This is a genomic window from Microbulbifer okhotskensis (assembly GCF_023895975.1).
GTDB lineage: Bacteria > Pseudomonadota > Gammaproteobacteria > Pseudomonadales > Cellvibrionaceae > Microbulbifer > Microbulbifer okhotskensis.
Map to the genome: position 1 here is coordinate 1 of NZ_JALBWM010000021.1, position 53,940 is coordinate 53,940.

Below are 53,940 nucleotides of genomic sequence, written 5' to 3' on the forward strand. Positions count from 1 at the left end.
AGCAGTACAGTGACTATGGGGCTATAGCTGTATGAAACTGTCCGAAGTGTTGATAGGGGTATAGAACACTTTTAATATGATCGTGAACTCAGTGTACCCGGAGCTAGAGCCTTTACAAACACTAAAAAAACGTCTTTACACACGTAACGTGGCTTCACGTATTAGCACAGATATCAGCCAGGTAGACGTTTCTGAAACGAAAATTCTAAATCTTTACAGGATTAAATCTAGTATCAGAAAATATGCCTGGACCGATGATCTCAAACAAGAACTTATCAATCATAGTAACAACCCGATGGAGTTGAGTAATGAATCTTGGTATTTCAGACCGTGTTGCCGTTGTCACTGGTGCAAGCTCGGGTATTGGTTATGCAATTGCGGAAGAGTTCCTTGCAAATGGCGCAAAGGTTGTTCTCGTTGCACGGCGAAAAGATCGCTTGCAGACAGCAGAGAACACGTTTCATAAGAATTTTAAATCCGGTATTATTTCAATCGCAGTAGATGTAACTGAGCCTGATTCTGTTCAGCGTATCCTTGATAAAACCCTCGATACCTTCGGGCCGCCAGAGATTCTCGTCAATAATGCCGGACGTGCCCAAGCAGGTGGCCTGTTGTCCTCGACGGAAGAAGACTGGGAGCAGATGACCGCAGTAAAGCTTACCTCCATGCGACGCATGTGCAAAGCTACTATTCCCTATATGCAGGAAAAGGGCTGGGGGAGGATTGTCAATATGTCATCAATTGGCGGTACCTATCCTAACCCCAAGTTATTTATTTCTCATGTCCTAAGTGCAGCTATCAATAATCTATCGAAGGCCCTGGCACTGGAAGTTGCTGCGGACAATATTCTGGTCAATACGATTGGTGTTGGAGCTGTAAAAACTGAGAATTGGAAAAATAATATGATCCCCTTTATCCGCAAGACCACACCAGAATTTGCAGGAATTTCGGATGAAGAACTCCTTGCTCGAGTATCAGCAAAGTGTACACCGGTAAAACACCCTGGCGCACCGGAAGATATCGCCTCTCTCACAGCTTACCTTTGCTCAGCACGCAACAACTTTGTGACCGGAGATACCATTAATGCATCCGGCGGGGCTGACCGTTTTATGTAGGCTTGTGAAGCTCCGCTAAACTTGATCAAATAGCTGATCATTTAACTGGCCAGTCAGCGGCACAGTTATGCTTTAAGATCACTGCGAAACCACGAATTCAAGGCACTAAATGGTCTACTTTATTAATCAATTTAGCTAGGGAACTTCCTTGATATTGGCAGAGGGAAGCGCGGCAGTCGAACGCTTCAAGTTGGGGAATTAGTCCTACTAAAATCCAATTAGAAATAACAGTTTGCCTCATAATTTCAATAGGAATTTAAACCATCCAAATCGACTCAGATACCTTATCCTGCAAGACCGAAACATGCTTGAAAACTTGATTGATTTCAGTAGCAATTATCAACGTCGATTTGATTGTTATTCTATAATTTGAAATCCGCGGAGGCCGGGGTAATCCCAGCATAAGTCCCTTTTGAAATTTATAGGAATACGATAAAGCGAGATTATCACCAACAAGTTACTCTATATTGAAGTAGAAATTCCGCCCTATCTAAACCGATGTTAAATCTGAATTTTTACAGCACCTCCCTCACAGGGAAATATAATATTCTGATTATATTTACTATCGAACTAGCTGTAGATTTCGACACACTTGTAACAGTAACACTACATACGAAACAGATACTTGATGGTGGTATAGGCTATATCTGGCTCAACTGTTGACCGGCAAGCTAAAAAGTACTAATTCAGACCACACTTAGCGTTTCCGTATCTTCTTGATAGATGGATTTAAAAACGGAATCACGTCTTTGATACGTTCTAATTTTGATATAATTAGATGTATAAGTTGTATTTCCAAGTGGCCTCTAAACTTTTAGGGAGAAACGGGATGCCAGCAATTAACCCTATTCCAGATGCGATGAGCGTAGTACTTATTCAATTTTCACCGAGTGCCGCATCTGATGCCAAAGGCGTCAAGAAAAACATTAAGAGGATTGGAGCGTATATTGATCGTGCGTGTTTATGTTTTCCTGGCGTGGACCTGATTATTTTCCCTGAATACAGCACCTACGGTTTCGGCTTCCACCCTTACGCCGCACATTTAAAATTAGCTTCGACAATACCAGGCCCTGAAACTGAAGCTTTCGGAAAAATTGCTAAGGAATATGGCGTTTGGTTGTGTGTATCCGTTGTTGAACGTGCGCCTGAACCGAATATGAAACCATATAATGCTATGGTGCTGATCAATAATGATGGCAAAGTCGCTCTATCCTATCGGAAAATGATCCCGTGGTGTCCCATGGAACCATGGAGTCCCGGACCCGACATGTCGGTTTGCAACGGACCGAAAGGATCGAAACTGGCTATTGCGATTTGCTCAGATCTTGATTATCCAGAGGTGGCGCGCGAAGCCGCCTGGAAGGGCGCAAATGTTATCCTTAGGCCCGCCAAATACATGTATCCCTGGGATCATATTTGGGGCATCACAAATCAGGTGCGTGCCTATGAAAACCAAGCCTATGTGGTAGCCGTCAATCACACAGGCGAGGATAGCTCCTACGCCTATTTTGGCCGATCTATGGCCTGCGATTTTGACGGAAATATCATATGTTCACTCGATGGCAACGAAGGCATGACAAAGGTGGACCTTTATCCGCAATTGGCCGATGCGGCACGTGATAGGCGACTATCAAACAACTATCTTTACCAGCTCAAGCACCGCGGGTATACCGGACTTCCTCCAAGGGGAGCAACCCATAATCCCTTCACCATTTATAGTGACTGGGACAACATTCCGAAACGCTGGAACCGAGACCCCAGTGAAGAGGCTGAGAAGATCTCCAATAGAGGGCGGAAGATTCTGGCAAAAGCAGCAGAAAAGAGAAAAATTGAACCGCCGGAATCCTCAGAAGAGTGATTACCCTATCTTCACCTCTTTTTCTGCGTGCAAGAAGTCCTCCCCAGAGAAACAATTGCGTTTCACGAAGGAGGCCGATGTAATGGTAGCTTTCTTCCTCCATACAATACGCAAACGATTAACCCAGCGAACAAACAGCTCCTTAAACTGCATCTTTAATGGAGCAGCATCTCAAATAGAAAGTCACGCAGTGCAGTATTATTTGCCCGCCGGATCAATACATAGGTCCGAGAAACAGCTTTTATTTACTTAAAAACCTATCGCTATAAAAAACAATTCCCCAAAGACCAAAACATCAATTATTTAAGTTTTTGATTGCACACAAATTACATGTTTGAAAATCGCAAGTATGAAAAGGACTCACGACCGACAGCCCTTTTTACTTTCCCGAATTAGAACTGCACAACCAAATCCAACTCAAATTTATTTACATCCACATCCGTATTCCAGATTGTTGCATAGATGTCACTCCCAAAACTGGAATGTTTAAAAACATTATCTAAAACTGTACTATAAGATGCTTCCACCGCTACATTACGATTGAAAAAGTGAGAAAAAATAAATTTATAATCGCTATTCTCATCATACTCGACACCAAGAGAGGTATTCTGAGTAAAGTAGTAATCTGCATCTAGCTTCCAGTAATTTGCATCCAGTTGCGAGTAATCATTCCAGCTATCATTATAGTAATAGCTAAAGCCAGCGGCTATATACTGACTTTCTCCAACCTTTGAGAAATATTTAGATGAAAATATCTGCCAATTAAATCGCTCATCGGTATAAAAATCAAAACCAATATAACTAGTATCATTCAGCTGATAGTTATATCTTGCTTCAGCATATACATCACCTTCGGTAACATTAAGCTCCAAAAGAAAATCAGGTGTAAATAGATACCCCAAGGATACAGAGTTGAAGCCCCCCCCCACAACTTGGTTAAATTAGCACCAAATTTAAACCCACTTTCAGTGAAGTATTCACCAGCAATAGCGTAATCATCATTGTCTCCACCCCCAATGTTTCGATGATAGTATGCCGCTGACAAGTTACTAGACTTATTTATACCCTTCGAGGTCCAAGAGACTCCTTACCAGAAAAGTAATAGCTTGTTTCAATCGAAAAATCATCGCCACTATCTGTATCAAAGTCCAAATTTGAATAACCGGCCGTGGTAATTGATTTGTACTCCTCAGCAACTGTAGTAGCCGTAAGTAACACTAGGGAAAGGGCCACAAAATAGATTTTCATCTTAAAATCCTCCATAAAGAACGGTTCCATGTTAGGGACTTGGATATGACTCCTACAGCGGGTGAAATGAGATACTCGATAGTGCCAGTGGCCGATGGATAATAGCAGAAACTAAAATAGTCCTACCGATTAGAAGAGGCCCAGTAACAGACGCGGCAAGTATTGAGCCATGGTTAATACTTCACCGGCTGAAGCATTGAAGGGATTCAATTACTGACGATTATTGGAGGAAACGGCGCCAAAAATCAAAGTCAGATTACTCTCTTGCAGAGCCGGCAATCGATTATTGGAGGTAGATTCCAGCAAGGCTGATACGGTAAAACGACATGGTATAGTTTGAATCGACCGGAGGGCCACATGCAGATTTTTTTAGGTAAAAGGGAATAAAGCTGGGGAAGGCGGATGCCTAAATATAACCTCTGACCGACTGTCTCGAGCTAAATCCTAGCAATTAAATTCACACCAAGACCGAGTTCAGAACCCTGATGTGAATCAATTAACACCTCAGCAAGGCACCAAAGCCTTAGCCACCCGCGAGTTAGTTTCCCGCCGCAGCTGTTCAGAAATAAAGTTCCCGGCCTCAGCGAGCAACTGTAAATCCACGCCGGTTTCAATACCCAGGCCATTGAGCATATAGAGCACATCCTCACTGGCAACATTGCCGGAGGCGCCGCGAGCATAGGGGCAGCCGCCCAGGCCGGCTACGGCGGAGTCCACTACGGCAACGCCCATTTGCAGGGCAGCGTAGATATTAGCCAACGCCTGACCGTAGGTATCGTGGAAGTGCACCGCGAGTTTTTCCACCGGTACACGGGCCATCACCTGTTCCAGCATACGCTTGGCGGCTTCCGGGGTGCCGACACCGATGGTGTCACCGAGAGAAATCTCGTAGCAGCCCATTTCCAACAGGGCGGCACTGACCTCGGCCACCTTGGCCGGGTCAATATCGCCTTCATAGGGGCAGCCCAGTACGCAGGAGACATAACCGCGCACGGGGATAGCGTCCTGTTTGGCTTTTTCCACCAGCGGGCGGAAGCGCTCCAGACTTTCGGCGATACTGCAATTGATATTTTTCTGGGTAAAGGCTTCCGAAGCTGCACCGAATACGGCGACCTCGTCGGCCTTGGCCTCCAGTGCGCGCTCATAGCCTTTTAAGTTGGGCGTCAGGGCGCTGTAGATTACACCGTCCTTGCGCTGGATACCCGCCAGCACTTCTTCACTCGCAGCCATCTGCGGGACCCACTTGGGGCTGACAAAACTGCCGGCTTCAATAACCGACAAACCGCTGGCACTGAGCTTATCCACCAAGGCGATACGGGTTTCCACCGAGATGGGTTGCTCTTCATTTTGCAGACCATCACGCGGACCCACTTCTACCATTTTGACTTGCTTGGGTAGTTTCATTATTGCGCCTCCGCGGCAAAATCCACCAGCAGGCTGCCGCCGTCCACCAGCTCACCTTCGGCACAGAAAAACTGATGTACCGTGCCGGCGCCAGGCGCGCGCAGGGTGTGCTCCATTTTCATCGCTTCCATTACCAGTAGCGGCTGGTCTTTTTCCACAGTAGAGCCTGGCTCTACCAGCAGGGAAATAATGGTGCCGTTCATGGGGGCATCGAGTCCGTGGGCCTGGTCGTTACTCTCTCCGATATCCGGCGGCAACAGCTTGAATTCCACCTGGGTGCCTTCGATAAACACCACACCGCCATCGCGGGTATCTACGGCGGAGAAATTAACACGGCGACCATCCACTAGGGCGATATCGCAACCCGGCAGCAGACGAACCTCGCCACTGTTTTTTTCCTCGGACAAGGCATCGCAGGTCCAGTGCAAGCTATCGCCTTCGGCGACAAAGCGGATTTGCGCATGATGGCCACGGTAATCCACAGTCTGGGTACGGCTGCCGGCCAGAGCATTGCGCCAATTGTTACCACTGTGCCAGGGGGAGAAGGGGTCCCGCTGTGGGGCGCTGACGCACAGATTGCGAACTTCACATTGATGCAGGTATGCAGCAATGGCTGCGCACTTCAGCGGAGTCAGTGCCTGTTCCTGGTGCAGCACTTGCGCTTCGTAGTCTTCGATAAAGTGGGTGGATACACGACCACACACGAATGCCTCGTGATTAATCACCCGGCGCAAGAACTCAATATTGTGACGCACGCCGGCGATCTGATAATCGCGCAGGGCGCGGTCTAGTTTGGCCAGGGCCTCTTTACGCGTGCGACCATGGCAGATCAACTTGGCGATCATTGGGTCGTAGTGCACGCTGATTTCATCGCCGGCCTGCACGCCGGTATCGACCCGTACGCCCTCACCTTCCGCCGGGGGCTGGTGGCGTAGCAACACACCGGTAGATGGCAGGAAGTCGTTGTCCGGATCTTCGGCATAGATACGCACTTCCATGGCGTGGCCGTTGATCTGCAGATCATCCTGGCCCAGCGGCAAAGGCTCGCCTGCGGCTACCGCCAGCTGCCAGGCCACCAAATCCTGGTCGGTGATCATTTCCGTCACCGGGTGCTCCACCTGCAGGCGGGTATTCATTTCCATAAAGTAGAAGGCACCGCTGGCATCCAGCAGGAATTCCACCGTGCCGGCTCCCACGTAACCGATCGCGTGGGCAGCTCGCAGCGCTGCATCCCCCATACGCGCACGCAGCTCCGCAGTCATACCCGGCGCCGGGGCCTCTTCCACTACTTTCTGGTGACGGCGTTGCACCGAGCAATCCCGCTCAAACAGATAAATACCATTGCCCTGCTGATCACAGAACACCTGGATCTCCACATGACGCGGGCTCACCACATAGCGTTCCAGCAACATAATGTCATCGTTAAAGGCGTTCATGGCCTCGCGCTTGGCAGCGGCCAGTGCTTCGTGGAATTCAGAGACACTGTCGACACGGCGCATACCCTTGCCGCCACCACCGGCGGCGGCTTTTAGCAGTACCGGGTAACCAATACGGTTGGCATGCCCCTCGAGAAGATCTTCATTCTGGTTGGTGCCGTGATAACCGGGTACCAGAGGTACACTGGCCTCTTCCATAATGCGCTTGGCGGCGGACTTTGAACCCATAGCCTCAATCGCACCGGTGGGCGGGCCGACAAAAATAATACCGGCATTGTCGCAGGCGCGGCAGAATTCGGCATTTTCCGACAGGAAACCGTAGCCGGGGTGGATAGCATCCGCCCCGGTCTGCTTCGCGGCATCCAGCACTTTGGTGGCATCCAGGTAAGATTCCCTGGCCGGGGCCGCCCCCAAATGTACCGATTCATCCGCCATCTGCACGTGTAGCGCGTCCGCATCAGCATCGGAATACACGGCAACGGTGGCCACCCCCAGTCGGCGAGCGGTCTTGATAATGCGGCAGGCAATTTCGCCGCGATTGGCTATTAACAGTTTGCGAATCATAAAGAACCCGAAATTTATCCGTCGCTACCATTCATCCACTTGGGCGCGCGTTTTTCTAAAAACGCGGCCAATCCTTCCTGTCCTTCCGGCGATACCCGCACGGCGGCGATCAACGCACTGGTCTGCCCTTGCAGTTCGTCGTTAACCACGCGATTGGACATAGACATAGCCAATTGCTTGGCCATGGCAACCGCCCGAGGACCATTGTCCGCGATGGCGGCCACCAGTTTCTGCACGTGCAGATCCAAATCGCCCTCGGCGCAAACTTCAGATACCAGACCAATTTCCGCTGCCCGCTCGGCGGAAAAACGCTCCGCAGTGACAAAATAGCGACGTGCATGGCGGGTACCGATGGCATTGATCACATAGGGGCTGATGGTGGCGGGCAACAGGCCGATTTTGACTTCGGACAAGCAAAAGCTGGCGCGTTCAGTGGCCACGGCCATATCGCAGCAGCTCACCAAGCCCACGGCGCCACCAAAAGCCGCACCCTGCACCCGCGCTATTGTGGGCGTAGGGAAAGTGTCGAGCTTATACAGCATGGCGGCGAGTGCAGCAGAATCGCGGCGATTTTCCTCTTCGGAATAAATCGCCATGCGCTTCATCCAATTGAGGTCAGCGCCGGCGGAAAAACTCTTGCCGTTGGAAGCCAGTACCAAGACTCGCACTGCAGGGTTTTGCGCCAGGTTTTCGAAAGTGGTTGCCAGAAGGTGAATCAGTTCATCGTCAAAAGCGTTGTGAATTTCCGGGCGGTTCAGGGTGACCGTCGCCACACCCTCGCTATCCACTTCGCACAGCAATTTATCGCTCATTGTCATTTCTCGAATGGGGCCTCTTTATATGCGGCGTGGGGATAAATCACCGGCGCCGCAATACTGCGATTTGTTACATGCGGAACACGCCGAACTGGGTCTCTTGCGGCGCCTTGTGGCTGGCAGCCGCCAGGCACAAGGCGAGCACGCGGCGGGTATCTGCCGGATCGATGACACCGTCATCCCACAGGCGCGCGGAGGCGTAATAGGGGTGCCCCTGATGTTCGTAATTATCCACAATCGGCCGCTTAAACTGGCGCTCTTCCTCTTCGCTCCAGGTTTCGCCGCGCGCTGCCATCTGGTCACGCTTTACCTGGGCCAGTACGCCGGCGGCCTGTTCGCCACCCATGACCGAGATACGCGCGTTGGGCCACATAAACAGGAAGTTGGGATCGTAGGCGCGGCCACACATACCGTAGTTACCGGCACCAAAAGAGCCGCCGATCAAGATGGTGATTTTTGGCACCTTGGCGGTGGCCACTGCGGTCACCATCTTGGCGCCGTGCTTGGCGATGCCGCCCGCTTCGTACTGCTTGCCCACCATAAAGCCGGTGATATTTTGCAGAAACACCAACGGAATCTTGCGCTGTGCACACAGTTCAATAAAGTGCGCGCCTTTTTGTGCGCTCTCCGCAAACAGGATGCCGTTGTTGGCGACAATGCCCACCGGGTAACCATTGATACGGGCAAAACCGGTCACCAGCGTAGTGCCGTACAGTGCTTTGAATTCATCGAATTCAGAACCGTCCACCACCCGCGCGATAACCTCGCGCACATCGAAAGGCTGGCGCGCGTCCTTGGGCACCACACCGTAGATATCTTGCGGTGGATACATCGGCTCTACCGGTTTCTGGATATCCAGGCCGGGAGTCTTGATACGGTTCAGACGCGCCACCGAACGACGCGCCAGCTGTAGGGCATGTACATCGTTGTTGGCGTAGTGATCGGAAACCCCGGAAGTGCGACAGTGCACCTCGGCCCCCCCCAATTCCTCCGCAGAAACCTCTTCGCCGGTGGCCGCTTTTACCAGCGGTGGCCCAGCCAGGAAGATGGTGGCCTGCTCCTTCACCATAATCGACTCATCCGCCATGGCCGGCACATAAGCACCGCCGGCAGTACAACTTCCCATGACTACGGCAATCTGTGGAATGTTTTGCGCAGACAGGTTGGCCTGGTTAAAGAAGATGCGGCCGAAATGTTCGCGGTCCGGGAATACATCGTCCTGGCGCGGCAGGTTGGCACCGCCGGAATCCACCAGATAAATACACGGCAGGTTGTTCTGCTCGGCAATCGTCTGCGCGCGCAGGTGTTTTTTCACCGTGAGCGGATAGTAGCTACCACCTTTTACCGTGGCATCGTTGGCGACGATGACACAGGGCTGGCCGGATACAGTGCCGATACCGGTAATAATACCCGCGGCCGGAACATTCTCACCATAAACATCGTGAGCGGCCAGTTGGGAAAACTCCATAAACGGACTACCCGGATCGAGCAGCGCATCGATACGATCCCGAGGTAATAATTTACCGCGGGCCAGGTGTTTTTCCCGTGCGCGCTCGCCACCACCCTGGGCAATGGCTTCCACTTTTTCACGCAGGTCTGCCACCAGCGCCTGCATTTGCTCGCGGTTTTCACTAAAGGCGGCGTCGCGTGTATTTATTTTGCTTTGCAACTGATTCATAAAATCTGATTCACTTTCCCGGAGAAAAGACCTCCACAGGGCGCGGTTTATTGCCGCAGTACCCGGCTAGAGACAGCTGCCGCCGGCAGACGCCAGCGGCGAGGAGAAATGCCCAGCCTTAGCGGGTTTCTTTAAACAGTTCACGACCGATCAGCATACGGCGCACTTCTGAAGTGCCCGCACCAATTTCGTAGAGCTTGGCATCGCGCAACAGGCGGCCAGTGGCGTACTCATTGATGTAGCCATTACCACCCAAGGTCTGGATGGCCTGTAGGGCCATCTGTGTTGCACGCTCTGCAGTAAACAGGATTACTGCAGCGGCGTCTTTGCGCGAGTCCTCACCGCGATCACAGGCTCTGGCCACCGCGTAAAGATAGGAGCGGCTGGCATTCAGGTCTGCGTACATATCGGCAATCTTGCCCTGCATCAGCTGGAATTCACCGATGGCCTTGCCGAACTGTTTACGGTCATGAATGTAGGGCACCACCACATCCAGACACGCCTGCATAATCCCTACGGGGCCACCGGAAAGAATGGTGCGCTCGTAATCGAGGCCACTCATCAATACCCGCACGCCGCCATTCAGTTCGCCGAGGATATTTTCTTCCGGTACTTCACAATCTTCGAACACCAGCTCACAGGTGTTCGAACCGCGCATGCCGAGTTTGTCGAGTTTTTGCGCTTGGGAGAAACCCGCAAAGCCGCGCTCGACAATAAACGCCGTAATACCGCCGGAACTGATGCCCGGTTCGGTGCGCGCGTAAATGACATAGGTGGTGGCATCGGGACCGTTGGTGATCCACATTTTGTTGCCGTTCAAGATGAAGCGATCACCGCGTTTCTCGGCACGTAATTGCAGGCTCACCACATCAGAGCCGGAGTTGGGCTCACTCATCGCCAGTGCGCCGACATGCTCACCGGAACACAGCTTGGGCAAATACTTGAGCTTCTGCTCACGAGTGCCGTTCTTGTGGATCTGGTTTACACACAGGTTTGAGTGGGCACCGTAGGACAGGCCTACGGAGGCAGAGGCGCGGGAGATTTCCTCCATGGCCACAGCGTGAGCCAGGTAACCCATATTGGAGCCGCCAAACTCCTCATCCACGGTCATGCCGAGCAGGCCCAGCTCACCGAACTTCTTCCACATATCCGCAGGGAACAGGTTTTCCTCATCGATCTGCGCCGCACGGGGCGCCAGCTCCGCCTGGCAGAATTTGTACACCATGTCACGGAGCATATCGATGTCTTCACCGAGACCGAAATTCAGGGTTGGGTAGGAGGTATTCATAGTGACTCCACTGATAATTAAAAGTGTTTTTCTTCTGGTCGCGCCCGCAGCTCACTCATCCCATTGGCCCCGTGTTACTACATGACACAGGGTTATAGGCATTCACCTGAGACCCGCCGAATTTATTAGGGACTTTCGTTCTTACGGCTGCGCACCAGAGCCACCTGGGCACGCGCCTCAGCTTCTTCCAGCTCCCCCATCAGGCTCTCAATATCCCGCAACTGCTGGCACAGGTGCTCACGCTTCTGGCCGATATGTTCCAGGAGGCGCTGCAACTGCTCCACATTGCCGTGGGCAGGATCGTACATATCGATAATCTCGCGGCTTTCATCCAGGGAAAACCCCAGCCGCTTGCCGCGCAGAATCAGCTTCAGGCGCACCCGCTCTTCAGGGCTATACACGCGGGTTTGGCCGCGCCGCTCCGGCTTGAGTAGGCCCTTATCCTCATAGAAACGGATAGTTCGGGTGGTGATATCAAATTCCCGTGCCAGTTCTGAAATACTGTAACTATGGGGCTCTACGATACTGGCTTTGGCTTTCATAAGTACTTCCTCGAGGCTCCGCCAAGCCTAGCAATAGTTTACGTTAACGTAAACGTAAAGGATGCGCCAAAAATACATCGCAAGGGGTTATCAGTCACTTAGCCCACCGGGGTCCTATGGGGCGTCGCCTCAGCGCCGAGAAGCTGCTGCAATTGGCTGTCGAGGAGTTTTTGATAGGAAGGCGTCAGACCTGTCACTTCCAGGGTCCAGCCGGCACCATGGTGCTCAATACGTCCAACCAGAGAAGTATCCTCCAGCAGTTCCGGGTGCAGAAACAGGCCCCGCGATTGATTGAGCAATTGATCCGCACAAAAATCCGGGCGTTCCGGCTGGGACGGCACTACCGCCAGAGCCAACTTCATACCGGTGGCACGGCTCACACTCTGCATCTCCCGCAGCAACAAACCGCAACAAACCGCGCGGAATGCGGCATCGGTTCCCGAGAAACCCAAACCGACTTGAGGCCCTGCACAACTCAGCGAGTGGGCGCCATAAATCCGTTGTAACAAGCGCATACGGCCGTCCAGCTCGCGCTGCAGGCCTTCCAGAGCACTGCGGCTCAGCTGGTTTCCAAGCTGAGCCCAATTCAGGGGGCGAAGGAAGAGTCCAATGCTGGACTCCGCCACTCTATCAACCTCTGCCGGGGAGTTTATTGTTTCTGCGGACAACTTGCGTCCACCGGATAGGCTGCCGGCGAGTAGCGCCGCGGCAGCACTAAACGGCAGTGCAAATACCAAAGTCAGCAGCAAGCTGGCCCAGGGAAAAGTAACGGAGCTACCAGGCACCAGTGCCAAGGTAATATTGCCAGCAATACTGTCGTGTAGGACCACCGGCTCAGTAATGGCCTCTCCGCTCTTCAGATCACCAACTTCAGCAAGCGTATTCGACTCTACATCTTCTATCAAAATGCCAGAAACTGAAGGCAACTCCAACAATTGACGGGAGATCAGCTGCAAGCTGATACGATCTCCAGCCATAATACTCTCCAGGCTTTGCCCGGCGAGGAAAGTCGCTGCCGCGTTTGCGGAAGTCCTGTCCCGCTCTATCGCCACCGCACGCTGCTGCCCATATAAATGCCCCAAGGCAGTCGCGCAGAACACGGCCAGCGTTGCCCAGATTGCGAACGCCAATAAACGCTGGCGAGCCTGTTTGGAAAGAAGTGCAAGCTGGGCCGGCACTTTACGAAGAGTGGATACTTTTAAAATTGACATAAATCGCGGCAGAAATTATTGCGTATTGTTTTTTGCCTTGCCTATAAATAGCCTTTTAAGACTCATTTACAGGCTGCCCCAAATTACTGACCCAAATACTTGAGTCAGCCGATATTTTTGCGACGGGCACTCAACTTGTGCACGCCAAATTAATTCCTGAGCGATTGGTAAACCTGGCGCCGAAATAGTTCAACCCGATGTATCTATCGCTTCAGAATTAGGTTGTCTCAAAACAGTACTGGACGCTGAACTCACTCTTGCGCCAAGCTGATCACCAGTATCTCAGATAGTGGCGGCAATTTTAGCGAAGATTCTGACTAGAGCTATAATGCGCCAGACATTTCATACAAGCGGACCAGTACTCATGGGTGATCAGACCAACTCACAAGAATTCCACCTCTCCCTCGAACAGATTACCCAGGCCCCCGCAGACTGCACTTTACGCTACCTGGACTTTCACGGCACCCAGGCAAAACTCGGCGTGGAATATTCCGGCACTGCGCCATTTACCCGTGACGGCATTAAGTTATCACCGGCACCGGAGCAAGCCGCACCGCTACAGGCGTCTTGGTGTGTCACCCTGCTCAGTCCCTCTGCCAGTCTGGCCCAACTACAACAGCTGATGCGCTTTTTTGACGGGCAACAGTGGACCTTGGTTGCTGCCGACACACTGGCACAGAGACCTGAGTGCACCGTGATTCGTTTCCAGATTGAAGGAGATCTTAATTTTGACCGCGCTCGCCTATCCTGCCTAAGAGTCGCCGATCAACTGGGAGCGGACCTGGTAATCCAAGCTGCCGCCACACAGAGAGTCCCGGCGCTCGCCGGCTTCGACATGGACTCGACCCTGATCGATGCGGAGGTTATTGACGAACTGGCAAAGATCACCGGAATCGGTGATCAAGTCACCGCGATCACTCAGGCCACCATGGCTGGAGATATGGATTTTTGCGAGAGCTTCAAAAGGCGTATGGCGCTACTGAAAGGCTTTTCCGAAAAACGCCTGGCAGAAATTGCCCAAGAATTGCCATTAAAAGAAGGGGCCTACGAGCTACTTACAGCCCTGCGTGCGCTGGGCTGTAAAACCGCGTTGCTTTCTGGGGGTTTTACTTATTTTGCTGAATTCCTGCGGCGCGAGCGCCTACCACTCGACTTTACCTATGCCAATGAGCTGAAATTTGCAGAAGGTGCACTGACCGGTGAAGTGGTCGAACCGATTATCGACGGCGATCGCAAGCGAAAACTGCTCACGGAAATTGCAGAAAAATTAAATATTAGCCTTGAGCGCGTTGTCGCTATGGGTGATGGCGCCAATGATATTCCCATGTTGAATCTGGGAGAGCTGGGTATCGCAATTCATCCAAAGCCCAAAGTAAGAATGCAGGCTCCACAAGCCATCAATTTATTTGGCCTGGATGCGGCACTCTACCTGTTTGGCCTCAACGATCGACAAATCGAAAAACTCGGGTAAGAACCCAGACTTAATCGTCACCGCATTGCATGTGGAAAAGGAAATGTTTGTCGCTTGTTGTTATCTGTGCAAGCGCTGGGGTTCCGCTCACAACCGACGATGAAAAGCCCCAGGACAACCAATAATAAAGCTCGTTTATACATAGGTGCCTCCCTTCCTGAGTAAATATTCTGGGGCAGCAGACTACGCAAAGGCTGCCCGTTTGAACAGTCATTCAATGATTTTTATGCCAGAAATCTGGCATAAAAATGATGCCTTCGTACCAGTTTGTTTAACTTTCCAGCAAACTGGTAAAAAATCCACACAAAGATATGCTTGCGACTGCGCGCCACTAGCTTATCGCAAAAATACTACCCGTGAGTAAAGCAGCTTAAGAGCCAATACTACGTAAAAAAAGAAAGGGAATCGGAGGGAGCCGCCGCAATTCTTAAGCCAGTGGCAGGAATTGCGGCGGCTGAAAAAGAAAGCGGTTAAGCCTCTTTCTTGCCGTAGATCACTAAGCTGTTCACCTTGACAGACAGCGGGTGGTAACCCACTTTGGCGCGCTCAAAAATTCGTGCAGCCACATCCTTTTTACCCGTCTCCACCATATTGCGATAAAGCGGGCGCAGGAACTTGTTGCGACCAATGCTGGTGAGGAAGTTTTCCAGGCGATCAAACGCCGGCTCGTAGTCGTTGCGCACGGCAATCATCAACCAGCTGAAAGCCACTTCGTTGTTGCGGGATTCAGTCAGGCCAAAAGCGTTATCGAGTTGCTTCAGTTGCGCATCAGACAGTTTCTCTGGCATACCGTCGAGGAAGTACTTCCATTGGTGGAAAGTCCAATCTTTGGTATCAATATCACCGGCCGCCAGCTGGCCATCCAGCCACTGTTGGCGCACTGGGTCCAGTTTGGCGAAAGCATCGGACTGCGGATGCGGCGCACCTTCTGGCACACCCGGTTCAAAAATCCACTGTTGAATACGCGCGCGATCCAGCTTGTCAGCGTGCTCCTTGAGTAGGGTTTCATCGAGGTACTTGACGAAGTCCTCTGTGGTGATGCTCTGGAAGGAGAAGTGGTTGAAGTACTCCATCAGGAAGCGGTCAAACGCTTCGCGGCCCACTTTTTGTTCCAGTTCATACAGGAACAAAGAACCTTTCTCGTAGGGGATATTGGAGAAGACTTCATCCGGATCACGACCGCGCAGGTCGATCGCCATGATCTCATCGCGGGGCTCTTTATCGGCCAGATCCGCCTGCAAATCGCCGTAGCCCAGAGCCATTTCCATCTGGTAGCGCTCATCACCGTAGACAAACTGCATGATACGGTTGGTCAGGTAAGTGGTGAAACCTTCGTTCAGCCACAGATCGCGCCAGCTGGCATTAGTTACCAGATTACCGGACCAGGAGTGGGCCAACTCGTGGGCGATCAGGGCCACCAAGCTCTTGTCACCGGCGATCACCGTCGGGGTGATAAAGCTCAGACGCGGGTTTTCCATACCGCCGAAGGGGAAGCTCGGCGGCAGAATCAGCAGGTCGTAACGATCCCAGTGGTAGGGACCATAAGCCTTCTCAGTCGCTTCCAGCATGGACTCGGTATCGGCAAACTCCGCCGCAGCAGATTCCAACATGGAGGGCTCGGCATAGACACCGGTGCGCTCACCCATGGGCTTGAATTGCAGATCACCGACGGCCAGCGCAATCAGGTAAGAAGGGATACGCTGGGGCATCTCAAACTCGTAGACGCCATTTTTGGCCGTCTTCGGGTCGTTGTTAGCGCTCATTACCGCGCGCAGTTCTCTCGGTGTGTGCACGGTAGCGTTGTAGGTGATACGAACTTTCGGGGAGTCCTGCAGCGGGATAAAGCTGCGCGCGTGAATCGCCTGGGCCTGGGTGAACAGGAAGGGGTGATTCTTACCGGCGGTCTGCTGTGGCTCTAGCCACTGCACACCGGAGGCACCCGGCGCAGTGCGGTAGCGGATGGTGATGCTCGTGGCATCTTCCGGCAGATCAATATTCAGCGGGGTACCCAGGTGACCGTCTTTCTCGCCCATGGAGAAGTTCACCGGGGCGCCATTGGCGGAAACCGAAACCACTTCCAGCTCGCGGGTATCAAGCACCATCGGCTGGTTCTTGTCGTTGAGACGCTCGAAGTCCAGCTTGGCTTCACCTTCCAGAACCTTGCGCGAAAAATCTACGCTCAGGTCCAGGTCCAGGTGCTGTACCTGGTAGTCATTGCTGTTGGCGAAGGAGTGGTAATCCACACCGGATTCCGGCGCCTTATCCACAACGTTTTTCTTCTCGATTACAGCGGCCGCTTTCATCGGCGCGCTCGCATTCTCAACTTCGGTCTTGGAGGGTTCTGATTTGGAACAACCTCCGGCAACAGCGAGGCCGCTAACAATCAGACCGGTACACAATAAACGGGGCAACATGGGTCAACTCCCTGAGTTCAGCTTTTTCAATTTGCGCCACAGGATACCCGAGGAAGCACAGATGAGAAACGACAGCGCCCTTTATCGGCGGAAGCGACCCCTCGCTGGGCCATAGACGCAAATCCTAAACGCCGACAGTCATACCGGTTTTTGCTGATAAAGCAGGTTAATGTCTCATTTTCGCCACTTGGGGAGGAATTTCATGACTAATCACATTATTTTGGGAAAAATTCTGACCAGCAATTAACACAGCGTTCATTTTCTGAATTCAGACTGCGGTTCCTTGATAACAAACCCAAAAAGGAACACCCATGTCTCTGTCCCGCAGGCGGTTTCTACAATTTACCGGCGCCAGCCTGGCGGCCCTGCCACTTCTAAAAGCTTACGGTTCCGGCCAAGAGCCGTTCCAGCACGGTGTGGCCAGTGGTGACCCCCTGGCGGACCGGGTGATTCTCTGGACCCGGATTACTCCGTCGCCAGACCCCACCTTCGAGTCTATGCTGCCCTACACCTGGCAGATCGCAATGGACCCGGAGATGGGTATGGTGGTCAACAGCGGCAGCGGCATTACTGGCCCCAACCTCGACTACACCATAAAAGTGGATGCCAGCGGGCTGCAGCCGGGTACTACCTATTACTACCGTTTCTACTCCAACGGCTTCGATTCCCCCGTAGGCCGGGCGCGGACTCTGCCCACCGGTCATGTGGATCGCCTGCGCTTCGCCGTCACCAGCTGCTCCAATTATCCCATGGGCTATTTCAATGCCTACCGGGAAATTGCCCAGCGCGCCGACCTGGATGTGGTACTGCACCTGGGAGACTACATCTACGAATACGGCCCCGGCGGCTACGGCACCGACACCGGCCTTGGGCGGGAGCCAATCCCCGCCAAGGAAATGGTGGATATCCAGGACTACCGCCAGCGCTACGCCCAATACCGTTCCGATCCTGACCTGCAGGAAGTGCACCGCCAACACCCGTTTATTTGTGTCTGGGACGATCATGAAACCACCAACAACTCTTGGGCAGGAGGTGCCGAAAACCACAATCCTCAGGACGGCGAGGGCGATTGGCTTGTACGCCGCGCCGTAGCTAACCAAGCCTACTTCGAGTGGATGCCAATCCGCGACAACGGCCTATTGGATCTCTTTGGTGACAGGGCCATTTACCGCAGCTTCCGCTTCGGTAACCTAATGGACCTGATGATGCTGGATACCCGCATCGCCGCACGAGCTGAGCAAGCGAACTGGTTTGACCAGCAGACTGCCGATAATCCAGAGCGCAGTATCCTCGGCACACAACAAGAGGAATGGTTGCATCGAGGCCTGACCCAGTCACAAGCCGACGGCGTGCGTTGGCGGGTGTTGGGGCAGCAGGTGATGATGGCTCAACTCACCCTGGCCAGAGACCTTTCCGTCAATATGGATCAGTGGGATGGCTATACCGCTTCACGCACACGCCTGTTCGACCATATTACCAATAACAATATCGATAACTTCATTGTACTCACTGGAGATATCCACAGCTCCTGGGCCTGGGACTTGGCCAGCAATCCGTTCAGTATTTTGAAGTACGGACGCCTCACCGGTCGAGGCGCCCTCGGTGGTGAGTTTGTCACACCTGGGGTGACCTCCAGCTTCCTAGATAAATCACACCTGACCGATGTCGCCGCCATCGCTATGGACGGATTGATTCCGCATCTGAAGTGGGTAGAGATCACTCAGCGCGGCTATTTGCTGATGGATGTCTCCCATTCCCGAACCAAGGCTCACTGGTATCACGTGGATACCGTCACCAGCCAAAACTATAACGCCGGTCTGGCGCGGATTTACAAGCAGAAAGCCGGGGAAAACCATATCCAGCGCGCCTGGAGCGAAAGCTCTGCCCCAGAAGTTGTATCTGCGCCGGCCCCCCAATACGGCGCCCTGGCACGCAATGCCATTGCCGCCCTGCGCAACCGCTACAACGTTTGATCGACGCCCAATAAAAAACCGCGCGGCCCGCAAAGGCTGCGCGGTTTTTTAGCAACTTCCTAGCGAAGCGGTTTATTCAAGACTGAAATCGAAGTTCATTTCTTCCGCAGGCGCCTGCACGTAATACCCCTGAATATAGTCAGTTCCCGTCTGCCACAAAGTGGGTAGCATGCTGGCCTGTTCGATATGCGGCACTATCACCTTGGTATCGGCCTCTCCCAGGCGCTGAACCAGTCCCGCCAGGGACTCGCTGCTCTCCCCTTCATCCTGTACCTCGCGTACAAAAGAAGGGTCTACCTTGGCGATATCCACCTTCACATGCTCCAGCGCTTTAAAAGGATTGAGGCCAGTGCCGAAATGACACATCGATACGCGACAACCCAGTTGTTGCACCTGGGTGGTGAAATCGCGAGCCGCGTGCAGGTTGCTGTTGATGTCTTCCTGGCGCAGCTGGAAAATTACCGTGTTCGGTGCCACCTTGGCAGCTTTAAAGGCAACGCCCAACCAACCCGGCAGACTGCTATCCACCAGAGAGGCGGTGGTGATATGCAGCATCAATGAGACATTCTTGCCTTCCGCCCGGGCCGCCGCAGCGGCCTTGATCGCGGTGATAATGACCCAACGATCCATCTTTGCCGACAAGCCCGCATCCCCCAGCTCTTGCAGAAAAGCCAATGGTGCCAGCTCCTCTTTCTCATCGAGCATACGCACGAGCACCTCGTACATCTGCTCGCCGGTGCCCTGTAGGCTGAGGATCGGCTGGTACAGCAGTTTCAGGTTGCCGGCTTCAAGGGCCTGCACCACCCGCGCGCGGTGGTAGGTATCCGCATCGGCGCCGCCCTCGGTATCCGGTTCATAGAGCGCGAAATTACCGCCTTTCTTTTCTTCGCCCAAAGCTTGCTTGTGCGCGGTAAGTGCCTGATCCAGCACCTGTTGCGCACCGCTGGAGGCCTCGCTCATCAGGGATATACCGATTGAGACGGTAATTTGGAGTGTTTTACCGTCGGCATCAAAAATTTTGTCGGAAATCTTTCTCAGTATTTCCCGCGCGCGCTGCTCGATACTATCCGGTGTCGTATCCGGGCTGAGCAGGCAGAAGGCATCTTCACTATAGCGCGCCAGGGTGTCGCCACTGCGCTGACTGACTTTGAGTAGTTCCGCTATGCCTTTTTGCAAGGCATCGGCTCCAGCCACCCCCACGACTTTCTGCACTTCCTGCTCAAAACGATCCACCTGAATCAGCATCAGGCCACCCGTATTATGGGATTCCGCTGCAGATTTAATACTGGAGTCCAGCACCTGTAAGAAGTGCTGTCGGTTGAACAGGCCGGTGAGCGGATCGCGATTTTTTATATCACTGAGCTGGGCTTCCAACTGTTCAGTATCACCGCGGCGCGAGGCGATACGCACCTGCAAACAACGCTCGTCGTCATAGGTGGTACTGAGCACTTCAGCACGGGTGGGTAGCGAATCACCAGAGGCGGTCTTGGCGGTGAATTTCCACTCCTTTGCCTCCAGTTCGTTATTGTCGATGGCGCAGCGCTTAAGAAATTCACGCCCCGCCTCCTGCTCATTTTCTGCCAGCATATCGATCAGGGGCTGATACTCGATCTCCTCGCCACTGTCGTAACCAAAGCGTTCGGCGAGAGAGTCATTGGCGTAGACGATCAAGCCATCGGAGACGTAGGAAATCGCATCTTTGGAGCTGTCGAGAAGTTCCTTCGCCCGCTTCAAGGTCGCGTGATAACGGCGGTCGTGCACACGTGCCTGACGGCGGTTTGCCAGGGCTGCCAACTCTCGCTGGATAACAAACAAAAGGTGTTGATCCTCATCCACCACCACCACATCGCGCGCCCCAAGCTTCAAGCCTTCCACCACTGGCTGGGCGCCGTTGCGCTCGGTCAACATGATGACCGGGACATCTTTTTGCAGCTTGCTGATGGTGCGCAAAGCCACTGAAGCTGGAACTTGTGTACTGCTCTCTGCAGCAATTACCAGGTCCCAGGTTTTGTCCTGCAGCAGCCGATTAAAGGCTGCCTCGCTGGCAACGTGCTGTGCTCGGTTGGGACGGCCGGCATTGTGCAGCATACTCACAAGGCGCTGGGCTTCCGATGGGGTATCGTGGATCAGGAGAAGTCGAATTGTGTCGTTGCTACTCATTATTTGCTCTATTTTTTAATGGCGGCACACCGCTACCGCGAGCAGTAATTTTAGGGGGCGTCGAGGATGGCATACAAGGGGAAGAAAAAGTGGTACCTGTGACCCAAATCACACAACACTCCCTGTACAAAATGATCCCTGCTCTCCATCAGCGACGCAATTACGGCGGTGCAAACTTTCCCGGAGTTAGTATTTCCATACCAGATGGAAAACAAGTCGCCTGAGAAATGGGCCGTCTGACCAATATATCGAGCGTTGCCGCAGAGCATTTAGCATAGATCAATTTGGCGAAAACTTATTTATTAGGCTTGGGGCTTTTCAACCGATACAAGCCCCACAGGTTAAAGGTCCTCTGACACCACGGGAGACTTTGACGGCACACCAGGGATTTCACGTACCAGTTTTGGTACCAAGTAACCTGGCAAGCATTGCCGGAGCTGCCCCATAATTTCCAAAGCCCTTGCATCTGTGACTTCAAAATGGGCCGCCCCATTGACTCGATCCAACTGATGCAGATAGTAGGGCAGCACACCTGCATCGAACAGGGATTCACTCAATGCCTCCAGCGCTTCGCAGCTGTCATTCACGCCTTTCAGTAGCACCGTTTGATTGAGCAGGGTGACACCCGCTGCACGCAAACGCTGCAAAGCTGAGCGCACCTCTCCATCTATCTCATTGGCATGATTGCAGTGCAAAACCAGCACCGGCTTCAAACGGGAAGCGGCAAACCACTTCAACATGCCTTCACTGATACGACTGGGTGCGACAATTGGCAGGCGGCTGTGAATACGCAACTTGTCCAGGTGAGGCACCTGGGCCAACTCCCCGGACAGCCAACTGAGTTGACGATCACTCAACACCAAAGGATCGCCACCGCTCAATATGACCTCGCGCAGCTCGGTGTGCGCACGAATATATTCCAGTGCCGCCAAGCCTTGCCGTCGCGTCAGATGGTTATCACCGTAGGGAAATTCACGGCGAAAACAGTAACGGCAATTCACCGCGCACTGTCCGGCAGCAATCAGTAAAAGACGCCCATGGTATTTGTGCACCACACCCGGCAGCGGATTGGCCTCGGTCTCTTGCAACGGATCAGCAGTAAATCCCGGCACCTGCTGCAGTTCTGCGACACCCGGTAAAACCTGTAGCAATAGAGGGTCATTGGGATCGCCGCAGCGCATCCGCCGAACAAAGGGACGGGGAATACGCAGGGAAAATTCTGCCGCAGCCTGTAAGGCCACGGGAAGCTGAGAGGGGTCCAGCTGTAGTAATTGAATTAACTCTGCCGGCTCAGTGACCAGATCGGACATTTCATCCTGCCAGCGGCGGGATTCCTGTGTGTCGATAAGCTCTATGCCGGGGTCCGATAACGCCATCATGGGGATTCACTGCAAAATAAGAAATTGTAACAGATCCCTCTAAAGCCTCTACATTGACCCGACAGCCACGAACCGGTAAAAGAAAACCGTATTGCCCGTGTCAAACTGCACAGGACCGTAACCCGTAACACTAAAAGATCCACGTTTTCCAGCTCAGCTGCGGTTATCTAACAGGCTGTTGCAAATGACTGTCCCAGCAGCTGGCCAAATAAAACCGTAATAAATCCCACTCCAAACTTTCATTCGTTGACGTTTCGCTATAGCCCTAACCACTTGGGAAATTACTTTTCTTTACTCCTATTCAAAAGTACATCACCGCAACAATGAGTTACAGGCATCTACTTCCAGCCCACATAACTCATAAAGAGCTTTACCGCAAGCGTAAAAAACAAATTATACCCACTCTTTAAATACCATTTTAAGAATAAAAAATAGCTCCGAGAAAAAGTTAAAAAGGATAAAGCAAAGAAAACAATATTTATTAGCGGAATTTTTATTGCTAATGCAGGTCGCGCCTAAAAACGGCCACTCAATCTCAAAAATTTCATAATTCCCATATTCACAATAGGGATATTTCGATGTTAGCTTTAACGCCGGGAAAGTAAAAGATTTTGTCAGCTTGCCTAAGTGTCAAGCACTACTGAAATAGAAATAAAGCATCAACAAGGTGTTCGGATAGAACATTTAGAATTACAAAAAGGAATTATTCGATGGAAATGCAGCTTGAATTGCTTGAAGCAAATAAAAATCTTCTGATAGAGCAAATTCGCGCACATCCTTTCCTCAAGCGTTGTCGCGAAGGCTCGATCACCCTGGAGGAGCTGAAAATTTTTCTGCTGCAGCAAGGTATCTACAGCAGATACTTCGTTAGGTACCTGTGTGCAATGATGGCCAACCTTCCCAGCAATAACGAAGTTCTTGAGTTGGCAGAAAACCTGATGGAAGAGCTCGGTCTGGAACCGAACAGCCCAACACCTCACGCAGTAATGTACCGTGAAATGCTTGAGAATTTTGGTTTGAGCCTGGAAAACTCCGAAGCTTTACCCGGAACCAGGCACCTGGTCGATACCATGTTCAAAAACTGCCGCGACCTCAGAGCCAGTGCCGGCCTGGGTGCGCTCTGCCTGGGTGCTGAGGCACTGGTGCCTGACCTTTACACTGATATCGTTACCGGTTTCCGCTCCTGTGATATCACCGACAAAGAAATGAAATTTTTTCTGCTGCACATTGAGTGCGATGACGGCCACGCAGAAACCATTCGAAACATTATGGTGGATATCGGTTGCAAAGACACCAGCCAACTTGACGTTATGCTCGAAGCCGGGCGTCACCTGGTCGAAGCCCGTCTGCAATTCTTTGATTCTATTGAAACTGCATATCGTGCTTCATTGTACGCGCAGACTGAAGCTGTTCCAGCTAGCTAGCAAGTATTGATTAACTCACTCACAGATGTTACTGGAGAACGCTCAGGCATAGGGATATGCCACCAACATGAATTCGGCGGAGACCGAAAGTTTGGGCGTTAAGTTTTTAAAAAAAATTTTCGATGTGAGAATAAAACAGGATTATTGTGCAAATTTTAGCTAACTTGCTGTGAGAATTGGAGATATACATGGCTGATACACTATCGTTAGCAAAAAGCGAGCTGGTTAGGCAGGCCAGCAAAGCTATGCAACAACATCTCAGCTCGCCCGAGTGGTCGCTGAGAGAAAAGCTGGCACTTACTTGCCGTATTTTATTTGCCGATGGCCACGACTCGGGGCTGGCCGGACAAATTACTGCTCGCGCGGAGAAACCAGGCACCTACTATACCCAGCGCCTCGGCCTCGGTTTTGATGAAATTACCTCATCCAACCTGCTTGAGGTAAATGAAGACCTCGAAGTACTTTCCGGTGAGGGGATGGCCAACCCCGCCAACCGTTTTCATTCCTGGATTTATCGCGCGCGCGCCGACGTAAACTGTATTGTGCACACACACCCAATGCATATTTGCGCACTTTCCATGCTGGAGCGGCCCCTGAAAATCTCCCACATGGATGCCTGTATGCTCTACGAGGATATCGCCTTCCTCAAAGACTGGCCCGGCGTACCTGTGGGCAACAGCGAGGGGGAACTGATTGCTGCTGCAATCAAAGATAAACGCGCGATTCTGCTCGGTCACCATGGCCTGGTTATGGCCTGCCGCTCCGTTGAAGAGGCCTGTGTAATGGCAGTGCAAGCCGAGCGCGCTGCCAAGCTGCAAATACTGGCCGAGTCTGCCGGCACCATCCAGGATATTGATCCCGAACTAGGCCGCGAGGCCCACGACTGGATTTTGCAAGAGAAGCGCTCTCAAGCAACCTTTGCGTATTTTGCACGACGTACGCAGAGGAGAGGCTATGGCGGTGGAGAAGACCCACTGAGTTGATTATTCCAAAGTAAATGGGCACACGTCCATTTACCGGCAAGCCACACGAGCACGTGATTCTGGCAAAATCAGAGCCATTCCTCAATCCAATTGATCCCAGCTATTCGTTCAAGCTCTCGCCCTCCTGTATAATCCCGCCCCATCATGCAGGGCTGGCGGCAGAGTCTCTCTACTCCAGCCCGACGAGTTACCTGAGGCTACCATTTTGGCGGCAGCAAGCGACATTCAGCTTGGCTTGCCAGGGTGTGCTCCAAGTCGGTGAAAAATAAAAAACTCGTTAGAAATCATATAGATAAATGAATTAAAGGGCTCTAATTGCTATGGCTAGTTACTCCACTAACGAATTCAAGGGCGGCCTCAAGGTGATGCTGGACGGCGACCCCTGCTCAATCGTGGAAAACGAATTCGTCAAACCTGGTAAGGGCCAGGCATTCAGCCGCGTCAAACTGCGCAACCTGAAAACCGGCCGTGTTTGGGAGCGCACCTTCCGCTCCGGTGAGAGCCTGGAAGCTGCGGACGTAATGGACCGCGAAATGGAATACTTGTACAACGACGGCGAGTTCTACCATTTTATGGAGCCGGAGTCTTTCGAGCAGCACCAGGCCAGCACTGACGCCGTGGGCGATGCGGCCAAGTGGCTCAAAGAGCAGGATATCTGCACCATCACCCTGTACAACGGCAGTCCCCTGGCAGTCACTCCACCCAACCACGTTATTCTGGAAATTACCGATACCGATCCCGGTCTGCGCGGCGACACTGCCCAGGGCGGCACCAAGCCCGCCACTCTGGCGACCGGTGCTGTCGTAAAGGTCCCCCTGTTCCTGGAAATCGGCGAAACCATCAAGGTGGATACCCGCACCGCTGAATACCTGGGCCGTGCCAAGGAAGATTGAGTGCCTCCTCCCTTCGGGCGGCCAACGGCCGCTCGTTTCCAGAGTTACCCTCCATGAGTAAAAATGCTTGGCGCCCCACCGCCTCCATTAAGGCCCTGCGCCAGCGCGCCGCGCTGCTCGCACAGATCCGCACCTTCTTTTCCCAGCGAGGGGTTCTTGAAACCGAAGTACCGGTGCTGTCCCAGCGCGCCACCAGCGACCCACATATCGAGTCCATCAGCACTCAGTGCAGTGGAGAAACTGCCTATCTCGCCACCAGCCCGGAATTGGGCCTGAAACGCTTGCTCGCCGCCGGACTGGGAGATTGCTACTACCTGGGTAAAGCCTTCCGTCAGGGCGAATCCGGCGGTCGCCATAACCCCGAGTTCTCCATGCTCGAATGGTATCGCTGCGGCTGGGACGATCGCCAACTTATGGCAGAGGTGACAGAGCTGCTCAGTGCTATCTTGGCCACAGACCAAGTGCAATCTCTCAGTTATCGGGAGCTGTTTTTACGCGAGCTACAATTGGACCCACACAGCGCCAGTAATGCAGAACTCGTATCTTGTGTCGCACGTGAGATGGAACTGTCATTTACTCCCCGCGAACGCAATGAGTGCTTGGATCTGTTGATGAGTCACCGCCTGGAAGCCAGCATGAACGAGGGAATCACACTCATTTATGATTTTCCTGCGGAACAGGCAGCACTGGCCAAAGTGCTTAACGATCAACAGGGCACGCCGGTTGCACGGCGCTTCGAAGCCTATGCTGGAGGACTGGAGTTGGCCAACGGCTACTGGGAACTGACTGATAGCAAAGAACAGTTGCGGCGTTTTGAAAAAGACCTGGCGTACCGCCGCGACCACTTGCGCCCGCTACAGCCGTTTGATGAACGCTTGGTGTCAGCCCTGGCGGAGGGTATGCCGGACTGCGCCGGTGTGGCACTGGGGGTAGACCGGCTGCTGATGCTGGCGGCAGGCTATGATTCCATCGATAAGGTTATCGCTTTTCCCTTCAGTCGCGCATAGTGACAACTTACTGCGGAGCAAACTGGTAGCGGGCCACTTCCCCCACGGCAAAAAAACCGCTATCGAGTAGTAATTGCTGCCGATCCGCCGGTACCAAGGCGACCAGATTGCGATGATGACTACTGCAGGCCCGATCGGCCAGGTGGTAAAACAGTGCCCGCCCTATTCCTCGCTGTTGGTGGGATTTAAGGGTCACCAAGTCATAGAGGCCCAGCGCATCTGCTGCGGCAAACAAACAACCCGCAGCCACCGGAGTACCCTCAAGGCTCGCAAGAAAAAGCTTAAGTCGCCCTCGCCGCTGCTCTGGGATTCCCTGTAGACCTTCATAAAACCGGGCTAGTTGAGCCCCCTCCTGCTCTCCCGCCACTGCCGCTTGCACAGCGCCATAGGCTGGCAAGTCCTCTTCCTGTACTGCACTGATCGTGAGTTTATCCACGGCGGAAGCATCGCCAACACTCAGGTGAGGGATTTCCACCGCCATTGCTACCTGGGACTGCCGCCGCTTTAACCCCACCGCTTCCAGCGCGGCGTCATCCAGGGGCTTTGAAGCACTGTGCCACAGCGTGAAGGGACTGCGCCGCTCGGCGAAGTAATCCACCGCAAAGCGCTGAAATATGCGCGGCGGCATGACCATATTGGAAATAACCTGGTTGAGACCCACCGAGGGCAAACCGCTATCACTGCGTACAATACCAGTGATCTCTTTGGTGTGATCGGGGTTGAACAGGCCCGCGCGGTAACCCGCATAGGCCTCCAGGTTGCGACAGACAAGATTTTTAGCGCTAAGACTATATTTCATGGGTCAAAGGATAGTGCCCTTGAGTCATTTCCCCAGGTCCCCGTGACACTTTTGTCAGCGGAGTCACAAGTCTTACTTCTGCACTTGCGACAAGGCGCACTGGTCCATGGACATGGCCGGCTCGGCACAAGTAGCCGCCCCAACAACTTTTGCCGGTACGCCGGCCACCAGAACCTTGGCCGGTACCGATTTTAGTACCACACTACCGGAGGCAATCTGGGCGCACTCTCCAATGTCGATATTGCCAAGCACCTTGCTGCCCGCACCGATCAGGACCCCGTGGCGAATCTTCGGATGACGATCGCCAGTCTCTTTACCAGTACCACCAAGGGTTACCGACTGCATGATGGAAACATTGTTTTCCACCACCGCGGTTTCACCGATCACTATGCCAGTCGCGTGGTCCAGCAATATACCCTCACCCAGACGGGCCGCCGGGTGAATATCCACACTGAATACCACTGATACTCGGTGTTGTAGGAACATGGCCAGAGAACGGCGCTGCTGCTTCCACAGCCAATGCGCCACCCGGTGAACCTGAAGGGTGTGAAAACCTTTGAAATACAGAAAGGGTTCATGCAGGGACTGACACGCCGAGTCGCGCAGGTAAATGGCATTCAGGTCTGCACGAGCGGCATGGCCGATCGATGGATCGGCCTTTAAGGCCTCATCAATCACCTCGCGAATCAACAGCGCCGGCGCCACCGCATTGTCGAGCTTGTTTGCCAAGTGGAAGCTGAGCGCCGCCTCCAGAGAATTGTGATTGAGGATCGTCGCGTGCAGAAAGCTGGCCAGAATCGGCTCTCTCTCTACCTGTTGTGCCACCTCAGTGCGAATTTTCTCCCAAATGAGGTCTGCTTCGGCTTCAGTGCATGTCGCATCCATTGTTGCTCTCTCCATGTTACACAGTGCCCAATGTAAGTGGCGGCTCCAACAACGCCGACTGCTGCTCGCGCAATGCCAGTATATGCTCTGCCCAGTAGCGCCCTGTATTAAACCAGGGGAATGCCTGGGGGAAAGCCGGGTCTTGCCAGCGGCGCGCCAGCCAGGCAGCGTGATGCATCTGGCGCAGACAGCGCAACGGCTCCACCAGCTGCAGCTGCTGGGGATCGAAACTATAAAAGGTTTCGTAGCCCTCAAGTACCGCATCCAGGTAAGCGGTTTGCTCCGCGCGATTACCGGAGATCAGCATCCAGATATCCTGGATAGCCGGGCCCATCAGACAATCATCCAAATCTACAAACCAGGGCGTGTCCTCGCGCCACAGGAAGTTACCGCTATGGCAGTCACCATGCAGGCGCAACAGGTCCCATTCGCGTTCAAATAGAGGCGCGACCTGCTCGATAATATGGCCGGTTACGGACGCATAAGCCTCGCGGTTCTCCCTAGGCAAAAAGTCGCCACTGAGAATAAATTCACGGCTATCAATGGCAAAGTGCTGCAGGCTTAGGGTCGGCCGATGAGAAAAAGGCTGGGCACTGCCGAGCGCGTGTATACGCCCAAGCATGGTACCCACCTGCTCCAGATGCTCGAAATTATCCAGTTCCAGCTGGCGTCCACCGCGACGGGGGAACAGGGCGAAACGAAAACCTGCAGATTCCATTAGGGTACGCCCGTCAATCAGTAACGGCGCCACCACAGGAATTTCCGCTTCCGCCATCTCCAGAGTGAACTGGTGCTCTTCCAGTATCTGTTCGTCGCTCCAACGACCGGGGCGGTAGAACTTGGCAATCAGTGGTTCGGCGCCCTCAATACCCACCTGGTAAACACGGTTTTCATAACTGTTTAAAGGGAAAATCCGCGCATCGGAAATAAGCCCGCTGCTCTCGACGCAGTCGATCACCACGTCCGGCGTAAGGGCTTCATAGGGATGATGGCTCTGGGTCATAGCGGGTACCAACTGGATTGCAGCTGGCTATGCTAACGCGGTCCTGGGGGCGGGGACAAACACTGAATAACACCGCGATGCGCCGCTCTGATCTCATCGGACCCATGCGCTAAGCACTGTGCGACCACACTCTGCAGCACGAGGCCCACACTAAAGAGTATCAGCTGCCATTTTTACGCTGTTGCTGGAGTAATTGGACCAGCTGGTCGCGACCAAACACGCTGGCGAAGTCCTCTGCCGAGTGTCCGGCTTTATTCGCCTGCAACGGATCGCAATTCTGCTTTAGCAGGGTGCTGGCGATAGCCATTTCAGCGCGGAAAATTGCGGCCATCAACGCAGTATTACCGCGGCGATCCTGAGCACAGGCATCAGCACCTTTTTGCAAAAGGTAATCCACCGCCTCTGCGTTGCCGTTGTAGGTGGCAATCATCAGAGCTGAATAGCCCTTTGCGTTGCGTAACTCCAGAGGAAAGCCCGCCTGTGAAAATTCGCGTAACACCTGGGTATCACCCACCCGTGCGGCGGCAAAATAATACCGGGAGAGTTCGACCAAATCAGAGTCAGCATTTTCCGGCTCCACCGCTTGAGCAGTAGCGCTGAGAAAAAGTAGCGCAAATAAAAATGATTTCATAATTTCACCCCTGCAAAGTGGCGGGTGGTCGGAGACACCCGCGCGCTAAAATTACTCAGCCAGTTTTTTCACTCGAGTTAGGTCTCCGCCAACGGCTTGTGTCAGGCGCTGGCCGTATTCCCTATCGGCTCGATAGAAATTACTCAGCATCACATGCTTAGTCGCGCGATCACGAACCTTGCTGAGATCACCGGCGAGATTTTCGATCAGATTATGGCGCTCTTCCGGACTCAGGCTGCGATAGAAAGCCCCTGCTTGGGCAAAGGGCAGTTTCTTTTCAATCGCCTTTTGCTGTGTGCTACCGATCAGCGGCTTGCTGCTGAATAAACCACTAGCGTTCTCATCCCGCACATGAATACGGCTCGGCTGGTAGTTCACATCGGAGCTCTGCTGGCCGTAATTACCGCTACCATCCTGGTTCCAATTATTGACCACAACGCGGGGACGATTGATCGGCAATTGCTGGTGATTGGCACCCAAGCGATACATTTGCGTATCGGAGTAAGAGAATACACGCCCCTGCAGCAGGCGGTCTTCAGACGGTTCAATGCCGGGAACAATATTTGCCGGGGAAAACGCAGCTTGCTCGGTTTCCTGGAAGAAGTTTGTCGGCACACGGTTGAGTGTCATGGTACCCACTTTGCTTTCCTCCACACCCAGCCACATTTTTGTGGCATCGAGCGGGTTGTAATTAAAGCTGTAGAGCTGGGAAGGCTTCAGCACTTTAATATATAAATCCCACTTGGGGTAATCGCCCTTTTTAATAGCTGTGTACATATCGCGAGTCGCGTGGCTGAAGTCTTTACTCTGGATTTTCTCTGCTTCTTGCGCAGTCAGATTTTTAATCCCCTGGCGGGTTTTCCAGTGGAACTTCACATAATTCACTTTGCCCTCGTCGTTGACAAATTTATAGGCATGAACGCCCCAGCCATCCATCTGGCGCAAGTTGGCTGGCGTGCCGTAATCGGAATAGACCCAACTCAACATATGAGTGGCTTCCGGCACATGGCTAAAGAAATCAAAGAAACGGTTGGGGTCTTGTCGATTGGTTACCGGGGACGGTTTCAGCGAGTGCACCATATCCGGGAATTTAATTGCATCACGGATAAAAAATACCGGTAGGTTATTACCGACCAGATCCCAGTTGCCTTCTTCGGAATAAAATTTGGTAGCAAACCCACGCGGATCACGCAGGGTTTCCGGGGAGCCCTTAGAATGAATTACCGTTGAAAAGCGTACAAAAACCGGGGTCTTGGAGCCAGGATCAAACACAGCCGCCCGAGTTAAATCACTGAGATCCGCCGTCGCCACAAACTCGCCGTGAACGCCGGTACCGCGAGCATGTACAACGCGCTCTGGGATACGTTCGCGAGCAAATCGTTGCAAATTTTGAACAAGTTGCACGTCCTGCAGCAAGTTGCCGCCATTCTCGCCTGCCGTTTGCGCATTCTGATTATCACCGACTGGAGCGCCATTATCACGGGTCAATGTCTCTGCATTGGCAGCGCCTATCATGCTGATAGTTAATGCTAATAAGGATAAGTATTTCATGGGATTATTTGTCTCTACAGCCAATTCTATTACAAGAGTAGAGTTTATAGGGACAGACAATGGGCGAGAAATTAGATCTGATTATCGTTCTTATAGCAGAGATCAATCATTAAAATTTGATCTAGTAAATGGGGAGCCATACGAATAAAAAAAACTACCCCGCATCTTTACTCTCCCACTTATACTTCGGCATAAGATACCAGAGGACGCCTGCAATCAAAAATAAAATCGGTATATCCCCCGCTAAGTGAATCCGGTCGGTTTTATCAATCAAAGCCTGGATCAGCATGATGACACCATGAACAAGGCTGGACCATATGGTAAACCAGATCAAACTGATATTTGCCGCGGGATTTTTTGCCGCACGTATCAGGAAAACCCCCAAAGTGACATAGATACCGACAATCATCTGCTCGTATTCCGGCTGTCGGGGCGTCCACCCCCAGCCCTGCGGCCAAACCCACATCATCATCGGGTAGATTACCAATATAAAAAGCACACCGATAACCATCAGTGCTTTAGGCAGATACTTTGCGCGGGCAATATCATCCATGTTTTATTCCAAACCGGTTTTCAGCGACTGGCTTTTTTCAATCCTGTAAATCCGCCGGTAAATGACAGACCACTTCCAACTTATGTCCGTCCGGGTCCAACACAATGGCGGCATAATAATCCGGGTGGAATTGCTCATAGACACCCGGCGGGCCATCTTCCTTCCCTCCGGCCTCTAGCGCTAAGCGATAAAAATCCCTAACCACCTGGCGCTCTTCGGCACGAAAAGCAATATGCAGTTGCGGGGTAGTACTGGTCCCACCCCGAATCCATAGTTCAGGCTTATCGGCCCAGCCAAAACCCGCCCAGTCGTCAAACTCCATCACCAATCCATAGCCCAATGGCATCAGCGCCTGCTGATAGAAGCCCCTGCTGCGCTCATAGTTATGCACATGAATACGTATGTGATCAAGCATGGTGGAAACACCCTCTTTTCCGCCTCAAGGGCGGCCGGATTCCTCTGCAAGATAGCTCAGGGAATCCAGCGATGCTTTTTAGCCACAGGAAATATGTGGAAACTTGTGGGGCCTATATTGCAATACATAGTAATACCCGCCATTACACCGTTAAATGGCCGTAATAAAACGCTAAGGGCTGAGATACCAGTGATAAAAGCCATAGGAGGCGACACCCAAACCGAAAATCAGTTGTCCCGTCAGTAAAACCCGAAAGGCGAAGGTATAGCGCGCGAGATCTCCCCGGCGAATAGCATCATTGGAAAAAATTCTCGCCTCTTCGGGGAATCCCATTTCCAGTGTTTTCAAGGCGGGAACAGCGAGCTTAAGAAGCTGGCGACTGCGGATATCCATCAGCCAAAAAATAGTCACCAATATGACGACAAATCCTCCTAACAACGCCAGTATTAGCGGGTGGAAATCCTTCTCTACGGCAGTGAAAATCCCTCCCTCCACAAACATCGTTAGGATAACGAAAAAGTTAAACACCTTAAGGCGTTGATCTGCAGCAAAGCGATAGTGTTCACAAAGGTACTGTCCCTGTTCCAATTAGAATCTCCTCAAACGTAAATACTCAGAGAGGGAATCAACAATCAGACAAACTCCCTCCACAGAAAATAACCAGTGCAGACCTCTGGCGAAAAACAGGCGATCGTTTGCCCAATGAAAAGGCCGGGATGAACCCGGCCATCGATAATCTTTTACCGGCACACTTATACTTAGCAATTTTCCCGATGATCAATCAATGCGTCAACTGCCGATGGGTCGGCAAGGGTGGAAATATCACCGAGATTGTCCAGTTCGTTGCAGGCTATTTTTCGCAGGATACGCCGCATAATCTTGCCCGAACGGGTTTTTGGCAGGGCCGGCGCCCACTGGATAAAATCCGGTTTTGCGATAGGCCCTATTTCCTTGCTGCACAGATCAATCAGCTCGCACTTCAACGTATCACTCGGTTGGCACCCGGACTTGAGCATGACAAAAGCATAAATCCCCTGCCCTTTAATGTCGTGTGGATAACCAACCACTGCCGCTTCCGCAGTGTCACCGTGCAGCACCAAGGCGCTTTCAATTTCCGCGGTTCCCAGTCGATGACCGGAGACATTCAGAACATCATCGATACGCCCGGTTATCCAGTAATCACCCTCTCCATCGCGGCGGGCTCCGTCCCCGGTAAAGTAGTAACCGGGGAATGAAGAAAAGTAGGTATCAAGCATTCGCTGGCGATTGCCATAAACACCTCGGATCATCGAGGGCCAACTGTTTTTAATAACCAAGGAACCCTCACCCTCGCCAATAATCTCCTGCCCTTCACTATCCAACAGCGCCGGCTGTACACCAAAGAAAGGGCGCGTTGCCGAACCGGGCTTAAGAGGCATTGCACCGGGGAGCGGTGTGATCATATGCGCCCCGGTTTCTGTCTGCCACCAGGTGTCCACAATCGGGCAGCGCTCATCACCCACTACGCTGAAATACCACTCCCAAGCCTCCGGGTTAATCGGCTCACCCACAGTGCCCAGCAGACGCAGAGAGTTTCTTTTGGTGGATTTTACAAAGTCATCTCCAGCGCCCATCAGGGCGCGAATCGCCGTGGGTGCGGTATAAAAAATATTGACTTGATGCTTATCCACAACCTGCCAGAAACGTGAGGCATCCGGGTAAGTGGGCACTCCCTCGAACATCAAACTGGTTGCCCCTGCGCACAGGGGGCCATAGACAATGTAGCTGTGCCCGGTAATCCAGCCCACATCGGCGGTACACCAGAAGACCTCTCCCTCACGATAATCAAAGGTATATTTGAACGTCATGGTGGCCATCAACAGATAGCCCGCAGTGGTATGTAAAACACCTTTCGGCTTTCCAGTAGAGCCAGAGGTATAAAGAATAAATAGCGGGTCTTCTGCCCCCATAGCTTCAGGGGGGCAGTCGGGCTCCATCTGCGGGATCAAATCGCCATACCAGATATCCCGCTTGCTATCCCAATCCACTGCCGTGCCGGTGTGCTTAACCACAATCGCCGTATGTACGTTCGGACACTCGGCCAGGGCTTTATCCACATTGGCTTTCAGGGGCACACGCTTGCCGCCACGCACGGCTTCATCTGCGGTGATTACCAGGCGACAATCAGAATCGAGAATGCGATCCTTCAGGGAAGTTGGGGAAAAACCGCCAAATACTACTGAATGCACAGCCCCAATACGGGCACAGGCGAGCATTGCATAGGCGGCCTCTGGGATCATCGGCATATACAGACAAATCCGATCTCCCTTTTTAACCCCGCGGGATTTCATTAGGTTCGCTAGGCGACACACCTTCTCGTGAAGGATGCGGTAGCTGATTGCCTGACTATTGGCGGGATCATCCCCCTCCCACAAGATAGCTGTTTGCTCACCCCGGGTCGTCAGGTGCCGGTCAATACAGTTTACCGTCACATTGAGCCGACCATCGGCAAACCAGGCCGCATGGCCCTTGTACATGTCCTCTTCCAACACCTGGGCAAATGGCCTGTCCCACTGCAGAAAATCCTTGGCTTGCTGTGCCCAAAAAGCTTCCGGATTGTCCACCGACTGACGGTACATCCTTTCATAGTCTTCTGCGCTAATCAGCGCATTTGCAGCAAAGTTGGTAGGGACCGGACGGGTGTGCACTTCTGACATCATCTTCTCCTTTATTATTAGCGCGGCACAAATGGCCAAGAGAAAGTCGAGCTTGTTAAAGCCTGATCGGTATCACTTTATAGCATTGCCACCTCGAAACAATCCCCACTGACCTCTGAGCAAGCAAGTACATAGACATCAATTCCCGGTAAAACGTTAAGTAACACAACGCACTTGGTGATCGGCAATAGACGGTGGGAATAGCGAGATGGAGTCTATACAGTAAGCGGCTTTCAGTCGAAGACTGTCGAATATAGCCCCAGGTTGTTTTCTGTAAATTTAACGAACATTAAATCCAAACATTATTTTCAGCTGTTAGCTCACCATCGACATCACCGGTATTGACCACCCCTCTGGGTTCAACCAGTAAAATTTCACACTCTTGCTGAGATTTTGGCTTGTGTTCAACCCCCTTGGGCACCACATACATCTCTCCAGGGCCCAATGACACCGTGCTATCACGAAATTCAATTTCCAAGTTTCCGGAGATCACAATAAATACTTCATCAGTATCCGGGTGATCATGCCAGGCAAATTCTCCCTGTACCTTTACCAACTTAAATTGGTAATTATTCATCTCCGCGATAACTTTTGGAGACCAATGCTCAGAAAAGGTTGCCAGTTTATCTTTGAAATTTATTGCTCTCGGTTCCATCCTTTCTGTACCTATATTTTTAAAAACTATTTTCTATTTACAGTTGCTATAAATCCTGCCCCTAACGAACAATACTGATAAGCCGCCTAAGCTCACTGGCTGCGTATTGACTAAAAACTCTAATCCCAGACTGCATCAAAATGGCTGCCACGACTCCACTGCCCTTCTTTTTTATTCCCGAAAAATTTCCATCATAAATATACTGACTGCCACAAGATGGGCTATTTTCTGTGAGCACCGCATACTGGATGTCTTGTTCCTTGCATAACCTAAGAGCCAATTCGGCCCCCAATACGAACTTATCGCTCAGATCGCTCTTATCACTTCCCAGAATCTGAGCACTGCCAGATAGAACAGCGACTCCGTCACCCCCCAAAATTTCTGCCGGCACTCTGGGAATAGGCAAGCCCACCGAAATTTCCGGGCACAAGGCCACAATGTCCTGTGTCTCCAGTAGCCAGTTAAAGTCAGCGCTATGAACTTCAACAGCACTACCGTTATAGCGTACTGCACAACCCAGAAGGCAAGAACTTACCAATATTTTAACCATATACACCTAACACCAAAGTGGAGACAATAGACAAAATTATAAAACGGGCGTACCTGTGCTTCAGAAGGGCAATAATCACACACTGCAGTGGACGACTCTGCAAGGCAGTTACGGCAAAATGCTACTTTAGTAAGACAGCGTGCTATCTACCGTACCACTGTATGGAGCCAGTAACCCCATAATTTCAACACGGAAATCCATACCATGGGCCGCTCAACATTTCTACTAATAACTTGTTTGGTAATTGCCCCAGTGGTCAATGCCAAACAACTGGCAATTACTTTCGATGATGCCCCCCGCGCAGCCAATGGCTACTTTGATGGCTCGACCCGGGCGAATACCCTGATAGAAAATCTAAGTAAAAATAAAGTGGGCCGGGTCGCCTTTTTCTCCAACACGCAATCCCTGGATAAACAAGGGTTGAGTAGAATGCGGCTCTACGATGAGGCCGGGCACCTTATTGGAAATCATACCCACAGCCATCCCAACTTCCTGGATACCGACCTCCCCACATACCAGGAGGACTTTCTAAAGGCGCACCAATTACTTAAGCAGTTCAACAATTTCCAACCCTATTTTCGCTTCCCCTATTTGCGCGAGGGTGAAACACTGGAAAAGCGCGACGGTATGAGAACCCTGCTGCAGAAGAATGAATATAAAAATGCCTATATCACACTGAATAACTACGATTGGTATATCGAAGTACTTTTCCAGAAGGCTTTAAAAGAGGGTAAATCTGTTGATTTGCAAAGACTCTCCAATATGTACATCGATGTGCTTATGGAAAGTATTGAATATTACGACGAAATGGCCATCAAATATCTGGGACGTTCGCCCAAACATGTACTTCTATTGCACGAGACGGACATCTCCGCACTGTTTATCGGCGATCTGGCACAGCGGTTGAGGCAAGATGGATGGGAGATAATCCCACCGAAAGAGGCATATCAAGATCCGGTTGCTGAATACCAGCTCAATCAACCAATCAAATACAACCCCGGCAGAATCGGTGAAATTGCTTTAGGCAAAGGACAAAAGAAGGAGCTGTGGCACTACACACTGAACGAAGACTACCTCGAAAAAAGATTCCAACAGGAGGTTCTGTTGCTCTCGGACAATTAGTCCATTCAAGACATTGCCAGACCGGCTGCTTCAGAACCCAGATATCCGTGGAAATGAGTGAATGCGATTGGCAATAAGCAGTCGGGGAAAACTACCACAGGGCGGTAACGCCCTGTGGCTAACCCCATTTACACTTCGGCGAGCTGCACCGGAATCGTATTAGTGCTGCGCTCCACCTTGTTGTTCCCATCCAGGTAAACCAGTTTGGGCTTGTGACTATCCGCCTCACCCTCCGTCAGCTGGGCATAGGAAGCGATAATAATACGATCGCCCACCTGAACTCTGCGAGCAGCAGCGCCGTTCATGGAAATAATACCGGAGCCTCGCTCGGCCAGAATGACATAGGTGTGCAAGCGTTCGCCATTGGTCACATTGTAAATATCAATTTTCTCGAATTCACGCAGACCGGCCAGCTCTACCAAGTCTTCATCGATTGCACAGGAGCCGTCATACCAGAGTTCGGCCTGGGTCACCGCGGCCATGTGCAATTTGCACTTCAACATTTCAATTTGCATGGGTGGATGCCCCTCAGAGTTCCAGGGAAACATTGTCAATCAGGCGCGCTGCACTGGTGTACATAGCGCCCAAAATCGTGATTTGTTTGTCATCATCTGCGGCCGGCTGTAAATCCCGGCTGTAACAGATGCAGAAGTAATCGACCCGAAAGCCTCTATCTTCTATTCGCTTGCGCGCTTCATCTTCTAAGTCGGTAAAATCTCGACGTCCCGCCACAATCTCATCCTTGACCCAGTTCAGCGACTGGTTCAACACTGCCACTCTGGGCCGCTCATCCGTGCTGATATAGCCATTGCGAGAACTCATGGCCAGGCCATCGCCCTCACGGTGTACTGGCGCGGCAACGACTTCCACCGGCATACACAGGTCTTCCACCATACGGCGAATCACCGCCAATTGCTGGAAATCTTTAATACCAAAAACCGCCTTGTTCGGCTGCACAATATTGAACAGCTTCGCCACGACAGTGGTAACACCCTCAAAATGGCCCGGACGGCTAGCGCCACACAGCACATCGGTCATAGCCGGGCAAACCACACGGGTCTGCTGGTCCATACCGTTGGGGTATATCTCACTTTCATCCGGGTGAAAGAGGACGTCGCAGTCCGCTTCGCGCAACTTGGCGATATCCCGCTCCATAGTGCGCGGGTAGGTGTCCCAGTCTTCGTTCAGACCAAACTGCAGGCGATTGACGAAGATAGATACCACCACCAAGTCACAGTGCTGCTGGGCGATCCTGACCAGCTCTATATGGGCATCGTGTAAATTGCCCATCGTTGGCACAAAGCCGACCGTCTTGCCGTCGCTACGGGCTTGGGCCAGCGCATCGCGCAGGCTTGTTACGTGGTGGAAGACTTGCATCACTCTACCGCTCACTATGTATCAGCGCGGCATCATACTCGCTGAGACCGGGCGTCTCAACATAGCAAAACGGCCACTTTTATAAAGGTTTCCCCCAAGAATCCAGCCTGTGTCCCGGTAAATCAGCCATTGCCAGCCCCTGAATTATGGGTCACCGCCAAATCCCACGACTACGCGAAATTCTACCTCAGCCAGTTCAGGAAGTGTTCAGTCCCGCCAAGGCAAACTGCACGCCAAGATACACAAAAGACTTCAAACGACATAAAAGAGCCATCCGGGCTCAGGAGCGCTGTTATGAGACACTTCGCTACTGCCATCGCCGCTGCGGGCCTATTGCTGATAGCAACCCCCGCGCTGTCCGAAGTGCACCGCGGACACCAACGTGCAATGGACAACGACCACCACGGGCAGGGACGAGCTCAACGGGAACAGCGCCACCTGGAACGCGGCCACAAAAAGCATCACGACAATCGCCAGCAGGAAAAGAAACACCGCAGGCAGGAGCGCAAGAAAGAACAGCACAGGCAAGAGCGCAGGCAAGAGCGCAAGAAAGAACAACGCAGGCAAGAACGCCAGCACCGTCGCGAGGTTCGCCATGCCTACGACAAAGGTTACAAGAAGGGGCACAATAAAGGTCACAATAAAGGTCACCGACATGAGCGTCGCGCCGCACACCGGCCCCACTACCGTCACGGCTACCAAGGGCACCGCCCTCACCACCGTCCTTCACACTATGGTTATGGCTATCGCTGGCGCCACCTGCCACGCAACTTTGTCAACATCAATCTGGGAGCGGCGGGCTTCTACTATAGCGACGGTATCTTTTACCGCCCGGCGTCCCACGGTTATGTCGTCAGTCATGCACCACATGGAGCTGTCGTACACAGCCTGCCGGCCTCAGCACTGACTGTTATTGTGGGTGGCCTCAATTACTACGTTGCTTATGACACCTACTACTTGTGGGACCACTCCCAGCGCGGCTACCGCGTAGTATCCAAGCCCGGACTGTTCTGATACCCAATACCCCCCTCCTCGGCGGTCTTCGGGCCGCCTTTTTTACCTGCGCAAGCCCTGGATTAATCCCCGTCAATAGCGGCCTGTCACAGGGTGCGAAAACGCTACCTATCCACTGCATTTTCATTTGCTTTTTTACCTACAAAATTTAGCGTTTTTTTATCTATAGTTATTGCTTTCCGGCCCTGCTGGGCCCAAGATTCGCGCCCGCCAAATATCAACAGAAAGGCGCCATGAAAAAGCAACAAGTTAAAGATTGGACTTGCGAAGATTCAGCCGAACTCTACGGCATCCGCAACTGGGGCGCCGGCTATTTCGATTTAAATGAAAGCGGTGAGATCTCGGTCCAGCTTGAGGGCCCCAACGGAGACTCCCATAGTGTTTCCCTGATGGACATTGCCCGCGGCGCCACCGAGCGCGGCCTGGGTATGCCCCTGCTATTGCGTATCGAGAATTTGCTCGATGCGCAGATCGCCCGTATCAATGAAACGTTTGCCCGCGCCATCCATGACTGCGGCTATGGCAACGTGTTTCGCGGTGTCTTCCCAATCAAGGTGAACCAGCAGTGCCAGGTAATCGAGGAGATCGCCAGTGCCGGCCGCCGCTTTAATCACGGTTTGGAAGCCGGCAGTAAAGCAGAGCTAATCGCAGCACTATCCATCCTCGACAACACCGAATCCCTGATCGTCTGCAACGGCTATAAAGATGAGGAGTTTATTAACCTCGGCCTACAGGCCCAGCGCCTGGGGGTACAGGTTTTCTTCGTAGTGGAAACGCCCTCGGAAGTGGAGACCATTATCCGCTGCGCCGAACGCGAGCAGGTGCGCCCCAATATTGGCGCGCGAATAAAACTCGCCTCCAAAGTGGGCGGCTACTGGAACGCCACCAGCGGCGACCGCAGTATCTTTGGCCTCGGCAGTAACGACCTGATCGCCATGGTCGACCAGCTGCGCAGCCACAATATGCTCGACTGCCTCAAGCTGCTGCATTACCACCTGGGATCGCAGGTGCCGAATATTCGCGATATCCGCACCGGCGTATTGGAAGCCTGCCGCTATTACGCTGATCTGGTTGAAGAAGGCGCGCCCATGGGCTATCTGGATCTGGGCGGCGGCTTGGCGGTGGACTATGACGGCTCCAAAACCAATTACACTCACTCGAAAAACTACTCCCTGGACGAATACTGCGTCGACGTGGTGGAAGCCATTATGGGCACCCTCGACAGCGAGGGCGTGGCGCACCCGGTCATTATTACCGAGTCCGGTCGCGCTACCGTGGCTTACTCCTCGGTGCTGCTGTTCGATATCCTCGACACCACCCGTTTCGAACCGGTGGAACTCGAGCACACCAGGATCAGTGAGGGAGATCATCAGATGCTCCTTAACCTGCAGGATGCAGTGGGCAGTATCACCCCCAAAAACCTGCAGGAGAGCTATAACGATGCCCTCTACTACCGCGACGAAGTGCGCTCCTTGTACCTGCACGGTCAAGTGAGCTTGCGCGAGCGCGCCAATGCCGAAAACCTGTTCCTGCAGGGCTCCCAGGAAATTCGCAAGCTCCTCGATGAAGCGGAAGAAATTCCAGCGGACCTGCAGGCACTACCAGAGGTACTGTCTGATATTTATTACGCGAATATGAGCGTATTCCAGTCGGTGCCGGATATCTGGGCTATCGACCAGGTATTCCCACTACTGCCCGTTCACCGTCTGGATGAGGCGCCGACGCGCTCCGCCATTATCGCCGACATCACCTGCGACTGTGACGGCAAGATCGATCGCTTTATCGGCCGCGAGAAAGAGCAAAAAACCCTGCCCTTGCATGAACTGAAAAATGGCGAGGACTATATCCTCGGTACCTTCCTGATCGGCGCCTACCAGGAAACTCTCGGTGACCTGCACAACCTGTTCGGCGATACCAACGTGGTGAGTGTGCGCATTCAGGAAGATGGCAGTATCGACTTCAGCCACGAGATCCATGGCGACAGTATTTCTGATGTACTGAGTTACGTAGAATATCAACCCAAAGCGCTGTTTGAGCGCTTCCGTCGCCTGGCGGAGCGCGCGGTCAAACAGGGGTTGATTACCGTCGCCCAGCGCAAGCAAATTTTGCAAACCTATACCGCCAGCATGAGCGGTTACACCTACTTTGAAAAATAAGGCCCCGCGCCTTTGAGACGATAGCGGCGAGAAAAGCTGCAGATTAAGGAGATCTTTATGGCCAACGTACTGATCATCGGCGCCGGCGGCGTCGGCCAGGTGGTTGCGCACAAATGCGCGCAGGTTGAGGAAGTATTTGAAAATATCACCCTCGCCAGCCGCACCAAGAGCAAGTGTGACAAGATTGCAGCCATGCTGCCGCGCAAAATCGATACCGCCGAAGTGGACGCGGACAATGTGCCGGAGCTGGTCAAGCTAATTAAAAAAGTGAAGCCGGATCTGATCATCAATGTGGCCCTGCCCTACCAGGACCTGCATATCATGGATGCCTGCCTGGAAACCGGCGTGCACTACATGGACACCGCCAACTACGAGCCGCCGGAAGAGGCCAAGTTCGAATACAAGTGGCAGTGGGCCTACCAGGAAAAGTTTGAGAAGGCCGGTCTCATGGCTCTGCTCGGCAGCGGTTTCGATCCCGGCGTGACCAGCGTATTTACCGCTTACGCCAAGAAGCATCATTTCGATCGTATCCACACCCTGGATATCCTCGACTGCAATGCGGGTGACCACGGCCTGCCGTTCGCCACCAACTTCAATCCGGAAATCAATATCCGCGAGATCACCGCCAACGGTCGCTACTGGGAAAACGGTCAGTGGGTAACCACCCAGCCGATGGAAGAGAAGCGTGTTTTCAACTTCCCCGAAGGCATCGGTGACAAGGACATTTACCTGCTGTATCACGAAGAGCTGGAATCCCTAACCAAACACTTCCCGGAAATCGAGCGCGCGCGCTTCTGGATGACCTTTGGCGACAGCTACCTGAAGCACTTGGAAGTGCTCCAAAACGTTGGTATGACGGGAATTGAGCCGGTGGAATTCCAGGGCCAGCAAATTGTGCCCATTCAGTTCCTCAAAGAGCTGCTGCCAGACCCCGCCAGTCTGGGGCCGCTGACCAAAGGCAAAACCTGCATCGGCAATATTATCCGTGGCAGCAAAGACGGCAAAGAGAAGATCTACTACATCTACAACACCTGTGATCACCAGGATTGCTACCAGGAGGTGCAGTCTCAAGCGATTTCCTACACCACCGGTGTACCTGCCATGATCGGCGCCAAGATGATGCTGGAAGGCAAGTGGATGAAACCCGGCGTGTGGAATGTGGAGCAGATGGACCCGGATCCCTTTATGGACGACCTGAACAAGTACGGCCTGCCCTGGCAGGAAACCTGGCTGGATAAACCCTTCCAATAAAACGTACTTTTCTACGACCTTTCCGGGATGGGCCCCAGTGCCCATCCCGCCGTATCAGGATAAAACGCCCCCCATGGACCTCACTCCCCGCGTAGATTATTTCGGCAGCTTTGACCCCTGCCGGGTACCCTCGCCCTGTTTTGTTATCGACGAGATCGCCCTGCGCGATAACCTGGAGCTTCTCGCCGATGTACAAAAGCGCAGCGGTGCCAAGGTGCTCGCCGCACTTAAGGCCTTCTCCATGTTCAGTAGCGGACCCATAGTGGCCGAATACCTGTCCGGCACCTGCGCCAGTGGCCTGTATGAGGCCAAGTTGGGATTTGAGGAATACGGTGGTCGCCACTTGGGCAAAGAAGTGCACGTATTCAGTGCCGGCTACAAGGATGAGGAGCTGCGCGAGATACTGCAGTTTGCCCACCACGTCATCTTTAATTCCTTCTCCCAATGGAAGCGCTACCGAGATATGTGCCTCGATATGCAAAAGCAGCGCCCGGAGCTTCGTTTCGGCCTGCGCATCAACCCCGAGCACTCCGAAGGCCACACCGACCTCTACGATCCCTGCGCCCCCTGTTCGCGCCTGGGTATCGTGCGCTCACTATTTGAAGATGAATCGCTGCAAGGCATTACCGGCTTGCACTTCCACACCTTATGCGAACAGGACTTCAAACCACTGCAGCGCACCATTGTCGCCGTGGAGGAGAAGTTTGGCGACTTGATCCCGCAGATGGAGTGGATCAATTTCGGCGGCGGCCACCATATCACTCGCCGCGATTACCAAGTGGATGAACTGGTGGAAGCGGTGCGCGATTTTGCCAGCAAATACGATGTACAGGTCTATCTGGAACCCGGTGAAGCCATCTCCCTATTTGCCGGTATTCTCGTTGCAGAGGTCGTCGACATCGCCTGGAATGGGGAAAACCAGGCCATCCTCGACGCCTCCGCCACCTGCCATATGCCGGATGTGCTGGAGATGCCTTACCGGCCGGAAATCACCGGCGCCTCACGCCCCGGTGAACTACCGCACAGCTACCGTTTGGGCGGGCAGAGTTGCCTGGCCGGCGACAGTATCGGCGAGTACAGCTTTAGCCAGCCCTTGAGAATCGGAGAACGCCTGGTGTTTGAGGAAATGGCCTACTACACCATGGTAAAAACCAATACTTTCAACGGTATCCCCCTGCCCGCCATCGCCCTGTGGAATTCGGATAGCGACGATCTAAAAATGATCAAGACCTTCGGCTATGAGGACTTCAAAGAACGCCTCTCCTAGGGCCTGCGGGCCCTAAATACCAACCGATCGAAATAGAGAAACGGTGGCAGCCATTCGCGGGCCCCATCGCCAGAGGATATGTAGATGCTGTCAGAAAACGATTACCCCATTTTTCTCGGCTCCGAAATCGAGCAGCCGAAGCCGGAAGACGCCCTCTTCCATATTATTCCGATCCCCTATGAGGAAACCGTTTCCTACGGCGGCGGCACCGGCAAAGGCCCGGCGGCCATCCTGGAAGCGTCCTGGCAATTGGAGACATTCGACAATTTCTCCAACCCCTGCGACCTGGGCATCTACACCCACTCGCCGGTCTCAGTTTCCGGTCCGGCAGAGGAGGTCATGGACAATATCGCCTCAGCCACCAAGGAAGTGCTCACATTGGGTAAAATGCCGGTGGGTATCGGCGGTGAACACTCAGTCACCTGGGGCATTATCAAGGGCTTACTGGATGCGGGCGAAACCGATTTCGGCGTAGTGCAAATAGATGCCCACGCCGACCTGCGCGACCGCTATGAGGGCCACAAACACAGCCATGCCAGCGTGATGCGCTTGGTGGTTGAGGCCGGTGTTCCCCTATTCCAGCTAGGCATCCGAGCATTCTGTGAAGAGGAAGTACAGGCGCGGAAGGATCACAATGTGGACTATCTGGATGCCCATCAGCTGGTACCCAACAACGTACAGGAATTCGAGTTACCGCAGAATTTCCCCAAGAAAGTCTTCTTTACCCTCGATATCGACGGCATGGACCCCTCAGTCTTCCCCTCTACCGGTACGCCAGTACCCGGTGGCCTGGGCTGGTACCAAACCCTTAACCTATTCGAATCCGTCGCTCGCCAAAGAGAGATCATTGGCTTCGATATTCTGGAATTTGCGCCGATCGAGGGCTTTCACGCCTATGATTTCGCTGCCGCACAGCTGATGTACAAGTTGATGGGCATTATCCAGCGCAACCGCTGACCCACAATTCTGGCTCTGGCACTTTGACAATTCTTAACCAATTATCCTGTCTTACCTGACAGGATAAGGGTTAGTATGTCGATGTGAGTAATCACTTCGCTGGAGAAACTGTGAATAAACTGAATGTCGTAATTGGCGCCAGTGCGTTCCTGGCACTGGCCGCTTTTGCCTTTAGCCCACCCGCCGATGCACGCAACTATGAGCGCGGGGGGGACCACCGCCACCATCGCGGCGGTGGAGGTGGCTACTATCGTGGGCCACGGGTTTCAATCGGGTTTATCGCCCCCATACTGCCAGTCGGGCACGTGCGTGTCGCTGTGGGTGGACGCCCATACTATTATCACGGCGGTCATTTCTACCGTCATGGACCTCGTGGCTATGTCGTGGTTGCCGCCCCGCTAGGCGCTTCTGTGGTGACCCTGCCAACCAGTGCAGTACAAGTGCAGGTGGGTGGCATTCCTTACTACCAGTATGCGAACTCCTACTACCAGTGGCATCCGGCCAGCCGCTCCTATGTTGTGGTAGCACCGCCAGCACCTGTTGCTGTAGTACCGGCGCCTATTGCTGTAGTGCCGGCGCCAGCACCCGTCGTTGTAGCGGCGGCACCAGTTTCCGCACCAGCAACAGTTCCCGCCACTCCAAACCCAGGGCCGGAGGGCTTTCTGGCCGGCCAGGTAGTGGAAACCTTGCCTAAGGGCTATGCCGCTGAAATCATCAATGGCATCCAATACTACCGCTATGGGGGCAACTACTTTATGCCAACCCAGCGCGATGGTCATGAAGTTTATGTGGTGGTCAAGCTGTAACTCGTACTTCCCTTGCCAGCCCGTGAAAACGGGCAAACTGCCCCAGAGCCCGGTGAAAGCTCGCCTTAAGTGACCCGCCGGGTTTTTCCTTCCAGTGCAAACTGTCAATCCGCAGCAGCCCCGCGCTGCGGTCAGCTTTCAGGTCCACCAGCCCCACAAAGCGATCCGCGTATAAAATCGGCAGGCAAAAGTAGCCGTAGCGGCGTTTGGCGGCAGGCACATAGCACTCTAACTGGTATTCAAATTCGAACAGGCGCCGCAGGCGCTTGCGCTGCAATATCAACGGGTCGAAAGGCGATAATAGACGCACCTTGCGCGATACCCGTGCCGGGCTCCTTTCCAACTGCTCCGTCAATATCAGCTCCCTACCCAGTGGCGACAGCTCACCACTCGCCAACATGGCTTTTACGCCTCGCTGTATCAACGGCTTGTCTTCGCGACGCAGGTAGGCGATTTCCTCAGCGCGACCCGTGCCCTGGCAGCCCAGAAAAGTACGCACCAGATGGCAGCTGTATTCAAGCTGTGAGGCAGTGCTGGTTGGCGTTTTTGCCGGCAGTATGCGTTCGGGCAGATCAAAGACTTTCTGAAAGCCTTCGCGATGGCTGACCATCAACTCACCCTCATGAAACAGCTGCTCCAGGGCCTTTTTCTCGTCGGACCACTTCCACCAACCGCTCTTGGTGCGTACAAAGTCACTGGCGCGCAATGGGCCCTCAGCACCGACTCGATCCAGTACATAGCGACATAGCTTGGTATTCTTCTCAAACCAATGGCGTTGCCCGGCACGGATACGATCCATTCGCACCCGCGCGTAGGGATAATGGGCCATTGGCAGGTAAGCCGCGGCGTGGGACCAGTACTCGAAAATCTCGCGGCGCTGTTCCGACTCAGCCAGGTGTGATTCTCGATAGCCCGGCAGGCGGTTGTACAGTTGGTGATGGTGGGCGCGGGTAATACGCTGAATAGCGTCCAACTGCAAGGCGCCCAGGTGCTGCAGTAAACTGGGGAGCCCTGCGGACCAAGGGCGATGGATAAACTGGCGCTCTAGCGCCAGGGCGCGGATCTTTTGCTCGGATAACAAGATGGAGCTCCCATGATTCCGGCTGGCTGGCACCCTCGAACCCAATACAGAAATCTAGGCGAGAGACTTACTCGCCCTGATAGTATTCCGGTGCCAGATTATCGAAACGCGTATATTTACCAATAAAGGCCGCGCGGCAAGTACCGATCTCACCATTACGCTGCTTGCCGATAATCAGCTCTGCCAAGCCCTTGTCCGGGGTATCCTCGTTGTAGTATTCATCGCGGTAAATAAACAGAATCACATCCGCATCCTGCTCGATGGCGCCGGATTCCCGCAAATCTGAGTTCATCGGGCGTTTGTTGGGGCGTTGCTCCACCCCCCGGTTGAGCTGCGACAGAGCGATCACCGGACATTCGTACTCTTTTGCCAGGGCCTTGAGAGAGCGCGAGATCTCGGAGATCTCCTGAGTCCGCCCCTCGGTAGAACCCGTCACCTGCATCAGCTGCAGGTAGTCCACCATAATCATGGCCGGCATGCTCATGGCCTCGGCGTCCTCACGGCTCAGCTTGGGGTTCTCGCGCATCAGCTTGTTCAGGTGGTCACGCACCGTGCGCTTGGTCCTCGCGCGTACTTCACTGGGGCTGAGTGCCGGCGTATCGTCAATATACAGGGCCTTACCCTTCATTTTCTGCACGGCGCTGGAGAGCTTGGGCCAATCCTCCTCCTGCAGTTTGCCATTCCTGATGCGGCCCTGGTCGATGCGACCGATAGACGACAACATCCGCATGACCAGGCTATCGGAGGGCATCTCCATACTGAACACCATAGTGGGGCGTTCCTGTACCAGCATGGCGCTTTCGATAAAGTTCAGCGCCAGCGCGGTCTTACCCATAGAGGGGCGCGCGGCGAGAATAACCAGCTCCCCGGGCTGCCAGCCAGAGGTGCGTTGATCCAACTCCGTAAGGCCGGTACTCAGGCCGGTAATATCCCCTTCGGTTTTAAACAGCTCGTCGATGCGCTCGACGGTCTTTTTCAGCAGGGTATCCACACCGATGAAACCGCCCTCTTTGGCGCGGCCCTCGGCGATCTCCGCCACGCGACGCTCGGCCATCTGCAGCAGGTCGGCGGAAGCGAGACCACCGGGATTAAAACTGGTGCGACTGATTTCACCAGCGGCGGCGATCAGCTGGCGCAGCATGGAGCGCTCACGCACAATTTTGGCGTAGGCGACGATATTCGCTGCGGACGGGGTGTTCTCGGCCAGTTCGGCCAAATACGCGGGGCCGCCCACATCACCCAAGAGGTCGCGGCTGCCGAGGCCTTCAGCGAGGGTAACGATATCCAGGGGCTGCTCGCCATCGCTCAGCGCGCGCATCACCGCGAAAATTTTGCGGTGGCTGGCAGTGAAGAAGTCCTCTTCACTTAATTGTTCTGAAACGGCATCGATGCGGCCCGGGTCCAACATCAGGCCGCCGAGCACAGACTGCTCCGCCTCTACCGAATGCGGTAGCGGTGAACTGTCTTCACTGTGGAGCGCTTCTTGTGGCGTGGGGTATTCGTCGATCATTGGATTTTACTGGATATCAAAAACAAAACAGGCGCTGACCCGACAGGGAGCAGCGCCCGATTGTAGCGCGGCTGGCGCCCGAAGCACCAACCACTCGTCAGCAAAACCTTATTCGGCTTCGATAACGACTTTAACTGCAGCAATGACGTCGGAGTGCAGCTGTACGTCTACGTCGTACTCACCCAGATCGCGCAGCGCGCCTTCAGGCAGCTTCACTTCAGCTTTAGCTACGTCAATACCGCCACCTGCAGTGATCGCTTCAGCGATATCGCGAGTGCCGATAGAACCGAACAGCTTGCCTTCGTCGCCTGCGTTTGCAGCGATGGTAACAACCAGGCCGGCCAATTTGGTAGCACGGCTTTCAGCTTCAGCAATCTTAGAAGCAGCAGCGGCTTCCAGTTCGGCACGCTTGGCTTCGAACTCTGCAACATTGGCTGCGGTAGCCGGAATTGCCTTGCCTGTCGGCAACAGGAAGTTGCGGCCAAAACCGGCTTTAACTTCAACGCGGTCACCCACATTGCCCAGTTTGCCTACTTTATCGAGCAGAATAACTTCCATCTCGGTTTCCTCAATTTCTGTCTTGTGCGAAGCGCGCCTATTTGGCGGAACGCCCGCGAATATCGATCCAGCTATCTACCAGGGCCAGGCCACACAGGAAGCCAGCCAGAGGCAGCCCCCCGATCACCAGCATCAAATACATCGCCACCAGGGGACCTACCCCCCAACCGCGACTGGCGACCAACCAGTGAATCAGTGCGATACCGGCCACCACCAGTGGGAAGGCAACAACGGCTCCCCAAAAAGCGTAACCGGGCGTTACCAGGCTGACCACCCAAAGCAACATGCTCGCAGCTGCCAGCCACAGAGGCAAGCGCAGCTGCTGAAACTCCTGGCGAAAACCGCCGGGATTATATAGCACCGCTTGCCAGTAACGCCCCAGAACCAAAGCCAGTGTGGCGCTCATCGCCGATATCAGGCTCAGGTAACCGGTGATCTGTAATTCACCCGAAAATATCTGCTCCAGCTCGTCCATAGGGACAGCCGCTGGCTGTGCCGCAGCATTCTCGACGGCTTGCAGGAAACCCTGCAAAAGTCCACCGCCAAAGAGCGAGGTGAGCAATATGCCCACCGCCGAAGCCGCCGTTACAGTCACCAGGCCGACAACCCAGGAGTGACTGCTGCGCAACGCCATAGCACCGCAAAAAACTGCGGCAAAATGGCTGGCGGAAATACCAGTCACCAAGGGTGATACATGACCACTCATGCCCATAACGACAATCGGCAACAGCGCCCAGGCCAAAACCATCAGGCCGTCACTGCCACCGCGACGCAAACTCACTAGCGCAAGGATTGCCGGGCTTATCAGCGGTATCCCCACCATGGTGAGGACCACCGCCCTGACGCGCCCGCGCATAATAAACTCAGCTACGGCGCGCATGTCTAGATAGCTTCTCTATTAATGAGTCTAAGCAAACTGCAGCTTAGGCTTCGTGGCTGTCCGTGTACGGCAGCAGTGCCAGGTAGCGCGCGCGCTTGACCGCAGTGGCCAGCTGACGCTGATACTTGGCTTTAGTACCGGTAATACGACTCGGAACAATCTTGCCAGTTTCAGAGACGTAGGCTTTCAGAGTATCGAGATCTTTGTAGTCGATACGCTTGACACCTTCAGCGGTGAAACGGCAGAACTTGCGACGACGGAAAAAACGTGCCATCTGATAATCCCCTTATTCTTCGCTTTCAGCGTTATCGGAAGAAGTTTCTTCCGCGGCGTTGGAAGAAGGTTTCTCTTCCTCAGTGCGCTCGCGACGCTCAGTGCGCTCTGCACGAGCTGCCTTGCGCTCACGGCTCTCTTTTTCCGCTTTCATGATCGGGCTCTCTTCAGTGATCGCCTCGTCTTCACGAATTACCAGATTGCGGATAACCGCATCGTTGTAACGGAAGTTAGTGGTCAGTTCCTCCAGGGCCTCTTCAGTACATTCGACGTTCAGCAGAATGTAGTGAGCCTTGTGGATCTTGTTAATCGGGTAAGCCAGGCGGAGGCGGCCCCAGTCTTCCAAACGGTGAACCTGCCCACCGCTCTCCTTGATGGACGCGGTATAACGCTCCACCATGCCAGGTACCTGCTCGCTCTGGTCCGGGTGAACCAGGAATACAACTTCGTAATGACGCATTTTTGCTCCTTACGGGTTAATCAGCCTCTCGGACAATCCGATAAGGCAAGGAGTGCAACGGGTACGGATACACCGGGCCCATTGCGGGCGGCGTATTCTAGGCAGTTGCGGTGTTGGTTGCAAGTTGATCAATTTCCCACTCCCTTAGCCTTCACCAACCCGGTTGCAAGTTGATCCATTTGACGGCTGATCTGTCACCGCAACCGCAATACTGATTTGACCGATTAGGACACCGCCCTGCGCGGTCTGGTCATGGGTTTGGCGGGACTGCTTCGCCTATGATGCCGGGCATTAACGGGAGAGAAGTAGCATGCCCCAAGAAACCCGCACTCTTAACTTTGGCCCCTTTCGCGTGCCGGTTACCACTGTTCGCAATGGCCAAGGCCCGCTTGCGCTGGTACTTCCCGCCATGGGTGTACCTGCCAACCGCTATCGGCTCCTGCTGGAGGAGCTGCAAAAGCTCGGCTTCAGCACGGCGATCAGCGAATTGCCCGGCACCGGTGAGAGCCTGCCACGCCCCCACCGGGATGCCGATTACGGTTACAACGACTTGGTGTTTTCGTTTATCCCTCAGTTGCTGCGGCTGCTGGGACGAGACTTCCCCGACGGACCCGCACTGATTCTCGGCCACAGTATTGGCGGCCAGACCAGCACCTTGGCGGCACGCGCAGGCCTCACTGGTAACGCCAAGGTTGTCAGCATCGCCTCCGGGCACGTCGATCACCGCAGTTGGAGTGGTCTGCACAAATACGCCATTTTGCTTTTTGCTTCGATCGTCAGTGTGACTTCGAGCCTGCTGGGTTATTTTCCCGGTGCCCGCATGGGCTTTGGCTGGCACGAGGCCCGCAAGTTAATGAAAGACTGGGCAAGATCCATTTTTAATGGCCGCTTTGCTCCTGAAGATCGTTTTGGACAAATGGAAAAAACAAACCAGCCCACCCTGCATATTGCACTGGACGGCGACCCTTTCGCTCCTGTTCAGGCCGCCCGTAAATTAGCGGCGATCGTCGGTGGCGAAACCCGGGAGATGCAACCCACCTACCCCAAAGGCAATCCGCACCTCAGCTGGATCAAGAATCCCGCCCCCGTAGTTGAGGCGGTACAACAGTGGCTACATACAGATCCCGCCCCGAACTGATTTTCCTTTTTCTCACTTTCCGGCATGGCTAAGAAAGCGATTCACAGCTTTCTTAACCATGTATTAATAGCGCTTGCCCACTTCACCCTTCCCCCATATCGCAGTCAACGATCTCAATTGCCTTTCCAGTTTTCACTGTTCAGTTCCGATTATGGCCAGTAAGCCAATCTCTTGAACGATAAATTCACCACTGAAACGACATCGCTCAAGTAGGTTATCCCGATGAACAACAGCCCATTCAATACCTTCACCCAATTGCACCAAGCCGCTGCCCCCCTGGTTCTACCAAATGCCTGGGATGCCGCCAGCGCTTTACTCTGCCAAAACACAGGCGCCCTAGCGGTGGGTACCAGCAGTGCCGCCGTCGCCTGGTCGCTGGGTTATGCCGACGGCGGTGCGCTGCCTGTCGAGGAACATTTACACGCTATCGCGCGAATTGCCCGGGTAACCTCGTTACCTCTGACTGTGGATATTGAGGATGGATATTCTCAAAACCCCGAAGAGATCGCAGAATTGGCCTGTAAAATGGTAAAGCTGGGTGTAGTGGGTATCAATATTGAAGAGGGTCGCGGCATACCAGAACCCCTAAGTGAGAAAATTCACGCTATCCGCAAAGCACTTAACGGCCGCCCGCTTTTTATTAACGCGCGTACAGACGTTTATCTCAATGCACTCGCCAGCGGTGATAAAGCGATAAATATGTGTATAGAGAGACTAGAGCTTTATAAGAGTGCCGGTGCAGACAGCGGCTTTGTACCGGGGCTCGCTGCGGTTGAGGAAGCGAGGAGTTTGGCAGCAGGTATCAACCTGCCACTCAATATTATGCTGCTTCCGGGAATGGCACCTGTATCGGAGTTTTTTGCCGCAGGCATAAAGCGCTTTAGTACCGGACCGGCATTATTCCAATCTGTCTACGGCCATTTAAACGAATCATTAAAACAGCTGACACCGGTTAAAAGTAACACTGATTTGTTTAGTAAGGCGCTGGACTACAGCACACTGAACTCAGCCTTTATTAAAGAGGCGTATAGAGAAGCAATATAACCGGGGCATATCGATGCCCGTCTGATTGCTATTTACGAAAGCTCCGCAGGCGAACCTTTTGAGTGACCTTTCTAGAAAAAAGCAAGCATCAACCAGAAAAAAATATTGAGGTAATAAGAACCTAATATCGAATTAAAACAAAAGCTCCAGCAGAACCCCCAGAAAATATTACTGCTTAAATAGCTATCCCTGGAATCTCCGACAAAGAAATATAAAATCCTTATTTGGGTTTTAAATTGAGCAGAAATAATGCTGGAGTGCACTTAATGTAAAAGGTGAGCCTTGGAAGACCCCCATATTTATTAAGGTAAGAACCGACAATCAAGACATGCTTTGATTGTCGGCTCAATGTTTACCTATACTGTAGTATCCCCCAGATCAACAAGTGGTAGCTAGATTGCCAACATAAGCGACACACGCTTACCCACTAGAAATTCCAGCGGGC

At 53.1% G+C, this 53,940-nt stretch carries 48 protein-coding genes; 17 read left to right on the forward strand and 31 right to left on the reverse strand.

Translation table 11 applies throughout. The features are described 5' to 3' along the window. The first annotated feature begins 308 nt into the window (after positions 1-308). Together MO867_RS07115 and MO867_RS07120 are read left to right on the forward strand one after the other, a co-directional pair. Positions 309-1,115, forward strand: a complete 807-nt coding sequence (locus MO867_RS07115; protein WP_252465603.1) for an SDR family NAD(P)-dependent oxidoreductase — start codon at positions 309-311, stop codon at positions 1,113-1,115. Positions 1,116-1,944: 829 nt separating this feature from the next. After that, entirely contained in the window at positions 1,945-2,973 is a 1,029-nt protein-coding gene (locus tag MO867_RS07120; RefSeq protein ID WP_252465604.1) for a nitrilase-related carbon-nitrogen hydrolase, read from the forward strand. A gap of 392 nt (positions 2,974-3,365) precedes the next feature. Here the strand turns inward: MO867_RS07120 and MO867_RS07125 are convergent, their stop codons facing one another. From MO867_RS07125 to MO867_RS07165, 9 genes are all read right to left on the reverse strand, one after another. Continuing rightward, positions 3,366-3,845 carry a putative porin gene (locus MO867_RS07125; protein ID WP_252465605.1) on the reverse strand — a complete coding sequence of 160 codons (480 nt, stop codon included), beginning with the start codon at positions 3,843-3,845 and terminating at the stop codon, positions 3,366-3,368. A 187-nt stretch (positions 3,846-4,032) separates the two neighbouring features. Beyond that, on the reverse strand, positions 4,033-4,221 hold the full coding sequence (locus MO867_RS07130; protein WP_252465606.1) for a hypothetical protein: 189 nt from the start codon (positions 4,219-4,221) through the stop codon (positions 4,033-4,035). A 504-nt stretch (positions 4,222-4,725) separates the two neighbouring features. Continuing rightward, on the reverse strand, positions 4,726-5,625 hold the full coding sequence (locus MO867_RS07135) for a hydroxymethylglutaryl-CoA lyase (RefSeq protein WP_252465607.1): 900 nt from the start codon (positions 5,623-5,625) through the stop codon (positions 4,726-4,728). Then, positions 5,625-7,625, reverse strand: coding sequence for an acetyl-CoA carboxylase biotin carboxylase subunit (locus tag MO867_RS07140; protein ID WP_252465609.1), 2,001 nt, complete (start codon positions 7,623-7,625; stop codon positions 5,625-5,627). The genes MO867_RS07135 and MO867_RS07140 overlap by 1 nt, the downstream gene beginning before the upstream one ends. Positions 7,626-7,639: 14 nt before the next feature. Next, positions 7,640-8,437: an enoyl-CoA hydratase/isomerase family protein gene (locus MO867_RS07145; protein WP_252465610.1), complete on the reverse strand. Its 798-nt coding sequence runs from the start codon at positions 8,435-8,437 to the stop codon at positions 7,640-7,642. A 73-nt stretch (positions 8,438-8,510) separates the two neighbouring features. Next, on the reverse strand, positions 8,511-10,118 hold the full coding sequence (locus MO867_RS07150; protein WP_252465611.1) for a carboxyl transferase domain-containing protein: 1,608 nt from the start codon (positions 10,116-10,118) through the stop codon (positions 8,511-8,513). Between the two features lie 118 nt (positions 10,119-10,236). Continuing rightward, on the reverse strand, positions 10,237-11,406 hold the full coding sequence (locus tag MO867_RS07155; protein WP_252465613.1) for an isovaleryl-CoA dehydrogenase: 1,170 nt from the start codon (positions 11,404-11,406) through the stop codon (positions 10,237-10,239). A gap of 125 nt (positions 11,407-11,531) precedes the next feature. Next, on the reverse strand, positions 11,532-11,948 hold the full coding sequence (locus MO867_RS07160) for a MerR family transcriptional regulator (RefSeq protein WP_252465614.1): 417 nt from the start codon (positions 11,946-11,948) through the stop codon (positions 11,532-11,534). A 98-nt stretch (positions 11,949-12,046) separates the two neighbouring features. Beyond that, positions 12,047-13,159, reverse strand: a complete 1,113-nt coding sequence (locus MO867_RS07165) for a hypothetical protein (protein ID WP_252465615.1) — start codon at positions 13,157-13,159, stop codon at positions 12,047-12,049. Positions 13,160-13,487: 328 nt separating this feature from the next. Between MO867_RS07165 and serB the strand changes: the two genes are divergently transcribed. Then, positions 13,488-14,630 (forward strand): phosphoserine phosphatase SerB, encoded by a 1,143-nt coding sequence (serB, locus tag MO867_RS07170; RefSeq protein ID WP_252465616.1) that lies wholly within the window; start codon positions 13,488-13,490, stop codon positions 14,628-14,630. A 470-nt stretch (positions 14,631-15,100) separates the two neighbouring features. On the opposite strand, the gene MO867_RS07175 is transcribed toward serB, so the two are convergent. Further along, positions 15,101-17,044, reverse strand: coding sequence for a M1 family metallopeptidase (locus tag MO867_RS07175; RefSeq protein ID WP_252465617.1), 1,944 nt, complete (start codon positions 17,042-17,044; stop codon positions 15,101-15,103). Positions 17,045-17,355: 311 nt separating this feature from the next. Between MO867_RS07175 and MO867_RS07180 the strand changes: the two genes are divergently transcribed. After that, positions 17,356-19,017, forward strand: coding sequence for an alkaline phosphatase D family protein (locus MO867_RS07180; RefSeq protein ID WP_252465618.1), 1,662 nt, complete (start codon positions 17,356-17,358; stop codon positions 19,015-19,017). Positions 19,018-19,089: 72 nt separating this feature from the next. Here the strand turns inward: MO867_RS07180 and MO867_RS07185 are convergent, their stop codons facing one another. Continuing rightward, entirely contained in the window at positions 19,090-21,177 is a 2,088-nt protein-coding gene (locus MO867_RS07185) for a GGDEF/EAL domain-containing response regulator (RefSeq protein ID WP_252465620.1), read from the reverse strand. A gap of 341 nt (positions 21,178-21,518) precedes the next feature. Beyond that, entirely contained in the window at positions 21,519-22,556 is a 1,038-nt protein-coding gene (gene epmB / locus MO867_RS07190; protein ID WP_252465621.1) for an EF-P beta-lysylation protein EpmB, read from the reverse strand. 710 nt (positions 22,557-23,266) lie between these two features. On the opposite strand from epmB, the gene MO867_RS07195 reads away from it, so the two are divergent. The 4 genes from MO867_RS07195 (at position 23,267) to epmA (ending at position 26,863) form a co-directional block, all read left to right on the forward strand. After that, positions 23,267-23,980, forward strand: coding sequence for an iron-containing redox enzyme family protein (locus MO867_RS07195; protein ID WP_252465623.1), 714 nt, complete (start codon positions 23,267-23,269; stop codon positions 23,978-23,980). 188 nt (positions 23,981-24,168) lie between these two features. Beyond that, on the forward strand, positions 24,169-24,963 hold the full coding sequence (locus MO867_RS07200; RefSeq protein WP_252465625.1) for an aldolase: 795 nt from the start codon (positions 24,169-24,171) through the stop codon (positions 24,961-24,963). Positions 24,964-25,283: 320 nt separating this feature from the next. Further along, positions 25,284-25,856 (forward strand): elongation factor P, encoded by a 573-nt coding sequence (gene efp / locus MO867_RS07205; RefSeq protein WP_252465627.1) that lies wholly within the window; start codon positions 25,284-25,286, stop codon positions 25,854-25,856. Between the two features lie 53 nt (positions 25,857-25,909). Then, positions 25,910-26,863 carry an EF-P lysine aminoacylase EpmA gene (gene epmA, locus MO867_RS07210; RefSeq protein ID WP_252465628.1) on the forward strand — a complete coding sequence of 318 codons (954 nt, stop codon included), beginning with the start codon at positions 25,910-25,912 and terminating at the stop codon, positions 26,861-26,863. 7 nt (positions 26,864-26,870) lie between these two features. Here epmA and MO867_RS07215 read toward each other — a convergent pair whose 3' ends face one another. The 11 genes from MO867_RS07215 to MO867_RS07265 all read right to left on the reverse strand — a co-directional run bounded on the left by MO867_RS07215 (position 26,871) and on the right by MO867_RS07265 (position 36,601). Continuing rightward, positions 26,871-27,662: a GNAT family N-acetyltransferase gene (locus tag MO867_RS07215; RefSeq protein ID WP_252465629.1), complete on the reverse strand. Its 792-nt coding sequence runs from the start codon at positions 27,660-27,662 to the stop codon at positions 26,871-26,873. 72 nt (positions 27,663-27,734) lie between these two features. Further along, entirely contained in the window at positions 27,735-28,547 is an 813-nt protein-coding gene (cysE, locus tag MO867_RS07220; RefSeq protein ID WP_252465630.1) for a serine O-acetyltransferase, read from the reverse strand. A gap of 16 nt (positions 28,548-28,563) precedes the next feature. After that, entirely contained in the window at positions 28,564-29,550 is a 987-nt protein-coding gene (locus MO867_RS07225) for a serine/threonine protein kinase (RefSeq protein WP_252465631.1), read from the reverse strand. 160 nt (positions 29,551-29,710) lie between these two features. Continuing rightward, positions 29,711-30,181, reverse strand: coding sequence for an ankyrin repeat domain-containing protein (locus MO867_RS07230; RefSeq protein WP_252465632.1), 471 nt, complete (start codon positions 30,179-30,181; stop codon positions 29,711-29,713). Between the two features lie 51 nt (positions 30,182-30,232). After that, complete coding sequence (locus tag MO867_RS07235) at positions 30,233-31,732, reverse strand: catalase (protein WP_252465633.1); 1,500 nt, start codon at positions 31,730-31,732, stop codon at positions 30,233-30,235. Between the two features lie 154 nt (positions 31,733-31,886). After that, positions 31,887-32,285: a DUF6632 domain-containing protein gene (locus tag MO867_RS07240; protein ID WP_252465634.1), complete on the reverse strand. Its 399-nt coding sequence runs from the start codon at positions 32,283-32,285 to the stop codon at positions 31,887-31,889. A 37-nt stretch (positions 32,286-32,322) separates the two neighbouring features. After that, entirely contained in the window at positions 32,323-32,700 is a 378-nt protein-coding gene (locus MO867_RS07245; RefSeq protein WP_252465635.1) for a VOC family protein, read from the reverse strand. A gap of 171 nt (positions 32,701-32,871) precedes the next feature. Then, positions 32,872-33,288, reverse strand: a complete 417-nt coding sequence (locus MO867_RS07250; protein ID WP_252465636.1) for a hypothetical protein — start codon at positions 33,286-33,288, stop codon at positions 32,872-32,874. Between the two features lie 170 nt (positions 33,289-33,458). Continuing rightward, positions 33,459-35,396: an acetate--CoA ligase gene (gene acs, locus MO867_RS07255; RefSeq protein ID WP_252465638.1), complete on the reverse strand. Its 1,938-nt coding sequence runs from the start codon at positions 35,394-35,396 to the stop codon at positions 33,459-33,461. A gap of 289 nt (positions 35,397-35,685) precedes the next feature. Continuing rightward, entirely contained in the window at positions 35,686-36,051 is a 366-nt protein-coding gene (locus MO867_RS07260; RefSeq protein WP_252465640.1) for a cupin domain-containing protein, read from the reverse strand. 61 nt (positions 36,052-36,112) lie between these two features. Then, positions 36,113-36,601 (reverse strand): 2-thiouracil desulfurase family protein, encoded by a 489-nt coding sequence (locus MO867_RS07265; RefSeq protein ID WP_252465641.1) that lies wholly within the window; start codon positions 36,599-36,601, stop codon positions 36,113-36,115. A 204-nt stretch (positions 36,602-36,805) separates the two neighbouring features. Here MO867_RS07265 and MO867_RS07270 point away from each other — a divergent pair, with 204 nt between their 5' ends. Further along, positions 36,806-37,723: a polysaccharide deacetylase family protein gene (locus tag MO867_RS07270; protein WP_252465643.1), complete on the forward strand. Its 918-nt coding sequence runs from the start codon at positions 36,806-36,808 to the stop codon at positions 37,721-37,723. A gap of 128 nt (positions 37,724-37,851) precedes the next feature. Here the strand turns inward: MO867_RS07270 and panD are convergent, their stop codons facing one another. Together panD and panC are read right to left on the reverse strand one after the other, a co-directional pair. Continuing rightward, positions 37,852-38,238, reverse strand: a complete 387-nt coding sequence (gene panD / locus MO867_RS07275; protein WP_252465645.1) for an aspartate 1-decarboxylase — start codon at positions 38,236-38,238, stop codon at positions 37,852-37,854. 13 nt (positions 38,239-38,251) lie between these two features. After that, positions 38,252-39,100 (reverse strand): pantoate--beta-alanine ligase, encoded by an 849-nt coding sequence (gene panC, locus MO867_RS07280; protein WP_252465665.1) that lies wholly within the window; start codon positions 39,098-39,100, stop codon positions 38,252-38,254. 294 nt (positions 39,101-39,394) lie between these two features. On the opposite strand from panC, the gene MO867_RS07285 reads away from it, so the two are divergent. The 6 genes from MO867_RS07285 (at position 39,395) to MO867_RS07310 (ending at position 46,551) form a co-directional block, all read left to right on the forward strand. Beyond that, a complete protein-coding gene (locus tag MO867_RS07285) occupies positions 39,395-40,114 on the forward strand; it encodes a DUF6515 family protein (RefSeq protein WP_252465647.1) in 720 nt (239 codons plus the stop codon). A gap of 233 nt (positions 40,115-40,347) precedes the next feature. Continuing rightward, positions 40,348-42,270: a biosynthetic arginine decarboxylase gene (gene speA, locus MO867_RS07290; protein ID WP_252465649.1), complete on the forward strand. Its 1,923-nt coding sequence runs from the start codon at positions 40,348-40,350 to the stop codon at positions 42,268-42,270. Positions 42,271-42,327: 57 nt separating this feature from the next. Next, a complete protein-coding gene (locus tag MO867_RS07295) occupies positions 42,328-43,521 on the forward strand; it encodes a saccharopine dehydrogenase family protein (RefSeq protein WP_252465651.1) in 1,194 nt (397 codons plus the stop codon). Positions 43,522-43,594: 73 nt separating this feature from the next. After that, a complete protein-coding gene (nspC, locus tag MO867_RS07300) occupies positions 43,595-44,788 on the forward strand; it encodes a carboxynorspermidine decarboxylase (RefSeq protein WP_252465667.1) in 1,194 nt (397 codons plus the stop codon). 84 nt (positions 44,789-44,872) lie between these two features. After that, positions 44,873-45,745: an agmatinase gene (speB, locus tag MO867_RS07305; protein WP_252465653.1), complete on the forward strand. Its 873-nt coding sequence runs from the start codon at positions 44,873-44,875 to the stop codon at positions 45,743-45,745. Between the two features lie 110 nt (positions 45,746-45,855). Further along, on the forward strand, positions 45,856-46,551 hold the full coding sequence (locus MO867_RS07310; protein WP_252465655.1) for a DUF6515 family protein: 696 nt from the start codon (positions 45,856-45,858) through the stop codon (positions 46,549-46,551). Here MO867_RS07310 and MO867_RS07315 read toward each other — a convergent pair. The 6 genes from MO867_RS07315 to rpsF all read right to left on the reverse strand — a co-directional run bounded on the left by MO867_RS07315 (position 46,541) and on the right by rpsF (position 51,313). Beyond that, the gene (locus MO867_RS07315; RefSeq protein WP_252465656.1) at positions 46,541-47,632 is read right to left on the reverse strand and encodes a winged helix-turn-helix domain-containing protein; all 1,092 of its coding nucleotides are present in this window, start codon (positions 47,630-47,632) and stop codon (positions 46,541-46,543) included. The genes MO867_RS07310 and MO867_RS07315 overlap by 11 nt on opposite strands. Before the next feature lie 67 nt (positions 47,633-47,699). After that, a complete protein-coding gene (dnaB, locus tag MO867_RS07320) occupies positions 47,700-49,142 on the reverse strand; it encodes a replicative DNA helicase (RefSeq protein WP_252465657.1) in 1,443 nt (480 codons plus the stop codon). Between the two features lie 108 nt (positions 49,143-49,250). After that, entirely contained in the window at positions 49,251-49,700 is a 450-nt protein-coding gene (gene rplI, locus MO867_RS07325) for a 50S ribosomal protein L9 (RefSeq protein WP_252465658.1), read from the reverse strand. Positions 49,701-49,737: 37 nt separating this feature from the next. Further along, positions 49,738-50,580, reverse strand: a complete 843-nt coding sequence (locus MO867_RS07330; protein WP_252465659.1) for a hypothetical protein — start codon at positions 50,578-50,580, stop codon at positions 49,738-49,740. Between the two features lie 43 nt (positions 50,581-50,623). Then, positions 50,624-50,854, reverse strand: coding sequence for a 30S ribosomal protein S18 (rpsR, locus tag MO867_RS07335; RefSeq protein ID WP_067084304.1), 231 nt, complete (start codon positions 50,852-50,854; stop codon positions 50,624-50,626). Between the two features lie 12 nt (positions 50,855-50,866). Then, positions 50,867-51,313 carry a 30S ribosomal protein S6 gene (rpsF, locus tag MO867_RS07340; protein ID WP_252465660.1) on the reverse strand — a complete coding sequence of 149 codons (447 nt, stop codon included), beginning with the start codon at positions 51,311-51,313 and terminating at the stop codon, positions 50,867-50,869. A gap of 310 nt (positions 51,314-51,623) precedes the next feature. On the opposite strand from rpsF, the gene MO867_RS07345 reads away from it, so the two are divergent. Further along, positions 51,624-52,451, forward strand: a complete 828-nt coding sequence (locus MO867_RS07345; protein WP_252465662.1) for an alpha/beta fold hydrolase — start codon at positions 51,624-51,626, stop codon at positions 52,449-52,451. A gap of 222 nt (positions 52,452-52,673) precedes the next feature. Continuing rightward, entirely contained in the window at positions 52,674-53,495 is an 822-nt protein-coding gene (locus MO867_RS07350; protein ID WP_252465664.1) for an isocitrate lyase/PEP mutase family protein, read from the forward strand. The last annotated feature ends 445 nt before the right edge of the window (positions 53,496-53,940 follow it).

Coding starts and splice junctions, on each gene's coding strand:
- MO867_RS07115 (WP_252465603.1), top strand. CDS start 309: ATGAATCTTGGTATTTCAGACCGTGTTGCCGTTGTCACTGGTGCAAGC.
- MO867_RS07120 (WP_252465604.1), top strand. CDS start 1,945: ATGCCAGCAATTAACCCTATTCCAGATGCGATGAGCGTAGTACTTATT.
- MO867_RS07130 (WP_252465606.1), bottom strand. CDS start 4,221: ATGAAAATCTATTTTGTGGCCCTTTCCCTAGTGTTACTTACGGCTACT.
- MO867_RS07135 (WP_252465607.1), bottom strand. CDS start 5,625: ATGAAACTACCCAAGCAAGTCAAAATGGTAGAAGTGGGTCCGCGTGAT.
- MO867_RS07140 (WP_252465609.1), bottom strand. CDS start 7,625: ATGATTCGCAAACTGTTAATAGCCAATCGCGGCGAAATTGCCTGCCGC.
- MO867_RS07145 (WP_252465610.1), bottom strand. CDS start 8,437: ATGAGCGATAAATTGCTGTGCGAAGTGGATAGCGAGGGTGTGGCGACG.
- MO867_RS07150 (WP_252465611.1), bottom strand. CDS start 10,118: ATGAATCAGTTGCAAAGCAAAATAAATACACGCGACGCCGCCTTTAGT.
- MO867_RS07155 (WP_252465613.1), bottom strand. CDS start 11,406: ATGAATACCTCCTACCCAACCCTGAATTTCGGTCTCGGTGAAGACATC.
- MO867_RS07160 (WP_252465614.1), bottom strand. CDS start 11,948: ATGAAAGCCAAAGCCAGTATCGTAGAGCCCCATAGTTACAGTATTTCA.
- MO867_RS07165 (WP_252465615.1), bottom strand. CDS start 13,159: ATGTCAATTTTAAAAGTATCCACTCTTCGTAAAGTGCCGGCCCAGCTT.
- serB (WP_252465616.1), top strand. CDS start 13,488: ATGCGCCAGACATTTCATACAAGCGGACCAGTACTCATGGGTGATCAG.
- MO867_RS07175 (WP_252465617.1), bottom strand. CDS start 17,044: ATGTTGCCCCGTTTATTGTGTACCGGTCTGATTGTTAGCGGCCTCGCT.
- MO867_RS07180 (WP_252465618.1), top strand. CDS start 17,356: ATGTCTCTGTCCCGCAGGCGGTTTCTACAATTTACCGGCGCCAGCCTG.
- MO867_RS07185 (WP_252465620.1), bottom strand. CDS start 21,177: ATGAGTAGCAACGACACAATTCGACTTCTCCTGATCCACGATACCCCA.
- epmB (WP_252465621.1), bottom strand. CDS start 22,556: ATGATGGCGTTATCGGACCCCGGCATAGAGCTTATCGACACACAGGAA.
- MO867_RS07195 (WP_252465623.1), top strand. CDS start 23,267: ATGGAAATGCAGCTTGAATTGCTTGAAGCAAATAAAAATCTTCTGATA.
- MO867_RS07200 (WP_252465625.1), top strand. CDS start 24,169: ATGGCTGATACACTATCGTTAGCAAAAAGCGAGCTGGTTAGGCAGGCC.
- efp (WP_252465627.1), top strand. CDS start 25,284: ATGGCTAGTTACTCCACTAACGAATTCAAGGGCGGCCTCAAGGTGATG.
- epmA (WP_252465628.1), top strand. CDS start 25,910: ATGAGTAAAAATGCTTGGCGCCCCACCGCCTCCATTAAGGCCCTGCGC.
- MO867_RS07215 (WP_252465629.1), bottom strand. CDS start 27,662: ATGAAATATAGTCTTAGCGCTAAAAATCTTGTCTGTCGCAACCTGGAG.
- cysE (WP_252465630.1), bottom strand. CDS start 28,547: ATGGATGCGACATGCACTGAAGCCGAAGCAGACCTCATTTGGGAGAAA.
- MO867_RS07225 (WP_252465631.1), bottom strand. CDS start 29,550: ATGACCCAGAGCCATCATCCCTATGAAGCCCTTACGCCGGACGTGGTG.
- MO867_RS07230 (WP_252465632.1), bottom strand. CDS start 30,181: ATGAAATCATTTTTATTTGCGCTACTTTTTCTCAGCGCTACTGCTCAA.
- MO867_RS07235 (WP_252465633.1), bottom strand. CDS start 31,732: ATGAAATACTTATCCTTATTAGCATTAACTATCAGCATGATAGGCGCT.
- MO867_RS07240 (WP_252465634.1), bottom strand. CDS start 32,285: ATGGATGATATTGCCCGCGCAAAGTATCTGCCTAAAGCACTGATGGTT.
- MO867_RS07245 (WP_252465635.1), bottom strand. CDS start 32,700: ATGCTTGATCACATACGTATTCATGTGCATAACTATGAGCGCAGCAGG.
- acs (WP_252465638.1), bottom strand. CDS start 35,396: ATGTCAGAAGTGCACACCCGTCCGGTCCCTACCAACTTTGCTGCAAAT.
- MO867_RS07260 (WP_252465640.1), bottom strand. CDS start 36,051: ATGGAACCGAGAGCAATAAATTTCAAAGATAAACTGGCAACCTTTTCT.
- MO867_RS07265 (WP_252465641.1), bottom strand. CDS start 36,601: ATGGTTAAAATATTGGTAAGTTCTTGCCTTCTGGGTTGTGCAGTACGC.
- MO867_RS07270 (WP_252465643.1), top strand. CDS start 36,806: ATGGGCCGCTCAACATTTCTACTAATAACTTGTTTGGTAATTGCCCCA.
- panD (WP_252465645.1), bottom strand. CDS start 38,238: ATGCAAATTGAAATGTTGAAGTGCAAATTGCACATGGCCGCGGTGACC.
- panC (WP_252465665.1), bottom strand. CDS start 39,100: ATGCAAGTCTTCCACCACGTAACAAGCCTGCGCGATGCGCTGGCCCAA.
- MO867_RS07285 (WP_252465647.1), top strand. CDS start 39,395: ATGAGACACTTCGCTACTGCCATCGCCGCTGCGGGCCTATTGCTGATA.
- speA (WP_252465649.1), top strand. CDS start 40,348: ATGAAAAAGCAACAAGTTAAAGATTGGACTTGCGAAGATTCAGCCGAA.
- MO867_RS07295 (WP_252465651.1), top strand. CDS start 42,328: ATGGCCAACGTACTGATCATCGGCGCCGGCGGCGTCGGCCAGGTGGTT.
- nspC (WP_252465667.1), top strand. CDS start 43,595: ATGGACCTCACTCCCCGCGTAGATTATTTCGGCAGCTTTGACCCCTGC.
- speB (WP_252465653.1), top strand. CDS start 44,873: ATGCTGTCAGAAAACGATTACCCCATTTTTCTCGGCTCCGAAATCGAG.
- dnaB (WP_252465657.1), bottom strand. CDS start 49,142: ATGATCGACGAATACCCCACGCCACAAGAAGCGCTCCACAGTGAAGAC.
- rplI (WP_252465658.1), bottom strand. CDS start 49,700: ATGGAAGTTATTCTGCTCGATAAAGTAGGCAAACTGGGCAATGTGGGT.
- MO867_RS07330 (WP_252465659.1), bottom strand. CDS start 50,580: ATGCGCGCCGTAGCTGAGTTTATTATGCGCGGGCGCGTCAGGGCGGTG.
- rpsR (WP_067084304.1), bottom strand. CDS start 50,854: ATGGCACGTTTTTTCCGTCGTCGCAAGTTCTGCCGTTTCACCGCTGAA.
- rpsF (WP_252465660.1), bottom strand. CDS start 51,313: ATGCGTCATTACGAAGTTGTATTCCTGGTTCACCCGGACCAGAGCGAG.
- MO867_RS07345 (WP_252465662.1), top strand. CDS start 51,624: ATGCCCCAAGAAACCCGCACTCTTAACTTTGGCCCCTTTCGCGTGCCG.
- MO867_RS07350 (WP_252465664.1), top strand. CDS start 52,674: ATGAACAACAGCCCATTCAATACCTTCACCCAATTGCACCAAGCCGCT.